The sequence below is a fragment of the Sphaerisporangium sp. NPDC004334 genome, from assembly GCF_053602655.1.
The window spans coordinates 372,217-413,667 of record NZ_JBSGDZ010000002.1 but is presented as its reverse complement, the minus strand read 5'-3'; the positions used below and the strand labels follow the sequence as shown (position 1 = coordinate 413,667).

At 73.4% G+C, this 41,451-nt stretch carries 28 protein-coding genes (1 of these 28 only partly in view); 10 read left to right on the top strand and 18 right to left on the bottom strand.

Annotated elements, in window-relative coordinates; translation table 11 throughout:
• Positions 1-303: 303 nt before the first annotated feature.
• Positions 304-2,220, top strand: a complete 1,917-nt coding sequence (locus tag ACWEN6_RS03650) for a hypothetical protein (protein ID WP_452568786.1) — start codon at positions 304-306, stop codon at positions 2,218-2,220.
• A 69-nt stretch (positions 2,221-2,289) separates the two neighbouring features.
• Here ACWEN6_RS03650 and ACWEN6_RS03645 read toward each other — a convergent pair whose 3' ends face one another.
• From ACWEN6_RS03645 to ACWEN6_RS03620, 6 genes are all read right to left on the bottom strand, one after another.
• Entirely contained in the window at positions 2,290-2,739 is a 450-nt protein-coding gene (locus ACWEN6_RS03645; protein WP_354839439.1) for a GNAT family N-acetyltransferase, read from the bottom strand.
• Positions 2,740-2,872: 133 nt separating this feature from the next.
• Positions 2,873-3,289, bottom strand: coding sequence for an ester cyclase (locus tag ACWEN6_RS03640; RefSeq protein ID WP_354839437.1), 417 nt, complete (start codon positions 3,287-3,289; stop codon positions 2,873-2,875).
• Positions 3,290-3,477: 188 nt separating this feature from the next.
• Complete coding sequence (locus tag ACWEN6_RS03635; RefSeq protein WP_452568785.1) at positions 3,478-4,644, bottom strand: acyl-CoA dehydrogenase family protein; 1,167 nt, start codon at positions 4,642-4,644, stop codon at positions 3,478-3,480.
• A 5-nt stretch (positions 4,645-4,649) separates the two neighbouring features.
• Positions 4,650-5,699 (bottom strand): hydroxymethylglutaryl-CoA lyase, encoded by a 1,050-nt coding sequence (locus ACWEN6_RS03630; protein ID WP_452568784.1) that lies wholly within the window; start codon positions 5,697-5,699, stop codon positions 4,650-4,652.
• On the bottom strand, positions 5,696-7,789 hold the full coding sequence (locus tag ACWEN6_RS03625) for an acetyl/propionyl/methylcrotonyl-CoA carboxylase subunit alpha (protein WP_452568783.1): 2,094 nt from the start codon (positions 7,787-7,789) through the stop codon (positions 5,696-5,698). Before ACWEN6_RS03625 ends, ACWEN6_RS03630 begins: the two co-directional genes overlap by 4 nt.
• An 11-nt stretch (positions 7,790-7,800) precedes the next feature.
• Complete coding sequence (locus tag ACWEN6_RS03620; protein WP_354927078.1) at positions 7,801-9,387, bottom strand: carboxyl transferase domain-containing protein; 1,587 nt, start codon at positions 9,385-9,387, stop codon at positions 7,801-7,803.
• An 87-nt stretch (positions 9,388-9,474) separates the two neighbouring features.
• Between ACWEN6_RS03620 and ACWEN6_RS03615 the strand changes: the two genes are divergently transcribed.
• The 4 genes from ACWEN6_RS03615 (at position 9,475) to ACWEN6_RS03600 (ending at position 12,599) form a co-directional block, all read left to right on the top strand.
• On the top strand, positions 9,475-10,071 hold the full coding sequence (locus ACWEN6_RS03615; protein ID WP_354839422.1) for an SACE_7040 family transcriptional regulator: 597 nt from the start codon (positions 9,475-9,477) through the stop codon (positions 10,069-10,071).
• Positions 10,072-10,218: 147 nt separating this feature from the next.
• Complete coding sequence (locus tag ACWEN6_RS03610) at positions 10,219-10,740, top strand: PadR family transcriptional regulator (RefSeq protein ID WP_452568782.1); 522 nt, start codon at positions 10,219-10,221, stop codon at positions 10,738-10,740.
• Entirely contained in the window at positions 10,737-11,723 is a 987-nt protein-coding gene (locus tag ACWEN6_RS03605; protein WP_354839417.1) for an ATP-binding cassette domain-containing protein, read from the top strand. The genes ACWEN6_RS03610 and ACWEN6_RS03605 overlap by 4 nt, the downstream gene beginning before the upstream one ends.
• Positions 11,724-11,726: 3 nt before the next feature.
• A complete protein-coding gene (locus ACWEN6_RS03600; protein ID WP_452568781.1) occupies positions 11,727-12,599 on the top strand; it encodes an ABC transporter permease in 873 nt (290 codons plus the stop codon).
• A gap of 183 nt (positions 12,600-12,782) precedes the next feature.
• Here the strand turns inward: ACWEN6_RS03600 and ACWEN6_RS03595 are convergent, their stop codons facing one another.
• Positions 12,783-13,832 carry a hypothetical protein gene (locus ACWEN6_RS03595; protein WP_452568780.1) on the bottom strand — a complete coding sequence of 350 codons (1,050 nt, stop codon included), beginning with the start codon at positions 13,830-13,832 and terminating at the stop codon, positions 12,783-12,785.
• Positions 13,833-14,035: 203 nt separating this feature from the next.
• Here ACWEN6_RS03595 and ACWEN6_RS03590 point away from each other — a divergent pair, with 203 nt between their 5' ends.
• On the top strand, positions 14,036-16,249 hold the full coding sequence (locus tag ACWEN6_RS03590; RefSeq protein WP_452568779.1) for a thiamine pyrophosphate-dependent enzyme: 2,214 nt from the start codon (positions 14,036-14,038) through the stop codon (positions 16,247-16,249).
• Between the two features lie 70 nt (positions 16,250-16,319).
• Here the strand turns inward: ACWEN6_RS03590 and ACWEN6_RS03585 are convergent, their stop codons facing one another.
• From ACWEN6_RS03585 to ACWEN6_RS03575, 3 genes are all read right to left on the bottom strand, one after another.
• On the bottom strand, positions 16,320-16,889 hold the full coding sequence (locus ACWEN6_RS03585) for a TIGR03086 family metal-binding protein (RefSeq protein WP_354927084.1): 570 nt from the start codon (positions 16,887-16,889) through the stop codon (positions 16,320-16,322).
• A gap of 92 nt (positions 16,890-16,981) precedes the next feature.
• Entirely contained in the window at positions 16,982-18,133 is a 1,152-nt protein-coding gene (locus ACWEN6_RS03580) for a magnesium and cobalt transport protein CorA (RefSeq protein WP_354927086.1), read from the bottom strand.
• A 69-nt stretch (positions 18,134-18,202) separates the two neighbouring features.
• A complete protein-coding gene (locus ACWEN6_RS03575; protein ID WP_354927088.1) occupies positions 18,203-18,721 on the bottom strand; it encodes a nuclear transport factor 2 family protein in 519 nt (172 codons plus the stop codon).
• 587 nt (positions 18,722-19,308) lie between these two features.
• Here ACWEN6_RS03575 and ACWEN6_RS03570 point away from each other — a divergent pair.
• On the top strand, positions 19,309-19,986 hold the full coding sequence (locus tag ACWEN6_RS03570; protein ID WP_354927193.1) for a M50 family metallopeptidase: 678 nt from the start codon (positions 19,309-19,311) through the stop codon (positions 19,984-19,986).
• 44 nt (positions 19,987-20,030) lie between these two features.
• Here the strand turns inward: ACWEN6_RS03570 and ACWEN6_RS03565 are convergent, their stop codons facing one another.
• On the bottom strand, positions 20,031-24,296 hold the full coding sequence (locus ACWEN6_RS03565; RefSeq protein ID WP_452568778.1) for an AAA family ATPase: 4,266 nt from the start codon (positions 24,294-24,296) through the stop codon (positions 20,031-20,033).
• A 322-nt stretch (positions 24,297-24,618) separates the two neighbouring features.
• On the bottom strand, positions 24,619-25,746 hold the full coding sequence (locus ACWEN6_RS03560; protein WP_354839393.1) for an exonuclease SbcCD subunit D: 1,128 nt from the start codon (positions 25,744-25,746) through the stop codon (positions 24,619-24,621).
• 200 nt (positions 25,747-25,946) lie between these two features.
• On the opposite strand from ACWEN6_RS03560, the gene ACWEN6_RS03555 reads away from it, so the two are divergent.
• The 3 genes from ACWEN6_RS03555 (at position 25,947) to ACWEN6_RS03545 (ending at position 31,039) form a co-directional block, all read left to right on the top strand.
• The gene (locus tag ACWEN6_RS03555) at positions 25,947-27,440 is read left to right on the top strand and encodes an alpha/beta hydrolase family protein (protein WP_354927094.1); all 1,494 of its coding nucleotides are present in this window, start codon (positions 25,947-25,949) and stop codon (positions 27,438-27,440) included.
• 117 nt (positions 27,441-27,557) lie between these two features.
• Entirely contained in the window at positions 27,558-29,108 is a 1,551-nt protein-coding gene (locus ACWEN6_RS03550; RefSeq protein ID WP_452568777.1) for an LCP family glycopolymer transferase, read from the top strand.
• A 335-nt stretch (positions 29,109-29,443) separates the two neighbouring features.
• Positions 29,444-31,039: an FAD-binding oxidoreductase gene (locus tag ACWEN6_RS03545; protein ID WP_354927098.1), complete on the top strand. Its 1,596-nt coding sequence runs from the start codon at positions 29,444-29,446 to the stop codon at positions 31,037-31,039.
• Positions 31,040-31,517: 478 nt separating this feature from the next.
• Here ACWEN6_RS03545 and ACWEN6_RS03540 read toward each other — a convergent pair whose 3' ends face one another.
• From ACWEN6_RS03540 to ACWEN6_RS03515, 6 genes are all read right to left on the bottom strand, one after another.
• Positions 31,518-32,633: an enolase C-terminal domain-like protein gene (locus tag ACWEN6_RS03540; protein WP_452568776.1), complete on the bottom strand. Its 1,116-nt coding sequence runs from the start codon at positions 32,631-32,633 to the stop codon at positions 31,518-31,520.
• Positions 32,634-33,121: 488 nt separating this feature from the next.
• Positions 33,122-34,642, bottom strand: coding sequence for an MFS transporter (locus ACWEN6_RS03535; RefSeq protein ID WP_354927102.1), 1,521 nt, complete (start codon positions 34,640-34,642; stop codon positions 33,122-33,124).
• A gap of 309 nt (positions 34,643-34,951) precedes the next feature.
• Complete coding sequence (locus tag ACWEN6_RS03530) at positions 34,952-36,133, bottom strand: VWA domain-containing protein (RefSeq protein WP_354927104.1); 1,182 nt, start codon at positions 36,131-36,133, stop codon at positions 34,952-34,954.
• A gap of 120 nt (positions 36,134-36,253) precedes the next feature.
• Entirely contained in the window at positions 36,254-38,512 is a 2,259-nt protein-coding gene (locus ACWEN6_RS03525; protein WP_452568797.1) for a DUF5682 family protein, read from the bottom strand.
• Positions 38,513-38,813: 301 nt separating this feature from the next.
• Positions 38,814-39,878, bottom strand: coding sequence for an ATP-binding protein (locus tag ACWEN6_RS03520; protein WP_354839371.1), 1,065 nt, complete (start codon positions 39,876-39,878; stop codon positions 38,814-38,816).
• 348 nt (positions 39,879-40,226) lie between these two features.
• Positions 40,227-41,451, bottom strand: the 3' portion of a protein-coding gene (locus ACWEN6_RS03515; RefSeq protein ID WP_452568775.1) for a DUF5691 domain-containing protein. It continues 386 nt past the right edge of the window; 1,225 of the gene's 1,611 nt are visible here — the last part of the coding sequence; its start codon lies off the right edge, out of view — the gene reads right to left on this strand; it ends in the stop codon at positions 40,227-40,229.

Genomic DNA, 41,451 nt, shown 5'->3' with positions numbered 1-41,451 from the left:
GGGGGGGCCTGCCCGGGGGCCCGGCTCGGCGGCCGTCCTCCGGCCCTCCGACCTGCCCGCCGGCGGGCGCCGTCACGGGCCCGCCGGCGGCGAAGCCTCACGGTGGGCACGGGGCACGGGGGCGCGGCAGGCGCGGCGAGAACGGCGGGCAGGGCGGCGGATCGGGGTGGCGATGAGGGCCGTGTGCGCCCCCGGGCGCCGCGCGAGCCGCTATGTTCTCCCTTGATGGCGCTAATTGATAGCCTCCGGCGTAAGCTGCACCATTAGCAACATGCGTCACACTCGGGAGGATGCGGTCAGCCGATGGACGCCGATTCAATGATCTGCCTGAGTGATCTCGTCCCGGCTCTGCGCTGGAGCCGGCCTCAGCAGATCGCCGAGGTGCTCGCCGACCCCCGGCTGCCGGGGGGATGGTGGGCGTCGGTCACCCTCAGCCGTGCCCTGGGCACGACCGGTGTCGAGTGGCTCTGCGACCGTCTCTCGCGGCTGGCCGTCAGCCGCTGGGACCACATGACGCTCACGGACGTGCTGCCGGCCCTGCAGGTCCACGCCGGCGACCCGGCGCTGCCCGGCTGGCCCGAGCCCGCCCGGTCGGCCGTCAGCGGCATGGGCGGCATCCAGCGCCTGCGCCGGCTCAGCGCCGCCGACCTACGCGTCCCCGCGGTCCCCGCCTCGCCCGAGGTGATCATCACCGCGCTGTTCCGCGAGGTCCTCGGCCGGGTGCCCGCCGTCTCGCCGCAGGTGCCGCCGCCCGCCGGCGCGCCGGGCGCGACGCACCCCGCCCAGCGCACCGGCCCCCACCCGGTGCAGCCAGGCCCGGTTCCCGGACAGCCCGGCGGGCCCCAGCAGGGCGTCCCGCAGCCCGGACAGCCGGGCCTTCCCCAGCAGGGCGTCCCCGGGCAGCCCGGCCTGGCCTCGCAAGGTGTCCCCGGGCAGCCGGTCTTCTCCTCACAGCCGGGGCAGCCGGGGCAGCCTGCCGTGCCGTACGCCGGTCATCCCACCGGGCCGCAGGGCCGGTCGGCCGGGCCGCGCCCGGGAGCTCCCGCCGGGCCCTTCCCCGGGAAGCACACCGGGCCGCACCCCACGGTGAACGGCGTGTCCCGCGCCCCGTACGCCGAACCTCCGGCGCCGCCCGCCCCCGCGACGCCTCCGCCGCCGCCGGTGTCGGACAACCCGCTGGTCCGGCTGGTGGACGCGGTGTTCCGCGAATGGACGCCCCTGGAGCGGGCCGTCGCGATAGAGCGGCTGTTCGCCGAGCAGCCGGTCAGCCTGCGCACGCTGGCCCACGAGCTGCACGTCGACCGCGACGTCCTCTCGCAGGCGCAGCGGGCCGCCGAGGAGCGGGTGCTGCAGTGGCTGCGCTCGCCGGAGTCCACGGCGGTGACCGGGCACCTGTTCCGGCTCACCGAATGGCTCGGCGTCGCCGCCACCGAGGAGCAGCTGATCGGGGCCGACCCGGCGCATCCGATCGAGGTCCCCTCGCTGGGCACGCCGCTGTGGCGGGTGCTGGTGGCGCTCATGCGCGACCGCCGCCTGCAGGACGGCTGGCTGGTCGTCGGCGACCTCGGCCGCCTGCGCGAGCGGACGGCGCAGATGCTCGGCGACAAGACCTCCGGCGAGGACGCCGTCGAGATGCTGGCCCAGGTCGGCATCCGCTCGCACTCGGCCCAGGCGTGGATCGAGGAGCTGCCCAAGGCGATGACGCGGGCGCCGGAGCCGATGGCCACCACGACCAACGGGTTCGCGCCGCTCCCCCGTCGCACTCCCGGGGCCAACGGCCACCAGATGCGCGGCGGCCTGCCCATCCCGTCGGTCGCCGACAACCTGCCCGACGCCCAGACGGCTCTGGCCGCGCTGACGGCGCTGTCCGGCCCGCCCCGGCCCCACCTGGTGCCCGAGCCGCGCGCGGCCACCCAGGCGCCGATTCCCGGTCCGGCGTCCGACCCGCGCCGCTGGCAGCGCATCGATGTGACCCCCGAGCACCTGCGCGGCGAGCCGGTGCCCGTGCCCGAGGGGTACGCCACCCAGCTCGGCATGCGCCCGGGCACGCTGCTGTCGGTCACCGGGCCCGGGGAGAACGCCGTGGTGCTGGTCTGGCGCGACCGCCAGCCGGTGTTCGACTCGCTCCAGCCGGTGCTGATGCGCCTCAACGCCCGGCCGGGCGACGCGGTGTACGTCACGGTGGAGGGTTACCGCCTGGACGCGCAGCTCACGTCCTGACCCGGCCGCCGGGCCGCCGCCGGGCCGCCGGCGGGCCCGTGAGCGGGCCCGCCCGGGAGCGGTCGCGCGTCAGGCCGGGCGGTCGGCCTTGAGCACCTTGCGGTAGTAGGTTCCCGCGGACTCGTACTCCAGTGCCGCGTAGAACTCCGGCGCCCGCCGGGTCGCCAGCGCGATGTACCCGGCGTCGCGGGAGCGCGCCCAGGTCTCGAACTCCTCCAGCAGCGCCCGGCCGAGCCCGCGCCGGCGGAAGCCGTGCTGGGTCATGGCCTCCTCCACCCAGGCCACGTGGCCGTTGGCGAACAGGGTGAGGTGCACGAAGCCGAGCAGGTACCCGCGCACCGTGCCGCCCACCGTCACGACCAGGAGCAGGGCGTCGGGGTTCTCCAGCAGGCGGGGGAAGGCCGCGTCGAACGCCGATCGCTGGGGACGGAAGGACATGGCGAACTCGCGGGTGAGCCCGAAGATCTCCTCGATGTCCTTCTTCTCAGCCCTTCGCACCAGGAGATCATCAGAAGTCATGAAAAGGACTTTAGGGAGTCGATGGCGGGTTCGTCCATTCGGCGGCCTTCCGCGGGCCCCGTGACGCTTGGCGCGAGAGTGCCGCGGGGGACCAAGGGGCGGGCCGGAATCGAGCCCGGGGGTGCCGGGGGCATCAGAACGCGCGGTCCTTGCCGGGCATGGCGTACCCGAGCTGCGCCGCCAGCTCGAGCTGGTCGAAGTAGAGCCGGTGACTGGCCACGGCGCCGTCCTCGATGGTGCACACCGAGCAGCAGCGGATGGCGATGGGGCGGCCGGTCGCCTCCGCCACCTCCCCTGCCGCCATGATCAGCGGCCCTTTGTGCGTGCCGGTGACCATGAACTCCAAAATGGTGCTCTCACCCGCCGTGACCAGCAAGGAGGGGGTCACCACGGAGTCAGGGAAGGCGCCGATCCAGTCGGCGTAGTAGGAGAAGATCTCGTCCAGCCCCTCGGCGATGCCTCCCGGCGCGACGGTGACCGCACGGGGCGCGTAGCACCGCGTGATCGCCTCGACGTCGTGGCTGTTGTAGGCCTCAGTCAGCCGAATCATGATTTCACTGGCCTCGGACATCGGGACGGACCTTTCTCGCGGCAGGGGCCGACGAAGGCGGCACGCGGCGGCGCGACAGGCTCGGCGAGCCGGCCGGACGCACCCCCCGATGCCCCCATGTTGCACGATAGCGCAGGTCACAGCGCGGACACCCCTCGCAGATCAGGCCTTGACCCGCGATCTGCCCCCTACGCGGGCATGCCGAGCTGCCGGGCGATCAGCATGCGCTGGACCTCGCTGGTGCCCTCGCCGATCTCCAGGATCTTGGCGTCGCGGTAGAAGCGCCCGACCGGGAACTCGTTCATGAATCCGTACCCGCCGAAGATCTGGGTGGCGTCGCGGGCGTTGTCCATGGCGGCGTTGGAGCTCACCAGCTTGGCGATCGCCGCCTCCTTCTTGAACGGCTCGCCCGCCAGCATCTTCTCGGCGGCGTGGTAGTAGGCCAGGCGGGCGGTGTGCGCGCGCACCTCCATGTCGGCGACCTTGAACTGGATGGCCTGGTAGCGCCCGATCTCCTGCCCGAAGGCCCGCCGCTCCTTCACATAGCGCAGGCATTCGTCGACGCAGCCCTGCGCCAGGCCCACCGACAGCGCGGCGATGGCGACGCGGCCCTCGTCCAGGGTTTGCAGGAACTGCGCGTATCCCCGCCCGCGCTCGCCGAGCAGGTTGGCCTCGGGCACCCGGCAGTCGGCGAAGGACAGCTCCCTGGTGTCGGAGGCCGACCAGCCGACCTTGGAGTACTTCTTGGACACCGCGAACCCCGGGGTGCCGGAGGGGACGATGACGGTGCTGATCTCCGGCGCCGGGCTCCCGTCGGCCCGCTCGCGCCGGCCGGTGATCGCCGCCACGGCGACGAACCCGGTGATGTCGGTGCCGGAGTTGGTGATGAACGCCTTGGAGCCGTTGACCACCCATTCGCCGGCGTCCAGCGCGGCGGTCGTGCGCATGCCGCCCGGCACGTCGGAGCCGCCGCCCGGCTCGGTCAGGCCGAAGGCGCCGAGCGTCTCGCCGGAGGTCAGCCGGGGCAGCCACTCCTGCTTCTGGGCGGCGGTGCCGAACCGGTAGACGGGCATGGTCCCCAGGGAGACCGCGGCCTCCAGGGTGATGGCCACCGAGGAGTCGACGCGGGCCAGCTCCTCAAGGGCCAGGCACAGCGCGAAGTAGTCGCCGCCCATGCCGCCGTACTCCTCGGGGATCGGCAGCCCGAACAGTCCCATACGCCCCATCTGGGCGACGATGTCGTACGGGAAGGCGCAGCGCTCGTAGTAGTCGGCGATGACGGGGGCGACCACGTCCCGGGAGAACTCCTCGACGCTCTTGCGCAGCGCCTCGTACTCGTCGGTGAGCCGGTGCATGCTCTTCACTCCTGTTCTGGGGCCGGCGGCCCGGGGGGTCTCCCCGTGGCCGGCTCGGAGGGTCGCTCCGCCGGGGGTCCGGCGGCCTGGCCGGCCTCCGGCGCGCCGGCCCGCGTGGTGGCGGGCGCGGCTGCCAGGGCCTGGACGACTCGGGAGGGGCTCGGGCGGCCGAGCTCCCCGGCCAGCCACGCGCTGGTCTCCACCAGCGAGGCGAGGTCGACGCCGGTCTCGACGCCGAGGCCGGACAGCATCCAGACCAGGTCCTCGGTGGCCAGGTTGCCGGTGGCGCTCTCCGCGTACGGGCAGCCGCCGATGCCGCCGGCCGAGGCGTCCACGACGCTCACCCCGGCGCGCAGCGCGGCCAGGGTGTTGGCCAGGGCCTGGCCGTAGGTGTCGTGGAAGTGCACGGCGAGCCGCTCGGGGCCGACGCCCGCGTCGGCGAAGGCGCGCAGCAGGGCGCTGACGTGGCCGGGGGTGCCGACGCCGATGGTGTCGCCGAGGGACAGTCGCGTGCAGCCCAGTTCGAGCAGCCGCCGGCCGTGCCGCACGACCTGCTCGATCGGCACCGGTCCCTCCCACGGGTCGCCGAAGCACATCGACAGGTAGGCGCGGACGTCCAGCCCGCCGGCGCGGGCGCGCTCGACCACGGGGGCGAACATCGCCATCGACTCCTCCACGCTCCGGTTGAGGTTGCGCCGGGCGAAGGACTCGGTGGCGCTGCCGAAGACGGCGATGTCGGTGACGCCGAGGGCGAGGGCGCGGTCCAGGCCGCGCTCGTTGGGCACCAGCACCGGGTACCGGACGCCGGGCTCGCGCCGGAGGCGTCCGAGCAGCTCCTCGGCGTCGGCGAGCTGGGGCACCCACTTGGGGTGGACGAAGCTGGTGGTCTCGATGGTGGTCAGACCGGCCCGGGCGAGCCGGGCGACGAACTCGGCCTTGGTCGCGGCCGGCAGGACGGTGTTCTCGTTCTGCAGGCCGTCCCTGGGCCCGACCTCGTAGATCGTCACCCGGGCGGGCAGTCCCTCCATGGGCGCCCGGAACGGTGCGCGCATCATGATCCCTCCTCGGCGGCCGAGACGCCCGCCGGCTCGGACGCTGGCCGCGCCCCGGTCGCCCGATCGCCTCCCGGGTCCGTGAGCGCCGGATCGCTCCCCGGCTCGGCGGGCGCGGGGCGGATGACGGCGAGGACCGCGTCCATGTCGACCGGGCGGCCGGCGCGCACGGCGAGTTCGGCGACGATCCCGTCGGCGGGGGCGGTGACGGTGTGCTCCATCTTCATCGCCTCGACGATCAGGAGCGGCTGCCCCTCGGTGACCTGCTCGCCGGGGACGACCTTGACCAGCAGGACGGTGCCCGGCATGGGGCTGCGCACCACCCCGTCGCCCGCGCCGCCCGGCCCGGCGCCGGCGCCGCGCTCCCCCGCCTCGTGCGGCGTGAGCGCCCAGGACCGGCCGTCGCGGCCGAGCCAGACGACGCCGCCGTCGAGAGCGCAGGCGAAGCGGGAGGTCACGCCGTCCACGGTCACCTGGACGGCGTCGCCGTCCCGCGCGAGCCGCGCGCCCACGGCCGGGCCGTCCGCGACGGCGACCTCGCACCCGCGGGCGGGCAGGCCGCGTACGCGGACGGCGGCCGTCTCGCCGCGCGCCGCGAGCAGCCAGGTGGTCCAGGCCGGCTCGCCGACGCGCCAGCCGTCGGGCACCTCCCACGGGTCGTCCCCGGCGCGCCGGGCCAGCTCGTCGTGCAGCACCAGGGCGGCCGCGGCGAGCACCTCGCCCGGCAGCGCGCCGCCCGGCACGCGGCCCCCGGCGGCGTCGAGGAGGGCGCCGAGCCGCTGGTCGATCAGCCCGGTGCTCAGGCGGCCCGCGGCGACGTCGGGGTCGGCGAGCAGGGCGCGCAGGAAGGCGATGTTGGTGGTGACGCCGAGGACGGTGGTCGCGCGCAGGGCCGCGTCCAGCCGCCGCAGCGCCTCTCCCCGGTCCGGCGCCCAGGCGATGATCTTGGAGAGCATCGGGTCGTAGTCGCTGCCGACGACCGTGCCGGGCCGAAGACCGGAGTCCACGCGCACGTCGGGCCGGTCGCCCGGCTCGGCGAGGGCGAGAACCGTGCCGCCGGTGGGCAGGAAGTCGCGGGCGGGGTCCTCGGCGTACACGCGGGCCTCGACGGCGTGGCCGCGCAGCCGCACCTCCTCCTGGGTGAACGGCAGCGGCTCGCCGGCGGCGACGCGCAGTTGCAACTCGACCAGGTCCAGGCCGGTGACCAGCTCGGTGACCGGGTGCTCCACCTGCAGGCGGGTGTTCATCTCGATGAAGTAGGCCGGGTGCCCCGGCTCGTCGCCGGCGACGATGAACTCGACGGTGCCGGCGCCGACGTATCCGACCGAGCGGGCGGCGCGGACGGCGTCCTCGCCCATCCTGCGCCGGGTCTCCTCCTCCAGCAGGGGGGACGGCGCCTCCTCGATGATCTTCTGGTGGCGGCGTTGCAGGCTGCATTCGCGCTCGCCGAGGTGGACCACGTTGCCGTGCGCGTCGGCGAGCACCTGGATCTCGATGTGCCGGGGCCCGGCGATGTACCGCTCGACGAGCAGGGTGGCGTCGCCGAACGCGGCGGCGGCCGTGCGGCGGGCCGATTCCAGGGCCTGCGGCAGCTCCGCGGCCGAGCGGGCGACCAGCATGCCCTTGCCGCCGCCGCCCGCCGACGGCTTGACCAGCACGGGGAAGCCGATGCGCAGGGCGGCCTCGGTCAGGTCGTCCGGCTCGGCGCCGCCCGGGACGACGGGGACCCCGGCGGCGGCCACCGTGGCCTTGGCCCTGATCTTGTCGCCCATGGCCTCGACGGCCTCGGCGGGCGGGCCGACGAAGACGACGCCCTCCTCGGCGCAGCGCCGGGCGAAGGCGGTGCTCTCGGCGAGGAACCCGTAGCCGGGGTGCACCGCCTGCGCGCCGGTGCGCCCGGCCGCCGCCAGGACCTCCTCGACGGCGAGGTAGCCCGAGGGCAGGCGGACGGCGGCGTCGGCGGCGCGGACGTGCGGGGCGCCCGCGTCGGCGTCGCTGTACACCGCCACCGACCGCACGCCGAGCCGGCGCAGCGTCCGGATGACGCGCAGCGCGATCTCGCCGCGGTTGGCGACCAGAACGGTGTCGAACATCGAGGTCATGGTCACATCCGGAAGACGCCGTAGCCGATGGGGTCGAGGGGGGCGTTGGACGCCGCCGAGAGGGCCAGCCCGAGGACGGTGCGGGTGTCGGCCGGGTCGATCACGCCGTCGTCCCACAGGCGCGCGGTGGAGTAGTAGGGGTTGCCCTGCTCCTCGTACCGCTCGCGGATCGCCCGCTTGAACTCCGCCTCCTCGCCGGCGTCGCCGCCGGGCCGGACGGTCGCCAGGACGTTGGCCGCCTGTTCGCCGCCCATGACCGAGATGCGGGCGTTCGGCCACATCCACAGGAAGCGCGGCCCGTAGGCCCGGCCGGCCATCGCGTAGTTGCCGGCGCCGAAGGACCCGCCGATGACCACGGTGAACTTCGGCACCCGGGCGCAGGAGACGGCGGTGACCATCTTGGCGCCGTGCTTGGCGATGCCGCCGTGCTCGTAGGCCTTGCCGACCATGAAGCCGCTGATGTTCTGCAGGAACACCAGCGGGATGGCGCGCTGGTCGCACAGCTCGATGAAGTGGGCGCCCTTGAGCGCCGACTCGGCGAACAGGATGCCGTTGTTGGCCACGATGCCCACCGGGTGGCCGTGGACGTGCGCGAAGCCGGTGACCAGCGTGGGGCCGTACTCGGCCTTGAACTCGAGGAACCGGCTGCCGTCGACGACGCGGGCGATCACCTCGCGGACGTCGTAGGGGGTGCGGGTGTCGGCGGGCACGATGCCGTAGAGGTCGCGGGGGTCGTGCGCCGGCTCCTCCGCCCGCTCCCGCTCCCAGGGGGCCGGGCCGGCCGGGCGCAGGGTGGCGACGATGTCGCGGACGATGGCGAGCGCGTGGGAGTCGTCGTCGGCGAGGTGGTCGGTGACCCCGCTGACCCGGGAGTGCACCTCGCCGCCGCCGAGCTCCTCGGCGGTGACCTCCTCGCCGGTGGCGGCCTTCACCAGCGGCGGCCCGCCGAGGAAGATCGTTCCCTGGCCGCGCACGATGACGGCCTCGTCGCTCATGGCCGGAACGTACGCGCCGCCGGCGGTGCAGGAGCCGAGGACGGCGGCGATCTGCGGGATGCCGCGCCGGGACATGGTCGCCTGGTTGTAGAAGATGCGCCCGAAGTGCTCGCGGTCGGGGAACACCTCGTCCTGCAGGGGCAGGAACGCGCCGCCGGAGTCGACGAGGTAGACGCACGGCAGGTGGTTGTGGAGGGCGACCTCCTGGGCGCGCAGGTGCTTCTTGACGGTGATCGGGTAGTAGGTGCCGCCCTTGACGGTGGCGTCGTTGGCGACGATCACGCACTCGCGGCCGGAGACCCGTCCGACGCCGGTGATGATGCCCGCCGCCGGCGCCTCGTCTCCGTACAGGCCGGTGGCGGCGAGCGGGGACAGCTCCAGGAAGCGGGAGCCGGGGTCGAGCAGCGTGCCGACGCGGTCGCGCGGCAGCAGCTTCCCGCGCTCGACGTGCCGGGCCCGGGACCGCTCGGGACCGCCCAGGGCCGCGACGGCCAGGCGCTCGCGCAGCTCGGCGGCCAGTCGCTCGTTGACCTCCGCGTTGCGCTTGAACTCCTCGCCGCCCGGACCCGCCGTCGTCCGGAGCACAGGGGCCATGGTCGCACGCACCTCCCTGGGTTAACGTCCGCTAACACCGCCTCGGATGTTAGTCACCATTAACTGATTCGTCTACCATTGCGCTTTATGACCGCTGTGCCGAGTCCTACCCGCGTTCCGAGCCCTCGCCGCAGGGAAATCCTCGACGCGGCGGCCGCGCTCTTCGCGGCCCGGGGCTTCCACGGGGTGTCGATCGAGGAGATCGGCGGGGCGGTCGGCATCTCGGGGCCGGCGCTCTACCGCCACTTCAGCGGCAAGGAGTCGCTGCTGGCCGAGATGCTGCTGGACATCAGCGAGCGGCTGCGCACCTCGGCCGTGGAACGCGCCACCCGGGCCGCCGACGGGCGAGAGGCCCTGGACGCCCTGCTCAGCGGGCAGATCGAGTTCGCGCTCGACCATCCGGCGCTGATCACCGTGCACGACCGCGAGCTCGGCAACGTCCCCGAGCCCGAAAGGCGCCGCATCCGGCGGCTGCAGCGGCTCTACGTCGAGGAGTGGGTGACGGTGCTGAGCGAGCTGTACCCCCGGGTGCCGCCGCCGCGGCTGCGCGCAGCCACGCACGCGGTGTTCGGGCTGCTGAACTCCACCCCGCACAGCGCCGGGGAACTGCCCCGCGACGCCATGGCCGCCCTCCTGCACGACATGGCCCGCGCCGCCCTGGCCGGCCTCGTTAACGGGCGCTAACTCCCACCCGGCCGGCGGTCCCGCCTCGCCGCCATACGCCCGCCCTACACGGCGCGTCGTAACCTCCCCCATGTCCGAATTAGGGCTTGTCTCGTCAACTATCTAGATATATCGTTAACATATCTCGATAGTTGGAAGATCGGTGAGATGGACGCTTGGAACTTCGCGGGTTCCCGGAGCCTGCCCGACGGGCCGCACTTCCCGCCGCGGGTGCGGCGCGGCGACGTACGGGCCGCCCTGCTGTCCCTGCTGGGCGAGGGGGCCCGAAACGGGTACCAGATGATCCAGGAGATCCAGCACCGCAGCCAGGGAGTCTGGCGGCCGAGCCCCGGATCGGTGTACCCCGCCCTGCAGCAGCTGGAGGACGAGGGGCTGATCACCGGCGAGGAGTCCGGCGGCAGCCGCACCTACGCCCTGACCGAGGACGGACGCCGGCACCTTTCCGCCCGCGCTCTCGGCGATCCCTGGTCGGAGGTGGCGCGGACGCTGCCCGAGGACATGATGGAACTGCGGATGCTGTGGGGGCGGCTCGGCGAGGCGTTCGGCCAGCTCGCCCAGGTCGCCAGCCCCCGGCAGGTGGCGGCGGCGCGCGAGCTGCTCAAGAGCACCAGGCGGTCGGTGTTCGCGATCCTCGCCGACGACGGTGACGAGGAGGAGACGGAACGATGACGACAAGCGAGGAGCCCGCCGTCGCCGTACGCGGGCTGCGCAAGAGTTACGGCGACTTCGAGGCCGTGAAGGGCGTCGACTTCGAGGTGCGGCCCGGCGAGGTGTTCGGGTTCCTCGGGCCGAACGGCGCCGGCAAGACCACCACGATCAGCATGCTGTGCACGCTGGCCCGCCCGACCGGCGGACAGGCGTCGGTGGCCGGGCACGACGTGGTCAGGGAGCGCGACGAGGTCCGGCGCAACATCGGGCTGGTCTTCCAGGACCCGACGCTGGACGGCTACCTGACGGCCGAGCAGAACCTGCGCTTCCACGCCGAGCTGTACGGGGTGCCGCGCGAGGCGGTCGCCGAGCGCATCAGGCAGGTCATGGAGATGGTCGCGCTCTGGGACCGCAAGGACGCCAAGGTCAACACCTTCTCCGGCGGCATGAAGCGCCGCCTGGAGATCGCCCGCGGCCTGCTGCACTCCCCCCGGGTGCTGTTCCTGGACGAGCCGACCGTCGGGCTTGACCCGCAGACCCGCTCGGCCATCTGGGGCTACATCAACCGGCTGCGGCGCACCGAGGACATCACCATTTTCATGACCACGCACTACATGGACGAGGCGGAGTACTGCGACCGCATCGCGATCATCGACCACGGCGAGATCGTCGTGGTCGACTCCCCCGAGGCGCTCAAGGCCAGCGTCGGCAAGGACCGCGTCCAGATCCACACCGCCGACGACGAGCTCGCGATCACCTCGCTCAAGGAGCGCTTCGAGCTGGACGCCGCCCTGCGGGAGGGCGTGGTGACCTTCGCCGTCGCCTCCGGCGAGGCGTTCGTGCCCCGCCTGTTCGCCGAGCTGGGCGTGCCGATCCGCTCGGTCAACGTGTCGCGGCCCTCGCTCGACGACGTCTTCATGAACTACACCGGCTCCACGATCCGCGACGCCGAGGCCGAGGGCGGCGGCGCTTCGACGTGGATGCGCGCGATGGCGAGGAGGTAACCGATGACCACAGGCGTCACCGCTCCCGGAGTGGTCCGCGTGCGCGTCCCCGGACGCAGCGTGCGGCACGACCTGCGCGCGGTCAGGATCGTCCTGCACCGCGAGATGCTGCGGTTCGTCAACGACCGCACCCGCATGGTGTCCACGCTCGTGCAGCCCGTGCTGTGGCTGTTCGTCATGGGCACCGGCCTCAGCACGCTGGTCTCGCGGGGACCGGGCGAAGGGGTCGACTTCTGCACCTTCATCTACCCCGGCGTGATCGCGATGACGGTGATCACGACGGCGATGTTCTCGGCCGGTTCCATCGTGTGGGACCGCGAGTTCGGCTTCCTGCGCGAGATGCTGGTCGCCCCGGTGAGCCGCGCGTCCATCGTGATCGGCAAGTGCCTGGGCGGCGGCATCGTGGCGACCGCGCAGGGCGTCATCATCCTGGCCCTCGCGGGCCTGGTGCACGTCCCCTACTCCCCCGCGCTGATCCTCACCCTGCTCGGCGAGATGTTCCTGGCCTCCTTCACCATCACCGCGTTCGGCGTGAGCCTGGCCGCCCGGATGAAAAATATGCAGTCGTTTTTTGGGATCATGCAGATGGCGATCATGCCGATGATCTTCCTGTCCGGCGCGATGTTCCCTCTCGCCAACCTGCCGGCGTGGCTGGCCGTGCTCACCAAGATCAACCCGTTGACGTACGCGGTCGACCCGATGCGCCACGCCGTCTTCAGCCACCTGAACGTGAGCCCCCGGGCCGTCGAGGCGCTCAACCCCGGCGTCCACTGGTTCGGCTGGCGGGTCACCACCGGAGTCGAGCTCGCGATCGTCGCGCTGATGGGCGTCGCGCTGCTCGGCGTCGCCATCGCCCAGTTCCGCCGCACGGACTGATCTCACGGACCGACCGCACGGACCGACCGCGCGGATCGACCGCACGCACTCCGGGCGGCAGGCGGGACGCGGACGGCCCGGGAGCAGGGCTCCCGGGCCGTCGTCATCTCAGATGATCGCCGTCTCCCGGCGATCGCCGTCGCGGGCGATCACCGTTTCCGGCGATCGCCCCGACCGCTGGTGCTACCGCTTCACCTTCACGTAGTCGGCCTTGCTGGTCGACGACTTGGTGTCATCGCCGCCCTTGAAGACGACCTTCCAGTAGCCGGAGTGCCAGGCCTTCACCTTGGTTGAGAAGGCGCCGGCGCCGTTGGTGCCGACCGTCTTGACGTACTCCCACTTGGAGTGGTGGGCCCGCTTGAAGTACAGCGCGACCTTCGTGTGGTCATAAGCCGTCCAGTGGTCGCCGTCCCAGACCTGCAGCGTGCCCCGGTTGGTGAGGTACCTGCCGTACTTCACCGGCTCGGGCGAGGCGTTGAAGCGGACGACCCGCGTGGCGGCCGGCTTGACGACCTTGTGCACCGTGACGTGCTCGGGACGGCTGCTCGTCCCCCGAACGCCGGGGGCGCCGTCGAACGCGGCGCGGAACCAGCCCGACTCGACCGCCTCCGTGCTGATCCAGAACCGGCCGCCGCGGTCGGTCCAGTCGTGCCCGACGACCTTCCAGCGGCGGGAGCCGTCGGCCTTGAACAGCAGGTCGACCTTCTTGCCCCGGGAGCCGTCCCAGCCGCTCGCACGCTCGACCGACAGGCGCCCGCGGGCCACCAGCCGGTCACCCTCGTCGGCCAGGTCGGGGCCGATGCGGAAGTCCGAGAGGTGGGTGTGCCAGATCTGCAGGACGCGGAAGCTCTCGCTCGCCGTCCCGGTTCCGACGACGCTGGTCGCCTTGGCCGTGACGCTCCACCTGCCGGAGGCGTCCGACCGGGTGAACGTGCGGGTGCCCTGCCACTTCTGCTTGCCGTCGCTGTCGCCGACCTTCTTGGCCTCGACGTCGACGGTCGACCCGTCGGGCCGCTTCAGCGTGAAGCCGCCCGTGGTGGCCCCGTCGACCAGGAAGCTGAAGGTCACCGCCTTTCCGTCCTTGTCGTACACGACGACCGTGCTCGGGCTCACGTCCACCGAGGTCACGGTGGGCGCGGCCTGTGCCGTCGCCGAGGCCGGCGTGGACACCAGAGCGAGGGCTCCGGCGCCCAACGCCATCGTCACGACGATGGCGCGGATGCGTTGTAACACGGGGATCCGTCCTTCCCGTTGCCTTAACGCGGCTTGAGGGTGCCACGTCATTTCCTCTAGGTAGACGGCCGGGAGGTGGCAGTGGTTGGTCGATCTGACAAACTGTCAGTAATACCGGTCAAATGGACCGATCCACTCGGACACCGGACCAGTCTCGGCAAGCCACGGGACGCGGCCCGGTTCATGGCGACATAATCGGCCTTGTGGCCCGCGACACAGTAGAGACGCACTTCATCGAGTCGGTCGCCGCGATGGTCCCCGGGAACCGCCGCGATCCGGGCCTGCCCGTGCGGGCCGGCACGACGCTCACCGGCGCCGTGTGCCGCGACCTGTTCGAGATCCAGCTCGCCAGCCGGATGCTGGACATCGCCGCCCGCTGGCTCCGCGAGCAGGGCGAGGGCTTCTACACCATCGGCTCCGCCGGGCACGAGGGCAACGCCGCGGTCGCGGCGGCCCTGCGCGTCACCGACCCCGCGCTGCTGCACTACCGCTCCGGGGCGTTCTACCTCACCCGGTCCGCGCAGGCCGGCCGCCTGGCCGAAGAAGGGCTGCGCGACGTGCTGCTCGGGCTGACCGCCGCCGCCGAGGAGCCCATCGCCGGCGGGCGCCACAAGGTGTTCGGCCACCCCGGCCTGGCCGTCATCCCCCAGACCTCGACCATCGCCAGCCACCTGCCCCGGGCGGTCGGCGTGGCCTTCGCCATCGAACGGGCCCGCAAGCTCGGCGTCGCCGGCTCCCCCTGGCCCGCCGGGTCGGTCGCGGTGTGCAGCTTCGGCGACGCCTCCGCCAACCACGCCAGCGCCCTGACCGGGTTCAACACCGCCGCGTACTGCGCCTACCAGGGGCTGCCGCTGCCCATCCTGTTCGTCTGCGAGGACAACGGCATCGGCATCAGCGTCCGCACCCCCGGCGGCTGGGTCGAGGCGGCCGGCCACCCGCTGATTCCGCGCTTCACCGCCGACGGCTGCGACCTGCCGGACGCCTACGACGCCGCCCGGCAGGCCGTCGAGCACGTGCGCGCCCACCGGTCCCCGGCCTACCTGCACCTTCGCACCGTGCGCCTGATGGGGCACGCCGGCTCCGACGTCGAGTCCGCCTACCGCACGCCCCGCGAGCTCGCCGCCGACCTCGCCCGCGACCCGCTGGTCGCCACCGCGCGACTGCTGGTGCAGGCCGGTCTGGCCACGCCCGACGACCTGGCCGCGCGCTACGAGTCGCTGCGCGAGCACGTGCTGAAACTCGCCCTCGAATGCACCCGCAGGCCCCGGCTGGGCTCCGCGCACGAGGTGATGGAGCCGCTCGCGCCCCGCCACCCCGCCCAGGTGGCGGCCGGGGCGGCGCGGCCCGCCGCCGACCGCGGGCCCCTGTTCGGCGACACCCCGCCCGAGCGCGAGGGCCCGCTGACGCTCGCCCAGGCCATCAACCGCACGCTCGCCGACCTGATGGGCGCCCACCCCGAGGTCATGCTGTTCGGCGAGGACATCGCCCGCAAGGGAGGGGTGTACGGGGTGACGCGGGGGCTGCTCAAGCGGTTCGGCGCGGGCCGGGTGTTCGACACCCTGCTCGACGAGCAGTCCATCCTCGGGCTGGCCCTGGGCTCGGCGACCTCCGGGCTGCTGCCCATCCCCGAGATCCAGTACCTGGCCTACCTGCACAACGCGCTGGACCAGTTGCGGGGCGAGGCGGCCACGCTGCGGTTCTTCTCCCAGGGGGCCTACCGCAACCCGATGGTCGTGCGCGTCGCCGGGTACTCCTACCAGAAGGGGTTCGGCGGCCACTTCCACAACGACAACTCCGTCGCGGCGCTGCGCGACATCCCGGGCCTGGTCGTCGCCTCGCCCGCCCGGCCGGACGACGCGGCGGCGATGCTGCGCACCTGCGTCGCCGCGGCCCTGGCCGACGGCGAGGTGTCGGTGTTCCTCGAGCCGATCGCGCTGTACAACACCCGCGACCTGATGGACGACGGCGACAACGGCTGGCTGTCGGCGTACGTCCCGCCCTCGCGGTGGGCCGAGACCCACGTGCCGATCGGGCGGGGCCGCTCCTACGGCGACGGCCGCGACCTCACCATCGTGACCTTCGGCAACGGCCTGCGCATGAGCCTGCGCGTGGCGATCCGGCTCACCGCCGAGGGGTACGGCTGCCGCGTGCTCGACCTGCGGTGGCTGTCGCCGCTGCCGGTGGAGGACCTGCTGCGCGCGGCCGACCTGACCGGCAGGGTGCTGATCGCCGACGAGACGCGCGCTTCGGGCGGGGTCTCCGAAGGGGTGCTCGCCGCGCTCGCCGACGCCGGCTACACCGGCCGGGTCGCCCGGGTGACCTCGCGGGACAGTTTCGTCCCGCTCGGCGACGCCGCCGCCCACGTGCTGCTGTCCGAGCACGACATCGAAGGCGCCGCCCGCAAGCTCCTCGGCTGACGACCGCGCCGCGGGGACATGGCGCTCCGCCGGCGGGCCGCGGCTCAGGGTGGCGACTCAGGGTGGTGACTCAGGGGTGGCGGCCGGTGAGGGCGAGGGTGCGGGTCTGCGGGTCGGCGTCGGCGGGCACCGGCACGGGCTCGTCGAACATGCCACTGCCGGCGAGCGCGTCCTTCATCGGCAGCAGGTGCTCGTAGGCCGCGCTCATCACCCCCGGGTCCACCCGGTCGTCGGCGCCGAGGGCGCGGGCCAGGTCCCAGGCGTGGACGGCGAGGTCGGCGGTCAGCTCCATGCAGTAGTGCCGGGCGCTCACCGTCCCGTAGGACAGGTGGACGTCCCGGTCGAGCGCGCCGGGCTCGGCCAGCGCGCGCTGCGCGGCGACGGAGGCGTCGGTCCAGCGGGCCACGGGGTCCTCGCCGAGCCGGTCGCCGGCGAAGCGGTCCCCCACACCGGCCACCGTCTCCCCGGCCAGCAGCGGCGGCACCCACAACTGCTCGACCACCAGATGGTTCACCAGGTCGCGGACGGTCCACTCCGAGCACGGGGTCGGAGCCTCCCACATGTCGCCCTCGACCATCCCCACCCGGAGCCCGAACTCGTCCATCGCGATGGCGTGCAGTTCCAGCAGGCGTTCCTCCATACGCGGGGACCTACCCCGAATGCGCGGGTCGTCCCTCCCGGTCCGGCCGGATCGCGGCGCGGGCGGTCAGAGCCGGTCGCGGGCGCGGGCGGTCAGAGCCAGTCGCGGCGCTTGAAGACCAGGTAGAGGGTGGCGCAGACCGCCCCCATGAGAGCGACGGCGAACGGATAGCCGTACACCCAGCCGAGCTCGGGCATATGGGTGAAGTTCATCCCGTAGATCGTGCCGACGAGGGTGGGCGCGAACAGGATGGCCGCCCAGGAGGAGATCTTCTTGACCTCTTCGCTCTGCGCGTAGCTGGCCTGGGTGACGTTCTTCATCTCCTCGTTCTGCGCCTGGCTGACCAGGGTGGAGTTCACGATGAGGATGTCCTGCAGCATCTGGCGGAAGTTGTCCACCCGCTCCACGACGGTGATGGCGTGGTCGGCCACGTCGCGCAGGTAGCGCTGCAGCTCGCCGTCGACGCCGTACTTCGGCGAGCCGGCGATGAGGTTGCTCAGCATGTCCAGCAGCGGCCGGGTCGCCCGCTGGAACTCGATGACCTCGCGCGACAGGGCGTAGATGCGCCGCGGCGCCGCCGGGTCGCCGCCGAAGACCTGCACCTCGATCTCGTCGATGTCCTTCTGCAGGCCGGCCACGACCGGCGCGTACCCGTCCACCACCGCGTCGAGGATCGCGTACAGCACCGCCTGCGGGCCCTGGCGCAGCAGGTCGGGGTCGTTCTCCATCCGGCGCCGCACCTTGCTCAGGTCGGGGGCCTCGCTGTGGCGCACGGTGAGCACGAAGTCGCCGCCGACGAACACGTGCAGCTCGCCGAACTCGACCTTCTCCGGCGAGTCGAGGTACTGCGCGGCCCGCAGCACCAGGAACAGCGTGTCGCCGTACCGGTCGGCCTTGGGCCGCTGGTGGGCGACGATGGCGTCCTCGACCGCCAGCTCGTGCAGGCCGAACTCCTCGGCGGCCTTGAGGATCTCCGAGCCGGCCGGCCGGTACAGGCCGATCCACGCCATGCTGCCCGGCCGGGCGCGCAGGGCCGTCACCGCCTCGGCCAGGGACGGCGGGGTGTCCACCCGCTTGCCGTCGACGTAGACGGCGTTGTCGATGACGCTCCGCTGCGCGGCCGGAGAGTCGTTCTCCTTCGGCCGGGGATCCATCGAATGCTCCGGGGCGACCTCGTGGTCGCCTCCCCGCACGACCGGCACGCGCATCAGATCCCTCAGCCCGCGCACACGACGATCCGACATCGGACACCTCCCCTGGACGCTCGGGGCGGTCGCGGACCTACGACCGGGTCGACTCGCCCGTGTCAGACCTTAACCCGATATGAGTGACCCATTTCGCAGGTACTCGTCGAGCCGGTGGCGCGCCCTGTCGCGGACCCTGCGGCGCAGCGCCGGAGCCCAGCCGACGAGCACGCCGGTGGGCCTGCCCAGCGCCAGCGTCGACCAGTGGCGAAAGTCGAAGTCGTCGTGATGGCGGACGATCAGCCCGTCCTCGAACCGGAACTGCGCGCTCACCTGGTTGACCACCTGCCTGCCGTTGCGCCGCAGGACGTAGCGGGCCGACCAGCTCGCGCCGCCCGAGTGGTCGTCGGCCGTGATGTCCCAGGCGGCGACCCTGAGGTCGGTGACGGAGGCGAGGAGCATGCTCCACATGCCGACGACCTGGTCGCGGCCCTCCAGTTCGAGGAAGACCGGGTCGCCGAAGCTGATTTCCGGGTGGTAACACCGTCCCAGGGCGTCGGTGTCGCCGCGCGCGAAGGCGTCGAAGAAGCCGCGGATCACCTGCTGGTGCTCGGCGGGTCCCGTCGCCGGTGTACGGGAGTAGGGCACTGCTCCAGCTTAGAGGGCTTTTTCCCGAACGCCGATGCCGTTACGCCGGCATCCTCCGAAAGCCGGTCGTCGATGACACCGAGCGCATCAGCGCGGGCCCCCGGCACCCCCGACCCCATGGCCCACCCCGCCGCCTCCCCACCTCCGCGGCTCACCCCGCCCCCTCCCGTCCCGCGCGAAGCTCCACCTAGTGCGATGACCGCATATGTTCACCGGACGCGACTCTCCACCCGGCCACCCGCCACACTGATCAGTACGTGCCCACATACGTTCGTCGGCCGCGGCTCTCTACCCGGGCCACGTGCCGCAGTGATCGGCGCCGGGTCGGCGGGTCGTGGTACGGCGATGCCGGCGCCTGCTACGGCGCCCGACCGCCGCCGCGTACCGTGCCGTCGGCCGGCGGGGATGCGGATCACCCAAGTCGAATCTTGTTCTGGCGGGACAGTGCGCGTGCTGTCGGCGGACATGCAAGGCTATGTCCGCGCGTTCTCGCGCGCGGCCGCCGGTGGCCTGGTCGATGGAGGTGGACCCTGCAGACGTTCAGCGCTCTCTGGGCACGGTTGACCACCGTGCAGCCGGTCCCGCCCATGTGGATCGCCGCTCTGGCCGCGCTCGTCGCCTTCGGCGTGGTCGTGTACCCCACGTCGTGGCACATCTCCAGAGGCCTGATCACGATCGCGCACGAGGGAGGGCACGCGCTGGTGGCCGTGCTCACCCGGCGCAAGCTCCAGGGCATCCGCCTGCATTCAGACACCTCCGGGGTCACGCTGACCCGGGGCCGTCCCACCGGGCCTGGGATGATCTTTACGGCCGCCGCCGGGTACGTCGCCCCCTCGCTGCTCGGGCTGGCCGCCGCGTGGCTCACCGCCCTCGGGTACATCACGATCCTGCTCTGGACCATCATGCTGCTGCTGGCCAGCATGCTGCTGATGATCCGCAACGTCTTCGGAGTGGTGTCGCTCCTGACGATCGGCGGAGCGGTCTTCGCGCTGTCCTGGTTCGCCCCGGCGCACATCCAGGCGGTCGGCGCACAGCTCGTCGCGTGGTTCCTGCTGATCGGCGGCGTACGGCCCATCCTCGAACTGCGGAGCAAGCGCCGGCGCGGCCGGGCGCCCGACTCCGACGCCGACCAGCTCGCGCGACTCACCCCGTTCCCGGGCGGCTTCTTCGTCTTCCTGTTCCTGCTGGTCTCCGGCGCGGCCCTGGTCATCGGCAGCTACCTGCTCACCCCTCTGGAGATCCTGGACCTGCTCAACGCCACCTGACGAGCGAAGATCACCAGCGGGCCGGGGCGCCGGTCACCGCCGCGTCAGGATGGGACGGCTGTCGCCAGGGTCGAGCCGAAGCGCTGTTTGGTGACCTTGAGCTGGGCGGGCACGCGGGCACGCAGCTCGCCGACGTGGCTGACGATGCCGACCGCCCGGCCGCCGTCGCGCAGCTCGTCCAGGATGTCGAGGACACCGTCGAGCGTCTCGTCGTCCAGGGTGCCGAACCCTTCGTCGATGAAGAGCGTGCCGAGCTCCACCCCGCCCGCCTCCGCGGTCACCACGTCGGCCAACGCGAGGGCCAGTGCCAGCGAGGTCATGAACGCCTCACCGCCGGACAGCGTCACCGGGTCACGGTCGGCGCCCGTCCAGCCGTCCAGGACGCGCAGGCCGAGCCCGCCGCCGGAGCGCTTGCGGTCGGCCGCCGACTTGCGCACGTCGAACAGCAGGCTGTAACGGCCACCGGACATGTGGTCGAGCCGCTCGTTGGCGGCGTCCACGACCTGGCGCAGCCGCTCGCCGAGGACGAACGACGACAGGCGCATGTCGAGCCTGTTGTCGGAGGAGGTGCCGACGGCCAGCTCTGCCAGGCGCTTGGCCAGGCGGTAACGCTCCTCGGCGGGACGCCATTCGGCCAGGGCGGCTTCCAGCGTCGCGGTGAGCGCCAGCAGCTCGTCGTGCCGTCCTTCGGCCTGGTCGCGCGCGGAGGTGCGCGAGGCGTGCTCGCGTTCGGCGCGTTCGAAGCCGTCGGTGAGGGCGGGCAGATCAGGAGCGGGCGCGGCCGCCGCGGCCGCCAGCTCAGGGTCGGCCAGGAGCCTGGTCACGGCGGCGCGTTCGGCGTCCAGCTCCCGCAACCGCGCGGCCATGGACTCCAGGCTCGCCGCCGGGCGCGTGGCCGCCCGCACGTCGGCGAGGCTCGCGAAGTCGGCGTCCGCGGCGGCGCTCTCGGCGCGTGCCACCGCGGCGTCCCGTTCGGCGCTTTCGGTGAGGGCGGCGCGAGCGGTCTCCACGGCGTCCCGCAGCAGCTCGGCCTCGTCTGCGAGCCGGTCGACGCGGGCGGCGAGCGTGGCGTCCTCGCCCTTGGCCTCGGCCAGCCGGGCCGCCAGCCGCTCGGCGTCGGCGGCCGCGGTCTTCCCGGCCGCGCGCTCCGCGGCGATCTCAAGCCCGAGGCGCGTGAGGCTCTCACCGAGCTTGGCGAGCTGCTCCTCGACACCGGTCAGCTCTTCGACCAGCGCGGCCTCCCCCTCGGCCGCCTCCCGCAGCCGAGTCAGCGCCGCCTCGGCCTCGCGCAACATCTCCTCGGCCGCGACCGCGCTCATCTCGCCTTCGGCCGGCGCACCCTCGCCGGCGCGTTCGGACCGGGCGCGGGAGACGGCGGCGCGGGCCTCGGTGCAGGCGGTGGCCGTCTCGGCGACGCCTGCGGCGGCCTGGACGGCGGCGGCCAGTAGTGCGGTCTCGGTGGTGACGCGGTCGCGACGGGCGCCCACGCTGTCGTCGCCGCCGCGCGCGGCGGCGAGGAGCTCCCCGAGACGGTCGAGCTCGCGTCGCAGCCCGGCCTGGTCGGCGCGCCGCTCGGCGATCATGACGTCGAGCTCGCGGGCCCGGCCGGTGACCGCGTCCAGCTCGTCCTGGAGGCCACGGACCCGCGCCTCGATGGCGGGCACCTGACCGGCGATCGACTCCAGACGGACCAGTTCGGCATCGGCCTCGTCGCGCGCCGCCAGCGCCGCGCCGGCCGTCCGTCCGCCGGCGCGGAGGGTGGCGTCCTGGAGCCGCGCGGACAGCACCGCGGCCCTGCCCTCGGCCGCCTGGCGGGTCTCCTGCGCGGCGTCGGACAGCGCCTGGGCCGCCTGCTCGTCGTCGAGCGTCGGCGTGGACAGGGCCGGCGACGCGGGCGCGGGATGGTCGGCGGAGCCGCACACCGCGCACGGCTCACCGGGGACCAGGCCGCGCGCCAACTCGGCCGCCATGCCGTCGATGCGGGCCTGCCTGATCTGCTGGAGACGGTCGCGCAGCTCCTGCGCCTCGTCGGTGGCCCGGCGCCGCTCGCCCTCGGCGGCCTCCAGCTCGGCCGTGAGCGCGTCGCGGCGCGACGCCTGCTCCAGCACGACCGCGGCGGCCTGGCAGGCGGAAGCGGCCGCCGGAACCAGCGCCGCCTCGGCCTGGGCCTCGGCGAGCCGTCCCGACGCCTCTTCCAGGCGGCCGGGAAGCCCGGCCCGCGCGTCGGCCAGGGCCGCCTCGCGCTCGGCCAGCTCGGCGAGCACCCCGTCGAGGGCGCGCAGCGCGGCGCGGGTCTCCTCGAACCGGGCCTCGTCGGCCCGGCGGAGCTCCAGCCCGGCCAGCTCGTCGCGGTGCGCCCGTTCGAGCGCGGCGAGCCGGTCGCGCAGATCGCGCGCGACCACTTCCACCGCGGCCGCGCCCTCCGCGAACTCCGTCGAGGAGATCGCCCCCCGCGCCACCTCCTCCAGCGGCCCCGCCCAAGCCTGGGCCGCCCCAAGAGGCACTCCTCCAGCCGACGGGTCGACCCCGGCATCGACCCCGGCGTCGACCCCGACCCCGGCCCCGGTGTCGGTGTCGGTGTCAGCGGCTCCGGATGTCGTCCGCCGCGTCTGTTCCACCGGTGGGCCGGCGCCGGCATCCCCCGATCGGGAGCCGGCGAAAAGGTCGGCGGGCAGGACTGCGAGGGCGTCCAGCAGGTCGCGCGCGGCGGCGGCGAGCCGCCCGGCGAGGGCGTCGCGGCGGCGGACGGCCGCGAGGTCGCCGGTGGCGGCGGCCACGGCGGCGCGGGCCCCGGGCAGGCCGGAGGCGGCCAGGCGGGCCTGCGCCAGACGCTCACCGGTCCGGCGGCGCAGCTCGGGCAGCGCGGCGAGCCGTTCGGCCGTCTCGGCCTCCTGCGCCGTGAGGTCCGCGAGCCGCCTGCCGGACGTGGCGAGTTGCTCACGCAGGCCGGCGACCCGGGCCTCCTCGGGACGAAGCTCCTCCAGCCGGACGATCTCGTCGCGACGAGCGCGCGCCAGCTCGGCCAGCCGTTCGGGACCATCCGGTCGGGGCGGGCGCGCCTGCCCATCGCCCGGCTGGGGCGGACGTGTCTGTCCGATGCCCGTGTGCGTCGCGTCCTGGTCTTCCGTATCTGTATGCGGAGTGCCCGCACGATCGTGGCTCGTATCAGAGTGGCCGGTGCCGTTGTGATCGGTGCCGTTGTGATCGGCGCCGTCAGGGCCGGTGGAGGGGCGACGCGTGAGGGGAAGGGCTCGGGCCAGCGCGTCCGCGGCCAGGCCCTCGGCCTTGGCGGCGGCCTCCGCTCGCTGCTCGGCCTGCTGGACCAGCGGCAGCACGGCCTCGGCACGGGCGGCGTCGGCGAGGATGGACGCGAGGTCGGAGCGCTCGTCGGCGGTGCGGTCGAGGCCGTCGCGGCGGGCGACAGCCTCGGCGTGGGCGCGCTGCCGCTGGGCCAGTTCGCGTGCCGCCTCGAACGCGGCGCGCGAGGACCGCAGTGCCGCCTCGCTCGCCACCTGCGCACCCGCCTCGGTGACGTACGCCTCATGCGCCATCGCGAGCAGCGCCCGCGCCCACTCCAGCGGCTCCTCCCGGGGATCGGGAGCCGCCGCCGCGTCGGGGATGACGGCCGCCAGGAGGGCGGGGCCGGCGGCGCCGCGCATCTGGTCGACGACCGAGTCGACGCGCTGGCGCAGTTCCTGGCGTTCCTGGCCGGCGGTGGTGCGGTGGTCGGCCAGCCACCGCTCGACCTCGCTGTAGATCTTCACCGAGAAGAGCTTCTCGAGGAGCTTGCGGCGTTCGTCGCCGTCGGCGCGCAGGAACCGGGCGAAGTCGCCCTGAGGGAGCATCGCGACCTGGCAGAACTGGTCGGCGTTCATGCCGAGCAGCCCGCCGATCAGCTCGCCGGTCTCGTCGGCGCGCCCGGACAGGAACACGCGCTCGCCGGAGGGCAGGACCTCTTCGAGCAGGACCTTGGCCTTCTCTTCGATGAGCCCCTCGCCACGCAGCTTGGGACGGTGCCAGACGGGCGAGCGAGTGACGCGGAACCTCCTGCCCCGCAGCGTGACGTCCAGCTCGACCTTGGGGCCGCGGTCGGCCGGGGCGTGGTCGCAGCGCAGGCGGCGGGCGCTGTTGCGCTGGCCGGGCACCTGGCCGTAGAGGGCGTAGCAGACGGCGTCGAGCACGGTGGTCTTGCCCGCGCCCGTCGGGCCGTGGACCAGGAACAGCCCCGCCTCGCCGAGGGCGTCGAAGTCGACCTCCTCCTGCCCGGGGAAGGAGCCGAAGGCGGTCAGCCGCAATCGGTGCAACCTCATCGCGCGCCCCCCTCTCCCCAGGCAGTGCCGCCGCCCGTCCCCGCTTGATCGTATGCGGGCAGATCGCGTGCACCCTGACGTCGGCTGACCGACGAGCGCGCGCCCGTACGCCGCATGACCGCCGGGCCGTCGATCACCGTCACCGCCGATCGCGTGTCCGGGTGCCACCCGGCCGCGGGGACGCCCATCTCCATGAAGGACGGTCGCGGGCCGGTGATCGGCATGCCGGTAGGGACGTTGATCCAGGTCACCGGGGGTCGCGGGGGCGTACGCAGGGTGACCGAGGGCGGTATGGGGGCGGCGGCCGCCCTGGGGAGGAGGGTCACGCGAGGGCCTCCTTGGCGCGGCATGCCTCGACGGCCTCGCGCAGCAGGCGGCGTTCGCCGTCGTCGGCCGGCTCGCCGCGCACCTCGCGGACGAAGTCGAGCGCCACCTCGATCTCGGGCCGGCCCGCGAGCCGGGGCGCGCGGGGCGCGGCCTGCGGGGCGTCCTCGGGGTCGAAGGACAGGGCCAGCGTGTGGGGGAAGCGCCGGCGGAGGTTCTCCATGGCGCTCTTGGGCCGCACCGGGTCGGTGAGGGTGACCTGCAGCCAGTGGCCCTCCAACGCCGACCAGCGCTCTGAGGTGAGCAGATCGGCCAGCCGGCCGCTGACGCGGGCGATCGGCCGCGGCACGGGGGCGGGGACGAACTCGGCGCCCCGGAACCCGCCGGGCCCGATGTCGACCAGCCAGGACCCCTTCACCTGCGTGGCCTCGGAGAAGGAGTAGGCGATCGGGGAGCCGGAGTAGCGGACCGACTCGCTCATGCGCTGCCGGCCGTGCAGGTGGCCGAGGGCGACGTAGTCGACGCCGTCGAAGGCGGCGACCGGAACGTGCGCGACGCCGCCCACGCTGATGTCGCGCTCGCTGTCGCTGCCCTTGCCGCCGGTGACGAAGGCGTGGGCGAGCACCACCGAGGGCATGCCGCGCCCGGCCAGGTCGTCGCGGACCAGGCCCATGGCGTGCTCGAGAGCGGCCGAGTGGCTGCGCTCGGGCAGGGCCCACGGCGCGCGGACGGCCTCGGGCTCGAGGTAGGGGATGGCGTAGAAGGCCACATCGCCGACGACGACCGGCTCGCCGACGCGGGCGGGATCGGTGCGCAGGTGCACCCCGGAGGCGTCCATCAGGTCGGCGCCGAAGCCGAGCCGGCGCGCGGAGTCGTGGTTGCCGCTGATCAGGACGGTGTGGACGTTCTCGGCGACGAGCCGGCGCAGGGTCTCGTTGCACAGCGCGACGGCGTCGACCGAGGGGAGCGCGCGGTCGTACACGTCACCGGCGACGGCCACCACGTCGACGCGCTCCGACCTGATCGTCTCCACCAGGTGGTCGACGAAGGCGGCCTGGGCCTCGAGCAGGCTCTCGCGGTGGAAGGCCCGGCCCAGGTGCCAGTCGGAGGTGTGCAGGACACGCATGTCGCAGGAAGCTAACAGGTCCCACCGACAAAGGTGGCCCCTCCGGCACCATCGTTCCATCCGTGTGACTTAACCTGATGATCGGAGGTCATATTAAGGGCGGAACGCCCTCGTATAGAGGACATGCGCGCGCCAGAGCCGGGCCTGTGGGCCGACGCGGCACGACGGTCCGACGACGAGCCGCCGCACGAGGAGGTGGCGTGAGCGTCCGGAGCCGGCTGAGCGTCGCGACCGGGGTCCTGCTGGGGATCCTGGCCACGGTGGGTTACGTGCTGTCCCCGCCTTCCTTCGACCCGCCCCCGCTGACCCAGAGCGCGGGCCTGAGCGCCCTGCCGGCGCAGCCCGCCGCCGAGTACCGCCCGGTCCCGCACTACGGCGCCATCGACGTCAAGGACATCTCCGTGCCGGCCCAGGGCACCACGCTGACGGCGACGATCAGGTCGCCGCGCACTCCCGGCCGTCACCCGGCGCTGGTCTTCGTCCAGGGCTCAGGGTCGGGCGACCGTGGCGAGTTCACCACGCAGGCGACCTGGCTGGCCCGGGCGGGTGTGGTGACGCTCACCTACGACAAGCGGACCGTCGGGTACGACTTCCGCCACCGCGACTTCTCCCTGCTCGCCGACGACGCGCTGCGCATGATCGAAACGGTGCGCGGGCGCCCGGACGTCGACCCGGGCCGCGCGGGCCTGTGGGGCGTGAGCGAGGGCAGCTGGGTGCTGCCGATCGCCGCGGCCAGGAGCATGGACGTCGCCTACACCGTCATGGTGTCCGCCCCCGTCGTCTCGCCGATGCGCCAGGTGGCGTGGGCGCTGAACGAGCAGCTCCAGCGCCTGCACGCCCCCGCGGGGGTCCGCGAGCTGCTGACCAAGGCGATGGGCGGCGTCGGCTTCGACTTCCTGCGCTACGACAGCGTGCCGGTGCTGCGGCGGGTGACGCAGCCGATGCTGGCGCTGTACGGGACGATGGACCCCTCGATCCCGTTCGTCGAGAGCACCCAGAAGCTCACCGCGGCCCTGCGGGAGGCGGACAACGCCGACTACACCATCCGCTTCCTGGGCGGGGCCGACCACGCGATGCGGGTGAACGGCGGGCCGTTCGCCCACGGCTACCTGGAGACGCTGGCCAACTGGGTGCTCAACCTGCCAAGGACGGCGGCGCCGGCGGCCGGGCTGCAGGTCGCGGGGGCGACGCCCGTGCAGCGCTACGTCGCGGCCGACGTGCCCACGGCGCCCTGGTACGCGCGCGGCGCCATCCTCGGCTTCGCGCTGACCCTCACCGCCGTCGGGTACGTCGCGGCCCCGGTGACCGAGATGGTCGTGCGGTTACGCGGCCGGGACGCCCTGGTGTCCCGGCCCGACCTGTGGCCGGGGATCCGCCGCCGCCTGCGCCGCATGGCGTGGACGGGGGTGGGCCTGCTCGCCGCCGTGACGGCGTTCATCACGCTGATCGTGCTGTTCTCGGTGAACCAGGCCGGGGCGTGGCCGGCCGTGCTCGCCGGGTGGCTGGTGGTCCGGGTGCTGGCCGTGCTGATGCTGGTGCAGGAGGTGACGACGGTCGCGGCCCTGATCGCCGCGCTGCGGGACGGCTGGGAGCCGGGGCGCTGGCAGCGGTTCGCGCTCGCCGCGGTGCTGGGGGGCACCGCCCTGCTCATGGTCACCGCCGCCTACTACGGGCTGTTCGGCATCCCCTGGTAACCCGGCGTGCCTGCCCGCTGACCTGTCGGACACATCTTTCCCGGCATACCCGTACAACTCGACCGCCGTTCCCTGCATGTTCACGTCCGCGTCGGCTGCGCTGGATACATTGCCCCCTTGATCGAAGAGGATGGGGCAGCGTTGCCGGAGAAGATCAAGCCGCGGGGGACGGCCGCGGTCATCGGGTGGACGGCTCTTTCCGCCCTGGTGCCAGGCGCGGCGCACCTGCGCGCCGGCCACCGCCGCACCGGGTTCCTGCTGCTCGGCGCGTACGGCGTGCTGCTCGCGGCGGTCACGGCCGTCGCGCTGACGGCGGACGCCGGCCTGGCCGGGCGCCTGCTGGACCCCGGATGGCTGCGCGCCGTGATCGCCGTGGCGCTGGTCGCGGCGCTCGGCTGGTTCACGCTGCTGGTCCGCTCGTACGTGGTCCTGAACCCGGGTGAGCTGCCGCAGGCGGGACAGGTGGTCTCCGGCGTCCTGGCCGGGATCCTGGCGGTCAGCGTGGCGTTGCCGTTCGTCGTCGTCGCCCAGTACGCGATCGTGTCCGGGGAGACGCTGGACACGGTCTTCGACGCCCCGCCCACCGTGGCGGCGGCGGCGGCGCCGACGCCCGGCTCCCGCCCGGTGGACCCGTGGGGGGGCAGGACGCGGGTGAACATCCTGCTCCTCGGCGGCGACTGGCAGCCGAACCGGGTGGGCGTGCGCACCGACAGCCTCAACATGGCCAGCGTGGACGTGCGCACGGGCAACACCGTGCTGCTCAGCCTTCCCCGCAACCTGGAGAAGGTGCGCTTCCCCCCGGGCACTCCGATGCGGCGCAGGTTCCCCGACGGCTTCCGCCTGCCCGCCAACCCCGACGGTTCCCGCGAGGACCTGCTGTTCTCGGTGTGGGAGTACGCCGAGACCCACCCCGAGCTGTTCGGCGGCCGGCACGGCATGGGCCCCGAGACGCTCAAGCAGACCATCGGCTACACCCTGGGCCTGGACGTCGACTGGTACGCCCTGGTCAACATGTGGGGGCTGGCCAGGATCATCGACGCCCTCGGCGGCCTCACGCTGACCGTCCCGACCGACGTGGTGTTCGGCAAGTACAACGAGGGCCTGGTCAAGGCCGGCACCCGCAGGCTGCGCGGCGCGGACGCCATGTGGTTCGCCCGCTCGCGCACCTACAGCGACGACTACACGCGCATGGGACGCCAGCGGTGCGTGCTGGACGCCCTGCTCCACCAGACCGACCCCGGCACGGTGCTGATCAGGTTCAACCAGCTGGCGCGGGCGTCGAAGGGCATGTTCCGCACCGACATCCCCCGGTCGATGCTGGAGCACCTGGTGCCGCTCGCGCTGAAGGTGCGGGACGCGCGGGTCACCGGGGTGCAGTTCGTGCCACCGCTGGTCAGCACCGCCGACCCCGACTGGGCGCTGATCCGCGCGCGCAGCGCCAAGGCGATACGCGACTCGGCGGCGGGCCCCGCGACGCCCTCCCCCGCGGCGTCCGCGGTGACCTCGCCCTCGGCGTCCCCGGCGACCCCGGCGACCTCGCCCTCGACGGGCGGCCCGGTCACGGCTTCGCCCTCGTCGGCCGCCTCGGGCCCGGGCACCCCGTCCCCCTCGGCGACCCGCGCGGGCACGCCGGGCAAGCACGCCGACCGGAGCATCTGCGGCGCCTGAGGACCGGGAGCTCCGCCCGACCCCTTGGTCACGGTTCGATAACGGCGATGCCTCGACCACGTCACGTAGTCGGTCGGCTACGGTAAGTCTTACTCGTGTGTCCGCCCCCCGCGACGCGGCCGTGCTGAAAGCCGTCCGCCATGACGCGTCCTCCCCGTTCCCTCATCCGCGCTCCGGGTGGCCTGTTACGAGCGTTGTTCCGGCGGCCCGCGAACCCCACGCCCCTGCGCGTCCCGCGGTCCCCTGCCGCCGCACCACCGGGCCGGCAGGTCCCGGACGCCCGCGTCCCGGCGCCTCTCGCCGGCGGCGCCGCCAACCCCCACAAGGAGAGCGCAGTGTCCAACGCGGAAGCCGGTTCGGGCATCACCGTGACCGGCATCGACGACAGGTACGGCGCGCTGTGCCAGGGTTCCAACCAGCGCTGGACCGCCCGGCCCGACTACGTCAAAGTCGTGCGGTCGACCGGCGAGGTGATCGGCGCCCTGAACGAGGCGCTCAACAGCGGCCGCACCCGGGTCACCGTGCGCTCCGGCGGCCACTGCTACGAGAATTTCGTGGCCGCCGACGGAGTCCAGGTGATCATCGACATGGGCGGCATGGACCGCGTCCACCACGATCCCGCCATGGGGGCGTACTGCGTGGAGGCCGGGGCGACGAACTGGCACAACTACGCCCGGCTGTACCGCGAGTCCGGGCGCACGCTGCCCGCCGGGTCCTGCTACTCGGTCGGCGCGGGAGGCCACATCTGCGGCGGCGGGTACGGGTTGCTGTCGCGCCGGCACGGCCTGACGGTCGACTACCTGTACGCCGTGGAGGTCGTCGTCGTGCGCCGCGAGCCGCGCGGCGACTACCAGGCGCAGGCGGTGATCGCCCGCAGGGACGACGACGGTGACCTGCGCGAGCTGTGGTGGGCGCACACCGGCGGCGGCGGCGGCAACTTCGGGGTGATCACCCGCTACTGGTTCAAGGACCTCCCCCGGCCGCCGATCAACGTCTGGCTCAGCGCCGTCGGCTGGAGCTGGGAGGGCATGACCTATGACCGTTTCGCCCGGCTCGTCGGGAACTTCGGGCGGTTCTGCGCTGACAACAGCGCCCCCGGCAGCGAGTACGCCGGCCTGTTCTCCATCCTGAAGCTCACGCAGCGAGCGGCCGGGAAGATCGGGCTCATCACGCAGGTGGAGGCCACCAACCCCGCCGCCGGCCGCGACCTGCTCGACGCCTTCCTCGCCCAGATGGAGGACGGCGTGGACGCGCCGCGCGCCACCTTGGACGTGGAGACGGGTGAGCACCCGCCGATGGAAGGGCTGCACGACGAGCCCCGCCTGATGCCGTGGATCCAGGCGACCCAGGCCCTCAACGGCGCGGGCGCGGGCCGGCGCGGGAAGTACAAGTCGGCCTACATGCGCAAACCGTTCCCCGACCAGCAGGTGCGGGTCATGTGGAACTTCCTGTCCGGCGCGCGCGACGACACCGAGGTCCCCGGCGACGACTACGACACCACCGCCTACGCCAACCCCGAGGCGCTCATCCAGGTGGACACCTACGGATGCGCGATCAACGCGGTCGGCGCGCACGAGACCGCCGTGGCGCAGCGCGACTCGATCATGAAGCTGCAGTACCAGACGTACTGGACCGACCCGGCCGAGGACGCCGTCCACGAACGCTGGATCCGCGAGCTGTACCGCCGGGTCTACCACGCCTCCGGCGGCGTCCCGGTGCCGGCCGCGGCAGACGGCGCGACGGACCCCGACGCCGTCACCGACGGGTGCTACATCAACTATCCCGACCGCGATCTCAGCAGCCCGCGGTGGAACACCTCCGACGTGCCGTGGTACCGCCTGTACTACGGCGACAACTACGAACGCCTGCGGCAGGCCAAGCGCACCTGGGACCCGCACGACATCTTCCGGCACGACCAGTCGATCAGATGACGCTCCCGGCACAGCACAGCACGGCACGGCCTGGCACAGCGCAGCACGGCCTGGCACAGCGCAGCACGGCCTGGCACGCCGTCATGGCCCCGGCACGACTTCCGGCCGACCCGGTCGCCTTCGCCGTCTTATCCGCCTTATCCACCCCGGCCGGTCCACCGATGCCGCCGGCCCCATGGGCAGTCCCTGGCCATTCATCGACGGTGCTGACCGGTCATATCGATCCCGGCCGTTCATCGGCGGCCCTGGCGGTCATGAGCGACCGTCCCCGTTCATCGGCAACCTGCCGGTCCTGACCTTCCCTGGGCGGTCCTGCCGGTCCTGCCGGTCCTGGGCCGTCCTGCCGATCCTGGGTGGTCTTGCCCGTCCTGCTGGGCCTGACCTGCACTGGGTGGTCCCGCCGGTCCTTGCTGGTCTTGCCGGTCCCGCCGGGCCTCACCTGCACCGGGTGGTCCTGCCGGTCCTGCCGGTTCGGTGTTCAGAGGCGGAAGGAGTCGCCCGCGAGCCGGCGGACGCGGTCCTCGTCGACCAGGTGGCCGAGGCCCGGCTGGGTGAGCGGGACGGCGACGACGCCGCCGGAGGCCCCGACCGGGGGTGTCACGATCTGCGCGCTGCGCGGCGGCTCGGTCACGTCGCTGGGCAGCGTGCACCCGGGCAGGCTGGCGACGGCGACCGTGGCCGCGCGCGCCAGGCCGGTGCCGCGCCCGCCGGCGGCGGTGATGTCCCACCCGGCCGCCACGGCCACGTCGTGCGCCGTCCGCACGGCGCGCAGCGCCCCGAAGCGGGACGGGCGCAGCAGCAGCGCGCCGCCGGCCCGCGCCGCTACGGCCTCACGCAGCGCGGCCACCGAGTGCACCTCGATCGCGACGAGCGAGGTGACCCGGTCCTGCAGTTCGGCGTGCATGTCGAGGTCGGGGGCGGTGTCCGGGCCGCCGAACGGACGCTCGATGGCGGTCACGTCGTAGGAGGCCAGCGCCTCCAGCGCCGAGACGTCGGTGTAGGCGCCGCGGGCGTCCACGGCGAGCGCCAGGGCGGGATAGGCCTGCCGCACCGCGCGCACCGGCTCGACGTCCCAGCCGGGATGCACGTCCAAGGTGACGTGGGCGTAGCCGGCGCACACGTGGCGGTTCACCCGGGCCACCATCGCCTCGAGCGACCGCTCGGCGGCCAGTCGCACCGTCGCCATGAGGGAGGTGCGGGTGCCGCCGATCGCGTGGGCCAGCGGGACGCCCTGCATGCGCGCCCACAGGTCCCAGCAGGCCAGGTCGACGGCGGTGCCGCCGGGGACGGTGCCCAGTTCGTCGGGGTGCTCCCAGTCAACGCCGAGAAGCGCGGGGCCGAGAGACTCCTCCAGCGTCGCCCACGTCTTGCCGAGCACGTGATCGCGGTCGGCGGCCTCAGCGGCGCCCATGTCGTCCTGGCCATGGGCGGTGGCGGTGTGCGTCCCCCGCGCGGGCCGGAGCTCCGCGGGCTGGACGACCTCCCCCCACCCGGTCATCCCCCCGTAGTCGGTGAGCTTGACCAGGATGCTCTCCGGACGCCTGCCGTAGGGCAGCACGAGCCGGAAGACCTCGAGCTCACGGACGCGCGGCATGGAACCCCCTCATCGAACACCTGTCCCTTCCATGGTGCCCGCTGCGAGGAGGCGCTCGAAACGCGGGCCGCCCGCGCGGGCGGAAACCTCCGGTCGGCGAGGCGCTCCGCGCGTGACATTCCCGCTGGTGGCCCGCCTGTCAGCCCCCGGCCCGACAGACGGTCAGACCACGCCACGATAGGGGCCTCCCCGTCCCATCACAGGCCCGACCACACCACGACACAGGGCCCCTAGGTCCGGGTCCGTCACGGTCCGAGCCACATCCCAAGACGGAGCGCCTAAGGCCCGGTCCGTCACGAGTCCGGGCCACATCACGACACGGGGCGGCTCCGGCGCGCTGTTATGGATCCGGGCCGCATCACGACGCTCGGGCGATCTGGACCGGTCATGAGTCCTGGTCACGTCATGACGCCGGGACGGCTCGGCGGGTGATCGGCGGACCGGGCGGCGGTCAGGCCTGGCCGGGACGCGGGGCGGCTGCGCGGCTGTCAGCGTCCGGTGCGGCCGGCGATCGGCGTGGCGAGGGCGGCCTGGGCGACGATCAGGCCGAAGCAGGCGAGGTACACCCACCAGGCGGTGTCGAACGCCGCGAACAGCGCACCCGTGAGGGCGATGGCGACGACCGAGAAGACCGACTCGCCGATCTGGAGCGAGGAGCTGTTCCTGCCCTCCTCGCCGGGGGCGGACAGCTCAAGGGTGAGGACCGACAGCGTCGGGTAGACCAGGCCGATGCCGAACCCAGTGGCCAGCCATGCGACCAGGCCGGCGGCGAGCGGCACGGAGTCGAAGACCAGCAACGCCGTGCCGGCGGTGCCGACGGCGACCAGGAACGTCCCGACGCGCAGCAACCGCGTGCGGTCGTACCGGCGGCGCCCCTGGATCCAGGAGGCGAGTGACCAGGTCAGGGCCGACCCGGTGAGGAACAGGCCCGAGAACGTGGGGCTCAGCCCGCGCTCGCCCGTCAGCATCAGCGGCACGAACACATCGGCGGCGAACGACGCCCCGGCGGCCAAACCGCGCAGCAATACCACCGTCGGGAACCCGCGCGCCGCGCGCATCGTGCCGCGGGGCAGCAGGCGCGGGAGGGCGACGGCGAGGACGGCGAGCCCCACGGCCAGCAGCACATAGCCGTCGCCGCCCAGGCCGCTGCCGTACTGCAGCAGGGCCGCGCCGACGGCGACGACGCCGCCCCAGGCGAGCCGAGCACGAAAATCGGCGCCGGAGGGCGCGCCATGCGGCGCGTTCTGGGGCGCGAACTGGGGTGACGCGCCCTGCGGTGCGCCATGCGGCGCGTTCTGGGACGCGGCCTGAGGTGGCGCGGCGGCTTGCGGTGCGCCATGCCGCGCGTCCTGGGGCGGGGCTTGGGGTGACGCGCCCTGCGGTGCGTCCTGCGGCCTGTCGGCGGCCGACCGTCCGGTCAGCCCGTGCCACAGCACGACGGCGGCCGGGGCCACCAGCAGCGGGATCCCCAGGAAGACCCACCGCCAGCCGGCGTGCTCCACCACGGTGCCGGTGATCGCCGGACCGACGATGGACGGCAGCACCCATGCCGTGGCCAGCAGGGAGAACACGCGGGGGTGCATCTCCGGCGGGTACACCTGCGCCACGACCACGTACAGCGCGACCGAGAACAGGCCGCCGCCGATGCCCTGCACGAACCGGCCCAGGACGAGCACGTGCATCGTGGGAGCCAGCCCTGCGATGAGCAGGCCCACGGTGAACCCGCCGATCCCCGTCCACAGCGGCGCGACCGGGCCGCGCACGTCGCTCCACCGGCCGCCCGCGACGGTGGCGATCACGCTGGCGGCCATCGACCCGCTGAAGGCCAGCCCGTAGAGCGGCAGCCCGTCGAGCGCGCGGGCGACCACCGGCATCGCCGTCGCCACCGCGAGGTACTCGAACGCGATGAGCAGCACGAGAGCGACGATGCCGGCGCTGAGTCCCCGGTACGGACGGCTGAACACGCCGGACGGCGAGATGGGCGGAGATTCGATCACTGCTGAGGACACGCGCTCACCGTATGAGTCCGTCGCGTCCGCCACATCGGCCCCCTACCTAGGCCTTTCGCCCCAAGCCGGCCCTCCCGGCCCGCGTCACCCGAGGTGCGGCGGCTCCGGAACGGCCCGCCGGTCACGGCCCCGATCATGATTGAGGTTCTCATTCTGTACGAGCGGATCAACAAAACTCACATACCATCCCAAAACACTCCCATCCCCGCAAAGCCCTTCCCACCCTCATCGCCCCCATGGCCACGGCCACATCACCTCCCGCCTCATGGCCCGTCACCACCGCATGGCGTCGAACCGGCGCGGTGGCCGTCAGGTCGCGCGGACCGACAGGGTGCGTTCGGCCCACTGGGCGATGTCCCGCCGTTCGATCGCCGCGGCCATCAGCCCGGGGAAGGCGTCCGGCGTGCACGCGAACGCGGGAACTCCCAGGGCCGCCAGCGCCTCGGCGTTGTCGCGGTCGTAGTGCGGCTGACCCTCGTCGGACAGAGCGAGCAGGACGATGACCTGCACGCCGGCCGCCGTCATCGCGGCGACCCTGCGCAGCATCTCCTCACGCACCCCTCCCTCGTACAGGTCGCTGATGAGGATGAAGATGGAGTTCGCCGGACGGGTGATCAGCCCCTGGCAGTAGGCGATGGCCCGGTTGATGTCGGTGCCCCCGCCGAGCTGCGTGCCGAACAGCAGCTCCACCGGGTCGTGCAACTGCTCGGTGAGGTCCACCACGCTGGTGTCGAAGACCACCAGGGACGTGCGCAGCGACCGCATCGAGGCGAGCACCGCGCCGAAGACGCTGGAGTACACCACCGACGCCGCCATCGAACCGCTCTGGTCGATGCACAGGGTCACCTCGCGGATCACCGCGCGCTGCCGGCGGGCGTACCCGACCAGCCGGGACGGCACCACCGTGTTCCTGTCCGGCAGGTAGTTCTTCAGGTTGGCGCGGATCGTGCGGTTCCAGTCGATGTCGGCCACCCGGCGCGGGCGGTGCGTGCGGGCCGACCGGTCGAGCGCCCCGGCGACGGCGGTCCTGGTGCGCTGCGCCAGCCGCCGTTCGAGGTCCTCGACGACCTTGCGCACGACCGTGCGGGCGGACTGGCGAGCCGTCTCGGGCATGACCCGGTTGAGCGACAGCAGCGTGCCGACCAGGTGCACATCGGGCTCGACGGCGTCGAGCATCTCGGGTTCGAGCAGCAGGCGGGTGAGGTTGAGCCGTTCGATGGCGTCCTTCTGCATCACCTGGACGACCGTGGAAGGGAAGTAGGTGCGGATGTCGCCCAGCCAGCGGGCCACCCGCGGCGCCGAGCCGCCCAGCCCCGCACCGCGCGGGGAGTCGCCGCCCCCGCCGCGGCCGGAATCGCCCGAGCCGCGCCCGCCGTTGTAGAGCGCGGCCAGCGCGGCGTCCATCTGGGCGTCATCGCCGCCCAGCGCGCATCCGGTGCCGTCGGCGTCGCCGCCCAGCACCAGCCGCCATCGCCGTAACCGCTCATCCATGCCGATCTCCCTCCACCCGTCCGGCGTATCGGTCGTCTCCGGCGGCGGGCGTCCCGCGCCGGCTCCGGCGGCGGGCCGGAGTGCCAAGGGAAGTGGCACCCCGGCCCGCCGTCCGGCGCATCAGGCGCTCCCCAGGATGGAGAGCACGGTGTGCACGGCCGGGGCGGCGCGCTCCGCGTCCGCCTCGGGCGTGTTCGCCCTCTCGGACTCGCCGGAGGACACGCGCCCGCCGATGGCGCGGCGCTCGGGCGGGCTGAAGGCGGCGAACGTCCGCCGCAGCAAGGGCAGCACGTCCACGAACGCCTCCGCGGTGAGCCCTGTCAGCCACGTGTCGATCAGGCCGAGCAGGCCCGGGTCGTGGACCAGCAGCAGGCCGCTGCCCGACAGGAACCCCTCGACCCACGCCGCCGCCCGCGCGGGCGGGTTGCCGGCCGACATCGAACGGGACATGCGCCGCGCGACCTCCTCGGTCGCGATCGTGCCGGCGTCGAGCAAGATGCGGGTCAACCGGCCGGCGATCAGCCCGTGCAGGTCGCGCCGCTCGGCGACGCCGCGCAGCGCGGCCAGCCAGCCCTGCCTGCGCGACTCCAGCAGGCCCACCGACGCGTGGACGGCGTCCACATGGCCGAGCACCTCGCGGGCCGCGTCGTCGTCCAGCCCGGTGACCGCGGCCGGGAGTCCCGCGCAGATGCGGCCGAGCAGGGACTCCACGATGACCGACAGGCCGGCGGCCGGGGTGCCGCGGACATCGCCGTAGCGCTGGGCGCGCACCAGGGCCGGCAGCGCCGCCATCAGGTGGGTGACGTCACTGTCCAGCGCCGCCCTTGTGGAGATGGACGTGAGGACGTCGGGAAGGGCCTCCGGCAGGTCGGCGAGCAGACACCGTTCGGCCACCCTGGTCAGGTCGGCCAGCGTCACCGCGGGTCGCGCGGCGGAGCCGGCGCTCGGCGCGGCGTGCCGGGCCGTCCGCACCGTGCCGAGGTCGACCAGTTCGCGCACCCGCGCGGCGGCCGCCGCCGGGACGGTGGTGCCGTACGCGCCCGCCTCGATGAGGTCGATGTCGAACTCCGGGAGCCACCGCAGTGTCCACGACTCGCGGAAGGTTCCCTTGCCGCGCGCCTCGCGCGAGGCGCCCCAGGGGACGCCGACCAGGCCGAGCCGGTGCAGCAGGCGGCTGCGGTCGAGGTCGAGCGGCTTGCGCAGGTCGAGGTCGAGGTCGCGTTCGAGCGCCTCGGGCTGGAGCTTCAGCCGCCGCTGCCGGTCGCGCAGGTCACGTTGGAGCGGCACCATCGGAGTGTCGTCGGGGACGTGGCCGAGGCGTTCGCCGACGACCATGCGCCGCTGGATGAGCTCCACCGGCAGTTCGTCGCCCTCGCAGAGCACCGCCCTGACCGCCTCGGTGACCTCGCTCAGCCCGGCCAGCGGGCGGCCCCGAACGACGGCGAGGCTCTCGGCGAGCCGCACGGCCTCGATGACGTGGGCGGAGGAGACCGGAAGGTCCTCCTCGCGCAGCACCTGGGCGGCCGCCGCCAGCCACCGCTCGATCGGGCGGTCGGGCGCGCTGAACAGGTGGTCGTACCAGCCGGGCGAAGTGATGCCCGCGCCGTAGCCGCTCCAGGAGGCCAGACGGCCGTGCGTCCACGGAACCCAGGTCATCTCCACCTTGACCTTGGGCAGCCCGCGCAGGATGCGGTCGTCGGGCGCGGCGGGCCCCGGCTCGCGCAGCGCCGGCACGTGCCAGGCGCCGCAGACCACGGCGACGCGTCGGTGCCCCTCTTTGAAGGCGGCGCGGATCGTCCTGCGCATGTACGCCTCGCGCCGGGCCTCGTGCTCGTGCGGGGTGTACCCCTCTCTGACCGCGGCCATCGCGTCGGCGATCACCTCGAACGGGGTGTCACCGCCGCGGTGCTCCACGGCGTCCTCCCACCAACGCTCCGGATCGTCGTACCCGGCCGCCCGCGCCAACTCCCCAACGGGATCCAGCCGCACCCCCTCCTCCGGTCTCCGATCGGCCTCGGGGGCGGTGTCCGGCTGTGGGAGGGCGGGGTGTTCGGCCAGGCTGTGGGCGGCGGGCAGGTCGCAGAAGCGGGCGGGGATGCCCGCGCGGGCCGCGTACCGGATGGCCTGCCATTCGGGTGAGAACCCGGCGAACGGCCAGAAGGCCGCCCTGGCCGGGTCGCCCGGCACGTGAGCGAGCAGGGCGACGGGCGGCTCCATGCCGGGATCGCCCGCCAGGGCGACCAGCGCGTCGGCCTCGGGCGGACCCTCGATGAGCACGATGTCGGGGCGCAGCCTGCCCAACTCGGCGAGCACGGCCTTGGCGGAGCCCGGCCCGTGGTGACGGATGCCGAGCACCGTGACCGCCGCCCCGGCCCCCACCCGCCGCCCACCGGCCTCCCGCCCCTCGGACGAACGCCCTGTGGTGCTCCGGCCATCGGTCACCTGGCCGATGCCGGAATCCTCGGCCTCGAGACCGGCATCGGCTTCGTCTTCCGCTCGACCCGCGACTCCGCCTTCGGCCGGAGCGACTGGAGGATCTTGGGCGGACACCGTGGAGGGGACCGCGGGCGCCGCGGCGGGCCCCTCGACCGCCTCGGCGATGGCCGGGGCCGGCTTCGCGGGTCGCCGAGCCGGCTCGCCGGTGGCCGGGACCAGGGGCGTCATGACGTGTGCGGGGGAATCAGGAGGCATCGCGGCAGGCCCGGTAGAAGTCGCGCCAGTCGGCGCGCTCGCGCACGACCGTCTCCAGGTACTCGTTCCAGACGACGCGGTCGGACACCGGATCTTGGATCACCGCGCCGACGATGCCCGCCGCCACGTCCCCGGCGCGCAGCACACCGTCACCGAAGTGGGCGGCCAGCGCGATGCCGCTGGTCACCACGGAGATCGCCTCGGCGGTGCTGAGAGTGCCGCTGGGGGACTTCACCGTCGTGCGCCCGTCCGCCGTCACCCCTGAGCGCAGTTCACGGAACACGGTGACCACCCGGCGGATCTCTTCGAGCCCGGTGGGCGTCGGCGGCAGCTCCAGCGAACGGCCGAGCTGCGCCACCCGGCGGGACACGATCTCCACCTCCTCCTCGGCCGTGTTGGGCACGGGCAGGACGACGGTGTTGAACCGCCGCCGAAGAGCGCTGGACAGCTCGTTGACGCCGCGGTCGCGGTCGTTTGCCGTGGCGATGACGTTGAACCCGCGCGCGGCCTGGACCTCCTGGTTCAGCTCCGGGATCGGCAGCGTCTTCTCGGACAGGACGGTGATCAGCGCGTCCTGCACGTCTGAGGGCATGCGGGTCAGCTCCTCGACACGGGCTAGCCGGCCTTCGGCCATGGCGCGCATGACAGGGCTGGGCGTCAACGCCTCGCGCGAGGGCCCTTCGGCGAGCAGCCGCGCGTAGTTCCACCCGTACCTGATCGCCTCCTCGGCGGTGCCGGCCGTGCCCTGTACCAGGAGCGTGGAGTCGCCGCTGATCGCGGCCGCCAGGTGTTCCGACAGCCAGGTCTTGGCGGTGCCGGGGACGCCGAGCAGCAACAGTGCCCGGTCGGTGGCGAGGGTGGCGACGGCGACCTCGACGATGCGGCGCGGCCCGATGTACTTGGGCGTGATCTCCCGGCCGTCGCCGAGCAGGTAGGTGGTCACCGCCCAAGGCGAGAGCCGCCAGCCCGGCGGCCTCGGCCGGTCGTCGGACTTGGCCAGGATCGCCAGCTCCTCGGCATAAAGGTCTTCCGCATGCGGACGCAGGACGGTCATGTCGGCTTCAGCTCGCTTCCGCGTAGTCGGCCAGATCGAAGATGGGGGTCAGAGGACGAACCGGTCGCGCCGCCACCGCGCCCCCGCGCGGCCCTCGCGGCGGGCCGACGGGATCACGCCCGCCCGCGCGCCGCGACCTCGCGGGTGGACGCGTCCCGCGTCCGTCCGTGGACAAGAGGATCGAAGGAGTGCACTCGACGCCCCCGCCCGCTGGAGGCGGGAGCGCATCAGAACGCCTCACGCGCGCTTCGCCCGGAGGCGAGATCGCGGAAGGACGGTCGGCATGCCCTCCTTCGGGGAAGCGGGGCAAGCCGGGCCGCGTGACGGGCCGGCGATGCGGGACGAGATTCACGCGCCGGCCTCCAGTTCGGCGAGCATGTCGGAGCGGAAGCGCAGGGTGGCGGCGACCTCCTGGACCGGCGGTTCGAGGGACAGCCGCGCCGCTATCGGATGGAAGGCCGGGTCGACGCGCTCGCCGGCCAGCCGCACCAGCTCGCCGAGGTTCCACGGCTGGCGTTCGACCGTGTCGAGGATCTTCTCCAGGACGGCCTTCGCCAGCGCCGCGCCCCACGGAGCGGGGACGCCACCGAGCATCATGATCAGCTGGCCGTCGACGGGCTGGTCGCGGACCAGCTCGGCGGCCTTGTCGGCGCGCTCGCCGGGAGGCAGGACGGCCAGCAGGTCGGTGAGCGGCTCCACGGCGAACAGCGCCCGCGCCCACGTGGCGTCGTTCTGCAGCACCGCGGCCCGCTCCCAGCCGAGCCTCACCTCTCTGGACCAGTCACCGTTGTTGAGGGCGACGATCTGCTTGGCCGTACGCCCGAAGTGGCCGGTCCAGAAGCCGAGCGGGGTGTGCGCGACGATCTGCTGGAGCCACCAGCTGCGCGGGCCCGTGCCGCCGGGCGCACGCGCGCGGACTCCGTCGCGTTCCATGGCGGCGTCACACGAGGCGGGCGGCTCGGCGACGAGCCGGTCACCGGCCAGCCGCAGGCACCGGGCGGCCCGCTCGGCCATCCGGCGGCCGAGCCGGGAGTCGGGCAGCCGGGTGAGCAGGTCGGCCGCCTGGCCCCGGACCTCGCGCCGCCGATCGTCGAGCGCGGCCTCGAGGAACGGCTCGTCCGCCATCGACAACCCCTCGGCCAGGGCATGGACGAACGCGGCCCGGTCTTCCGGAGACTCCTCATCCCAGCTCCGCAGCAAGAGCGCGCGAGCGCCCACGGGGTCGGCCGTGCGCAGACTTCGCAGGTAGGACAGTCGATCGCCGCGCGTGCCGAACTCCCAGAGAGGATGCGTCGGCACACTCACATCGTCCGGCCCCTCCGCCTCGCCGCCTCCCATGCCCGGCTCCGCGGGCCCTCCGGTCCCCTCAACGGCCGGCCCTCCGCCCATGCCCGGCGACCCGCCACCGGCCGGAGAGACGCCACCTGACGGACGTCCGCCAGGGGGTGGAGAGCCGACCGTGCCCGGAGGTCCACCACCGGTGGCGGGCAGGTGGGCGGAGGCCTCTTCGAGGAGGTAGGCCCACGAGGGGTTGAGGGAGGCCAGCCAGCGCCCCCTGGCCCCGGCCAGCACG

Coding starts and splice junctions, on each gene's coding strand:
- ACWEN6_RS03650 (WP_452568786.1), top strand. CDS start 304: ATGGACGCCGATTCAATGATCTGCCTGAGTGATCTCGTCCCGGCTCTG.
- ACWEN6_RS03645 (WP_354839439.1), bottom strand. CDS start 2,739: ATGACTTCTGATGATCTCCTGGTGCGAAGGGCTGAGAAGAAGGACATC.
- ACWEN6_RS03640 (WP_354839437.1), bottom strand. CDS start 3,289: ATGATTCGGCTGACTGAGGCCTACAACAGCCACGACGTCGAGGCGATC.
- ACWEN6_RS03635 (WP_452568785.1), bottom strand. CDS start 4,644: ATGCACCGGCTCACCGACGAGTACGAGGCGCTGCGCAAGAGCGTCGAG.
- ACWEN6_RS03630 (WP_452568784.1), bottom strand. CDS start 5,699: ATGATGCGCGCACCGTTCCGGGCGCCCATGGAGGGACTGCCCGCCCGG.
- ACWEN6_RS03625 (WP_452568783.1), bottom strand. CDS start 7,789: ATGTTCGACACCGTTCTGGTCGCCAACCGCGGCGAGATCGCGCTGCGC.
- ACWEN6_RS03620 (WP_354927078.1), bottom strand. CDS start 9,387: ATGGCCCCTGTGCTCCGGACGACGGCGGGTCCGGGCGGCGAGGAGTTC.
- ACWEN6_RS03615 (WP_354839422.1), top strand. CDS start 9,475: ATGACCGCTGTGCCGAGTCCTACCCGCGTTCCGAGCCCTCGCCGCAGG.
- ACWEN6_RS03610 (WP_452568782.1), top strand. CDS start 10,219: ATGGACGCTTGGAACTTCGCGGGTTCCCGGAGCCTGCCCGACGGGCCG.
- ACWEN6_RS03605 (WP_354839417.1), top strand. CDS start 10,737: ATGACGACAAGCGAGGAGCCCGCCGTCGCCGTACGCGGGCTGCGCAAG.
- ACWEN6_RS03600 (WP_452568781.1), top strand. CDS start 11,727: ATGACCACAGGCGTCACCGCTCCCGGAGTGGTCCGCGTGCGCGTCCCC.
- ACWEN6_RS03585 (WP_354927084.1), bottom strand. CDS start 16,889: ATGGAGGAACGCCTGCTGGAACTGCACGCCATCGCGATGGACGAGTTC.
- ACWEN6_RS03580 (WP_354927086.1), bottom strand. CDS start 18,133: ATGTCGGATCGTCGTGTGCGCGGGCTGAGGGATCTGATGCGCGTGCCG.
- ACWEN6_RS03570 (WP_354927193.1), top strand. CDS start 19,309: ATGTGGATCGCCGCTCTGGCCGCGCTCGTCGCCTTCGGCGTGGTCGTG.
- ACWEN6_RS03565 (WP_452568778.1), bottom strand. CDS start 24,296: ATGAGGTTGCACCGATTGCGGCTGACCGCCTTCGGCTCCTTCCCCGGG.
- ACWEN6_RS03560 (WP_354839393.1), bottom strand. CDS start 25,746: ATGCGTGTCCTGCACACCTCCGACTGGCACCTGGGCCGGGCCTTCCAC.
- ACWEN6_RS03540 (WP_452568776.1), bottom strand. CDS start 32,633: ATGCCGCGCGTCCGTGAGCTCGAGGTCTTCCGGCTCGTGCTGCCCTAC.
- ACWEN6_RS03530 (WP_354927104.1), bottom strand. CDS start 36,133: ATGGATGAGCGGTTACGGCGATGGCGGCTGGTGCTGGGCGGCGACGCC.
- ACWEN6_RS03520 (WP_354839371.1), bottom strand. CDS start 39,878: ATGACCGTCCTGCGTCCGCATGCGGAAGACCTTTATGCCGAGGAGCTG.